Origin of the sequence: Corynebacterium sp. HMSC074C04, from assembly GCF_001838295.1 — a bacterium.
Taxonomy (GTDB): Bacteria; Actinomycetota; Actinomycetes; order Mycobacteriales; family Mycobacteriaceae; genus Corynebacterium; species Corynebacterium amycolatum.
The window spans coordinates 861,240-918,910 of the sequence record NZ_KV836272.1; the positions used below are offsets into that span (position 1 = coordinate 861,240).

At 59.4% G+C, this 57,671-nt stretch carries 48 protein-coding genes and 1 pseudogene (1 of these 49 only partly in view); 18 read left to right on the top strand and 31 right to left on the bottom strand.

The features are described 5' to 3' along the window. The 5 genes and pseudogenes from HMPREF3011_RS08185 to HMPREF3011_RS08205 form a co-directional block, all read right to left on the bottom strand. Positions 1–766, bottom strand: a pseudogene (locus HMPREF3011_RS08185) (Ni/Fe-hydrogenase, b-type cytochrome subunit); the annotation flags it as partial. Next, a complete protein-coding gene (locus tag HMPREF3011_RS08190) occupies positions 763–2,511 on the bottom strand; it encodes a nickel-dependent hydrogenase large subunit (protein ID WP_038627878.1) in 1,749 nt (582 codons plus the stop codon). The pseudogene HMPREF3011_RS08185 and the gene HMPREF3011_RS08190, both read right to left, overlap by 4 nt. A gap of 11 nt (positions 2,512–2,522) precedes the next feature. Then, positions 2,523–3,761, bottom strand: coding sequence for a hydrogenase small subunit (locus HMPREF3011_RS08195; RefSeq protein WP_038627876.1), 1,239 nt, complete (start codon positions 3,759–3,761; stop codon positions 2,523–2,525). A gap of 336 nt (positions 3,762–4,097) precedes the next feature. Next, positions 4,098–4,904 carry a hydrogenase nickel incorporation protein HypB gene (hypB, locus tag HMPREF3011_RS08200; protein WP_038627874.1) on the bottom strand — a complete coding sequence of 269 codons (807 nt, stop codon included), beginning with the start codon at positions 4,902–4,904 and terminating at the stop codon, positions 4,098–4,100. Positions 4,905–4,920: 16 nt separating this feature from the next. Then, a complete protein-coding gene (locus tag HMPREF3011_RS08205; protein WP_038627871.1) occupies positions 4,921–5,238 on the bottom strand; it encodes a hydrogenase maturation nickel metallochaperone HypA in 318 nt (105 codons plus the stop codon). A 76-nt stretch (positions 5,239–5,314) separates the two neighbouring features. On the opposite strand from HMPREF3011_RS08205, the gene hypF reads away from it, so the two are divergent. Continuing rightward, the gene (hypF, locus tag HMPREF3011_RS08210; RefSeq protein WP_083327075.1) at positions 5,315–7,705 is read left to right on the top strand and encodes a carbamoyltransferase HypF; all 2,391 of its coding nucleotides are present in this window, start codon (positions 5,315–5,317) and stop codon (positions 7,703–7,705) included. Here the strand turns inward: hypF and hypE are convergent. Continuing rightward, positions 7,702–8,844 (bottom strand): hydrogenase expression/formation protein HypE, encoded by a 1,143-nt coding sequence (gene hypE / locus HMPREF3011_RS08215; RefSeq protein WP_052155581.1) that lies wholly within the window; start codon positions 8,842–8,844, stop codon positions 7,702–7,704. The two genes, hypF and hypE, sit on opposite strands and share 4 nt — an antisense overlap. 123 nt (positions 8,845–8,967) lie before the next feature. On the opposite strand from hypE, the gene HMPREF3011_RS08220 reads away from it, so the two are divergent. Together HMPREF3011_RS08220 and hypD are read left to right on the top strand one after the other, a co-directional pair. Beyond that, positions 8,968–9,237: a HypC/HybG/HupF family hydrogenase formation chaperone gene (locus HMPREF3011_RS08220; protein WP_038629409.1), complete on the top strand. Its 270-nt coding sequence runs from the start codon at positions 8,968–8,970 to the stop codon at positions 9,235–9,237. Positions 9,238–9,253: 16 nt separating this feature from the next. Then, positions 9,254–10,405 carry a hydrogenase formation protein HypD gene (gene hypD, locus HMPREF3011_RS08225; protein ID WP_070841376.1) on the top strand — a complete coding sequence of 384 codons (1,152 nt, stop codon included), beginning with the start codon at positions 9,254–9,256 and terminating at the stop codon, positions 10,403–10,405. Here hypD and HMPREF3011_RS08230 read toward each other — a convergent pair whose 3' ends face one another. The 14 genes from HMPREF3011_RS08230 to HMPREF3011_RS08295 form a co-directional block, all read right to left on the bottom strand. Continuing rightward, the gene (locus HMPREF3011_RS08230; protein ID WP_038627866.1) at positions 10,406–11,269 is read right to left on the bottom strand and encodes an HpcH/HpaI aldolase/citrate lyase family protein; all 864 of its coding nucleotides are present in this window, start codon (positions 11,267–11,269) and stop codon (positions 10,406–10,408) included. Positions 11,270–11,398: 129 nt separating this feature from the next. After that, the gene (locus tag HMPREF3011_RS08235; protein WP_038627863.1) at positions 11,399–12,607 is read right to left on the bottom strand and encodes an acetyl-CoA C-acetyltransferase; all 1,209 of its coding nucleotides are present in this window, start codon (positions 12,605–12,607) and stop codon (positions 11,399–11,401) included. Positions 12,608–12,665: 58 nt separating this feature from the next. Further along, entirely contained in the window at positions 12,666–13,334 is a 669-nt protein-coding gene (locus tag HMPREF3011_RS11465) for a 3-oxoacid CoA-transferase subunit B (protein WP_038627860.1), read from the bottom strand. Continuing rightward, the gene (locus HMPREF3011_RS11470) at positions 13,335–14,087 is read right to left on the bottom strand and encodes a CoA transferase subunit A (protein ID WP_038627858.1); all 753 of its coding nucleotides are present in this window, start codon (positions 14,085–14,087) and stop codon (positions 13,335–13,337) included. A 4-nt stretch (positions 14,088–14,091) separates the two neighbouring features. Next, on the bottom strand, positions 14,092–15,846 hold the full coding sequence (locus HMPREF3011_RS08250) for an AMP-binding protein (protein ID WP_038627856.1): 1,755 nt from the start codon (positions 15,844–15,846) through the stop codon (positions 14,092–14,094). A 103-nt stretch (positions 15,847–15,949) separates the two neighbouring features. Beyond that, complete coding sequence (locus HMPREF3011_RS08255) at positions 15,950–16,828, bottom strand: HpcH/HpaI aldolase/citrate lyase family protein (protein WP_038627854.1); 879 nt, start codon at positions 16,826–16,828, stop codon at positions 15,950–15,952. Positions 16,829–16,835: 7 nt separating this feature from the next. Continuing rightward, positions 16,836–17,378, bottom strand: coding sequence for a MaoC family dehydratase (locus HMPREF3011_RS08260; protein ID WP_038627852.1), 543 nt, complete (start codon positions 17,376–17,378; stop codon positions 16,836–16,838). Between the two features lies 1 nt (position 17,379). Further along, on the bottom strand, positions 17,380–18,549 hold the full coding sequence (locus HMPREF3011_RS08265) for an acyl-CoA dehydrogenase family protein (protein ID WP_049182292.1): 1,170 nt from the start codon (positions 18,547–18,549) through the stop codon (positions 17,380–17,382). Between the two features lie 62 nt (positions 18,550–18,611). Beyond that, positions 18,612–20,705 carry an acetyl-CoA carboxylase biotin carboxylase subunit gene (locus HMPREF3011_RS08270; protein ID WP_038627850.1) on the bottom strand — a complete coding sequence of 698 codons (2,094 nt, stop codon included), beginning with the start codon at positions 20,703–20,705 and terminating at the stop codon, positions 18,612–18,614. 54 nt (positions 20,706–20,759) lie between these two features. After that, positions 20,760–22,340: a carboxyl transferase domain-containing protein gene (locus tag HMPREF3011_RS08275; RefSeq protein WP_070431953.1), complete on the bottom strand. Its 1,581-nt coding sequence runs from the start codon at positions 22,338–22,340 to the stop codon at positions 20,760–20,762. A 306-nt stretch (positions 22,341–22,646) separates the two neighbouring features. Next, positions 22,647–23,240, bottom strand: a complete 594-nt coding sequence (locus HMPREF3011_RS08280) for a TetR/AcrR family transcriptional regulator (protein WP_038627845.1) — start codon at positions 23,238–23,240, stop codon at positions 22,647–22,649. A gap of 199 nt (positions 23,241–23,439) precedes the next feature. Next, a complete protein-coding gene (gene purH, locus HMPREF3011_RS08285) occupies positions 23,440–24,987 on the bottom strand; it encodes a bifunctional phosphoribosylaminoimidazolecarboxamide formyltransferase/IMP cyclohydrolase (protein WP_038627842.1) in 1,548 nt (515 codons plus the stop codon). Next, entirely contained in the window at positions 24,984–25,637 is a 654-nt protein-coding gene (gene purN / locus HMPREF3011_RS08290) for a phosphoribosylglycinamide formyltransferase (protein WP_016422166.1), read from the bottom strand. The genes purH and purN overlap by 4 nt, the downstream gene beginning before the upstream one ends. A 57-nt stretch (positions 25,638–25,694) precedes the next feature. Beyond that, on the bottom strand, positions 25,695–27,524 hold the full coding sequence (locus tag HMPREF3011_RS08295) for a cell division protein PerM (RefSeq protein WP_070841377.1): 1,830 nt from the start codon (positions 27,522–27,524) through the stop codon (positions 25,695–25,697). Positions 27,525–28,056: 532 nt separating this feature from the next. Between HMPREF3011_RS08295 and HMPREF3011_RS08300 the strand changes: the two genes are divergently transcribed. Together HMPREF3011_RS08300 and HMPREF3011_RS08305 are read left to right on the top strand one after the other, a co-directional pair. Further along, positions 28,057–28,764 (top strand): M23 family metallopeptidase, encoded by a 708-nt coding sequence (locus tag HMPREF3011_RS08300; protein WP_038627829.1) that lies wholly within the window; start codon positions 28,057–28,059, stop codon positions 28,762–28,764. Between the two features lie 152 nt (positions 28,765–28,916). Beyond that, positions 28,917–29,408, top strand: coding sequence for a hotdog fold domain-containing protein (locus tag HMPREF3011_RS08305; RefSeq protein WP_070841378.1), 492 nt, complete (start codon positions 28,917–28,919; stop codon positions 29,406–29,408). 67 nt (positions 29,409–29,475) lie between these two features. Here the strand turns inward: HMPREF3011_RS08305 and HMPREF3011_RS08310 are convergent, their stop codons facing one another. Beyond that, entirely contained in the window at positions 29,476–32,175 is a 2,700-nt protein-coding gene (locus HMPREF3011_RS08310; protein ID WP_038627825.1) for a UvrD-helicase domain-containing protein, read from the bottom strand. Positions 32,176–32,240: 65 nt separating this feature from the next. Here HMPREF3011_RS08310 and HMPREF3011_RS08315 point away from each other — a divergent pair, with 65 nt between their 5' ends. After that, positions 32,241–32,615, top strand: a complete 375-nt coding sequence (locus HMPREF3011_RS08315) for a chorismate mutase (RefSeq protein WP_038627823.1) — start codon at positions 32,241–32,243, stop codon at positions 32,613–32,615. 22 nt (positions 32,616–32,637) lie between these two features. Here the strand turns inward: HMPREF3011_RS08315 and HMPREF3011_RS08320 are convergent, their stop codons facing one another. Beyond that, positions 32,638–34,119, bottom strand: coding sequence for an NAD-dependent succinate-semialdehyde dehydrogenase (locus HMPREF3011_RS08320; RefSeq protein WP_038627820.1), 1,482 nt, complete (start codon positions 34,117–34,119; stop codon positions 32,638–32,640). Positions 34,120–34,343: 224 nt separating this feature from the next. On the opposite strand from HMPREF3011_RS08320, the gene pgi reads away from it, so the two are divergent. The 5 genes from pgi to HMPREF3011_RS08345 all read left to right on the top strand — a co-directional run bounded on the left by pgi (position 34,344) and on the right by HMPREF3011_RS08345 (position 38,956). Next, a complete protein-coding gene (pgi, locus tag HMPREF3011_RS08325) occupies positions 34,344–35,981 on the top strand; it encodes a glucose-6-phosphate isomerase (protein WP_038627818.1) in 1,638 nt (545 codons plus the stop codon). 394 nt (positions 35,982–36,375) lie between these two features. Then, complete coding sequence (locus tag HMPREF3011_RS08330) at positions 36,376–37,131, top strand: 3'(2'),5'-bisphosphate nucleotidase CysQ (protein WP_038627816.1); 756 nt, start codon at positions 36,376–36,378, stop codon at positions 37,129–37,131. A 16-nt stretch (positions 37,132–37,147) separates the two neighbouring features. Further along, the gene (locus tag HMPREF3011_RS08335; protein WP_049182304.1) at positions 37,148–37,984 is read left to right on the top strand and encodes a thymidylate synthase; all 837 of its coding nucleotides are present in this window, start codon (positions 37,148–37,150) and stop codon (positions 37,982–37,984) included. Between the two features lie 23 nt (positions 37,985–38,007). After that, positions 38,008–38,538 (top strand): dihydrofolate reductase, encoded by a 531-nt coding sequence (locus HMPREF3011_RS08340; RefSeq protein ID WP_038627807.1) that lies wholly within the window; start codon positions 38,008–38,010, stop codon positions 38,536–38,538. A gap of 139 nt (positions 38,539–38,677) precedes the next feature. Continuing rightward, positions 38,678–38,956: a mycoredoxin gene (locus HMPREF3011_RS08345; RefSeq protein ID WP_038627805.1), complete on the top strand. Its 279-nt coding sequence runs from the start codon at positions 38,678–38,680 to the stop codon at positions 38,954–38,956. A 122-nt stretch (positions 38,957–39,078) separates the two neighbouring features. Here the strand turns inward: HMPREF3011_RS08345 and HMPREF3011_RS08350 are convergent, their stop codons facing one another. Both HMPREF3011_RS08350 and HMPREF3011_RS08355 read right to left on the bottom strand, forming a co-directional pair. Continuing rightward, entirely contained in the window at positions 39,079–40,488 is a 1,410-nt protein-coding gene (locus HMPREF3011_RS08350; protein WP_038627803.1) for an NAD(P)H-quinone dehydrogenase, read from the bottom strand. A gap of 75 nt (positions 40,489–40,563) precedes the next feature. Beyond that, on the bottom strand, positions 40,564–41,814 hold the full coding sequence (locus HMPREF3011_RS08355; protein WP_187402553.1) for a M20 family metallopeptidase: 1,251 nt from the start codon (positions 41,812–41,814) through the stop codon (positions 40,564–40,566). A gap of 172 nt (positions 41,815–41,986) precedes the next feature. Here HMPREF3011_RS08355 and HMPREF3011_RS11110 point away from each other — a divergent pair, with 172 nt between their 5' ends. Further along, a complete protein-coding gene (locus HMPREF3011_RS11110; protein ID WP_141737476.1) occupies positions 41,987–42,670 on the top strand; it encodes a hypothetical protein in 684 nt (227 codons plus the stop codon). Between the two features lie 9 nt (positions 42,671–42,679). Here the strand turns inward: HMPREF3011_RS11110 and upp are convergent, their stop codons facing one another. Further along, a complete protein-coding gene (upp, locus tag HMPREF3011_RS08370; protein ID WP_049171962.1) occupies positions 42,680–43,315 on the bottom strand; it encodes a uracil phosphoribosyltransferase in 636 nt (211 codons plus the stop codon). A gap of 347 nt (positions 43,316–43,662) precedes the next feature. Between upp and HMPREF3011_RS08375 the strand changes: the two genes are divergently transcribed. From HMPREF3011_RS08375 to HMPREF3011_RS08385, 3 genes are all read left to right on the top strand, one after another. Further along, complete coding sequence (locus HMPREF3011_RS08375) at positions 43,663–43,983, top strand: hypothetical protein (RefSeq protein WP_038627794.1); 321 nt, start codon at positions 43,663–43,665, stop codon at positions 43,981–43,983. 128 nt (positions 43,984–44,111) lie between these two features. After that, positions 44,112–45,014, top strand: coding sequence for a C40 family peptidase (locus HMPREF3011_RS08380; protein WP_246821478.1), 903 nt, complete (start codon positions 44,112–44,114; stop codon positions 45,012–45,014). A gap of 132 nt (positions 45,015–45,146) precedes the next feature. After that, positions 45,147–46,388 carry a hypothetical protein gene (locus tag HMPREF3011_RS08385; protein WP_038627792.1) on the top strand — a complete coding sequence of 414 codons (1,242 nt, stop codon included), beginning with the start codon at positions 45,147–45,149 and terminating at the stop codon, positions 46,386–46,388. Between the two features lie 30 nt (positions 46,389–46,418). On the opposite strand, the gene HMPREF3011_RS08390 is transcribed toward HMPREF3011_RS08385, so the two are convergent. Further along, complete coding sequence (locus HMPREF3011_RS08390; protein ID WP_038627790.1) at positions 46,419–47,648, bottom strand: adenosine deaminase; 1,230 nt, start codon at positions 47,646–47,648, stop codon at positions 46,419–46,421. A 156-nt stretch (positions 47,649–47,804) separates the two neighbouring features. Here HMPREF3011_RS08390 and HMPREF3011_RS08395 point away from each other — a divergent pair, with 156 nt between their 5' ends. Further along, positions 47,805–49,055 carry a D-alanyl-D-alanine carboxypeptidase family protein gene (locus HMPREF3011_RS08395; RefSeq protein WP_038629395.1) on the top strand — a complete coding sequence of 417 codons (1,251 nt, stop codon included), beginning with the start codon at positions 47,805–47,807 and terminating at the stop codon, positions 49,053–49,055. On the opposite strand, the gene HMPREF3011_RS08400 is transcribed toward HMPREF3011_RS08395, so the two are convergent. The 3 genes from HMPREF3011_RS08400 to HMPREF3011_RS08410 form a co-directional block, all read right to left on the bottom strand. Then, complete coding sequence (locus HMPREF3011_RS08400) at positions 49,056–50,081, bottom strand: YhjD/YihY/BrkB family envelope integrity protein (protein WP_038627788.1); 1,026 nt, start codon at positions 50,079–50,081, stop codon at positions 49,056–49,058. It lies immediately after the preceding gene. A gap of 62 nt (positions 50,082–50,143) precedes the next feature. Next, a complete protein-coding gene (trpS, locus tag HMPREF3011_RS08405; protein ID WP_038627786.1) occupies positions 50,144–51,199 on the bottom strand; it encodes a tryptophan--tRNA ligase in 1,056 nt (351 codons plus the stop codon). A gap of 143 nt (positions 51,200–51,342) precedes the next feature. Then, a complete protein-coding gene (locus HMPREF3011_RS08410) occupies positions 51,343–51,774 on the bottom strand; it encodes a hypothetical protein (protein ID WP_070560858.1) in 432 nt (143 codons plus the stop codon). A gap of 190 nt (positions 51,775–51,964) precedes the next feature. On the opposite strand from HMPREF3011_RS08410, the gene HMPREF3011_RS08415 reads away from it, so the two are divergent. Continuing rightward, the gene (locus HMPREF3011_RS08415) at positions 51,965–54,652 is read left to right on the top strand and encodes a DUF6541 family protein (protein WP_038627782.1); all 2,688 of its coding nucleotides are present in this window, start codon (positions 51,965–51,967) and stop codon (positions 54,650–54,652) included. A gap of 25 nt (positions 54,653–54,677) precedes the next feature. Here HMPREF3011_RS08415 and HMPREF3011_RS08420 read toward each other — a convergent pair whose 3' ends face one another. Beyond that, a complete protein-coding gene (locus HMPREF3011_RS08420) occupies positions 54,678–55,634 on the bottom strand; it encodes an exodeoxyribonuclease III (RefSeq protein ID WP_038627780.1) in 957 nt (318 codons plus the stop codon). 43 nt (positions 55,635–55,677) lie between these two features. Beyond that, positions 55,678–56,988 (bottom strand): MFS transporter, encoded by a 1,311-nt coding sequence (locus tag HMPREF3011_RS08425; protein ID WP_038627777.1) that lies wholly within the window; start codon positions 56,986–56,988, stop codon positions 55,678–55,680. A gap of 395 nt (positions 56,989–57,383) precedes the next feature. Between HMPREF3011_RS08425 and HMPREF3011_RS08430 the strand changes: the two genes are divergently transcribed. Continuing rightward, on the top strand, positions 57,384–57,671 hold the start of the coding sequence (locus tag HMPREF3011_RS08430) for a hypothetical protein (protein ID WP_038627775.1). The gene runs 750 nt beyond the window's last position; only the first 288 of its 1,038 coding nucleotides appear in the window; its start codon is at positions 57,384–57,386; the stop codon falls past the right edge of the window.

Here is a 57,671-nt window from a genome sequence, read left to right on the forward strand (position 1 = left end):
ATCCGGCTAAGAAGTGCGCGAAACGCACATACCCCATCGCAAAACCCGCGGCCGTGCCGTCATAGGTGCGCTCGGTCAAATAGGGCTGCATGATGTACCAGCCAGTAAAGGTCATCACCAACATCAGCACCAGGTTCAACCAATGTTGAACGCGCAGCGCCCATCCCCACAGGTGAACCTCGACCCACGAACCGGAACCCTTCTTGTTCTCCGCAATGGCCTCGTCGAGTTTCCGCAGCCCCATTGCCACGAATCCTTCGAAGATGAACTCTCCGATGATATTTCCGTCTTTGTCAATGGGCGCGAGAGCGACCCCCATGCTGCGATGACCGCGGCCATGGTGCATGTTCGCGTTACGACGAAGTAGAACACCTTCCTCGCGGGACATCGTGGATGCCTCTACGACTGAGTCCAGTTCACCACGCATGATTGCCACATCGACCGTTTGATCGGCGATATTGAGACCGTGCACCTTAGCGATGGAGTAACGGCGATCCGGTGTTGCCGGATCGTACGAATCCGGGGTCAATTTCATCAGTGGCGTGCCGTCGAGGTGGAAAAGATCGTCACGACGACGACGCAAGCTGACCTTCAGCGCAAGGTCGACAGGATCGCGGGACTCGTCCGGGACAATTGCTGCGGCCTGAATGACCTCAGATGGCGACAACCAGTGGCTGGTGTGTGCGTCAATAACCGCAATAACCAGGGGGTTGCCCTTGGAATCCTTTAGTCGCAGTTCCGGATTTTCACTCACTGAGGGGGTCATGCCGTCGTCACCTTAAACATCTCCTGACCAGACGGATCCAAAACATGGACTGCGCAGGCCATACATGGGTCGAAGGAATGAATCGTGCGAAGTGGCTCAAGCGGCTGCTCAGGATCGACCAGCGGATGCGTGCCATCGCCAGCCAGCGCGTGCTCGTACGGGCCAAGCTGCCCCTTGGGGTCACGGCCACCGGCCAGCCACGTGGTAGGAACCACGGCTTGGTAGTTGGTCACCTTGCCATTTTCGATTTTGACCCAGTGGCTGAGCATGCCACGAGCGACCTCGAGAAAGCCCACGCCCTGGCACTTTTCCGGCCACGAGGACGGCTCCCAACGGCTGTTGTCGAAGACATCAATATCGCCGTTCTTCAAGGCCTCAACGAACTCTGGGAAAATGTGATCTGCCAAGTAATTGGCGGTAGTCACAGATTCCACGGCACGAGCGTAGGTGCGTCCCGCAGTGGAGTTCATCTGCTCAATGCGTAGGTCGAGCTTGTCCATAACCTCGTCGACCAGGCGCACCGTCTCCGACTCCTTCTGCAGGTACGCCAACAGCACACGTGCAACCGGGCCGACTTGAACAGCGCGCCCGTCGTAACGCGGCGCTTTCGACCAGGTGTACTTTTCATTGTCGGACAGCCACTCGTACGGCGGTTTCGGTCCGGTGTAGTTCACTGTGGTTTCACCGTCGTACGGCTTGAGGCCGACATCGTCGCCTGCTTCCTGCGTGTACCAGGCGGAGTTAATGAATTCCTCGATCTTCTCCGGCTGGAATGGGTGGAGCTTGGTGTAATCACCGTCGAGAATGACACCGGGCTTGATGTTTGGATGCACGGTCTGGACACGGGACTTAGCCGGGTCGCCGGAGTAAGTGGCACCGGCCATGCCGACCGCCAGGAAGCTGTCGGAGGAGCGACCGATGTCGAAGTAATCCTTGTAAACGCTCATAATGGCGACTGCATCTGGGTAGAAGCAGTCATTGACGAACTCCACGATCTCATCGATCCAGGACTTGATCTGGTCAATGCCGACTTGGTTGACCGTCTCCGAGCGTTCCGGGTCTATGGAGCACGCCATACCTCCGACCAGGAAGTTCGGGTGGGGATTCTTACCGCCAAATACGGTGTTAATGCGGATGATAGAGCGCTGGAAAGCCAAGGCGTCGAGGTAGTGCGACACTGCCATCAGGTTGGCCTCGGGCGGCAAGCGGTAGTCCTCATGCCCCCAGTAGCCGCCGGTGAAGATGGACAGCTGGCCGGAGTCCACAATGCCCTGCACGGTGTCCTTGACTCGGGCGAAGGTTTCTTCGTTATTGCCCTTCCACGTCGAGCCGATCGACTGCGCGAACTCAACGGTCTTCTTCGGATCTGCCTCGAGAGCCTTCGTGACATCAATCCAGTCCAACCCGTGAAGATGGTAGAAGTGCACGACGTGGTCGTGAATCTCCTGCGAGCCAATCACCAGGTCGCGAATACGACGTGCCTGCGGGGGCGGTGTCGAGCCAATGGCATCTTCGACCGCAGCAATAGATGCCACCGAGTGAGTACCCGTGCACACACCACAGATACGACCAACGAACGCCCAGACATCGCGAGGATCGCGGTTTTTCACAATGGTTTCGATGCCGCGGAACTGAGTGGTCTCACTCCACGCGGTTTTAATCTGGTCTCCCTCGCGTTCCAGCTCAATGCGAAGGTGTCCCTCGATTCGGGTAATCGGGTCAATTACAACTTTTTCCGTAGCCATGTCCTATGCCCTTAGTTGTCCTTCGAATCGGATGCTGTCTCACTCTGCGTGCCCGGTGAGTTTGAAGGAAGGTCGACCATCGGAGGCTTTCGGCCTTCCACACCACCAAACGCAGCCAACACCTTTTCTTCGCCGTTGGAGCGCCTTATCTTCAGTTCCTTCACCAATGTAAGTCCGCCATGGACTGCGGTACCCGCAGCAGTAGCAGCCAGCAGTCCAACGCCGACCTTGTTCACACTGGACTCCACCCCAATACCCGGGATACCCGGCAGCTTGTCATAGAACGGAGTGAACTGGTCGAAGAAGTCCTTCTCAGTACAGCCAATACATGGGTGACCAGCACCGATTGGCCAGCCAGACTTAAGGTTCCACTGCACGATTGGGCATGGGCTAAACGTGGATGGCCCCTTACAGCCGACCTCGTAAAGGCACCAGCCGTTGCGTGCACCCTCGTCATCGAAGGTTTTCACGAACTGACCGGCATCATAATGTGCGCGGCGCGGACAGGAGTCGTGAATACGCTGGTCGTAGGCAAACTTTGGCCGCCCCTCAGCGTCAACCTCCGGAGTCTTGCCATAAGTGAGCACGTACGTCAGAGTGGCGGTAATAACCTCACCAATCGGCGGACAACCAGAGACATTAATCACCGGCTTGTCCTTGATAATCTCATCGACGCCCTTAGCGCCGGTCGGATTCGGCTTAGCGGCCTGAACAGAACCCCAGACAGCACAGGCACCAACGGCCAGGATTGCCGTGGCCTTCTCAGCAGCCTCGAGCAGCACTTGTTCTGCCGACTTACCGCCGATGGTGCAATACGCACCGTGCTCGCCGGTCGGGATCGAGCCATTGACCACCAGAATGTGGTCCTCGGCATTCATGTCATCCAAAGCCTTTTCGGCCGCGTGCCCGGACGGCGCCATGAGCAGCTCGTTATAGTCCATCGAAACTAAGTTCAGCACCACGTCTTCAGCAGTAGTGCCTCCGGAACGCAATACGGATTCCATACATCCGGTGCACTCCTGCAATTGCAACCAAGCCACCTTCGGCTTCTTTACAGCTGAGAGCTTGTCTGCGATTTCCTCCGCCGAGGGAGTCAGCGACTGCGCCGCGGCCTCACCGACATTCGGAGTTCCCGCGGCAAAAATTGCCGCCATGGTGCCACAAAACTTCATGAAACTGCGCCGTGAGACACCAGCTCTAGCGAGGTTGTCGCCGAGGGTGCCTTCCTGCCAATTCGCGCCACTAATCATTTTTTCGCTGCGCCTTCTGCTTAGTTATTAGGAATATTGGTTTCGAGGTTTTACAACTACCCAGGCCCATTGCCTATACATGGCCAAGTATAGCGACCTAAGAACAACCTGAATAATGGCGCTGCGCTGCGGTTATAACAAAATAATATGCAAGATAACTGTTGCGTAAATATAGCTCCAGGTACAGGGAATGAACGTGAAAAACCGCCGCAGATTACAGCGGGATATCACCTATACCCCACTAAGGTGGAGCGAAACGAGGGGGTGGCGGGACCGTCGTCAAGCATGCCGTAATGCCCCCCCCATTGCTTCACGACGCCCCCCCCCGGCGCGCGCTTAATCAACCAGCGCAGGGTTGACCCAACGGAGCCATTCGTCGATGCCCTCCCCGGTCTTAGCGGAGACCTCAATCACCTTCACCCCTGGATTGACCTTTTCCAGGTTGGCGCGGAAGAGCTCCATGTCGAAGTCAAGGTACGGGGCAAGATCCATCTTGTTGATAACCACTACCTGCACAGAGCGGAACATCACCGGATACTTGACCGGCTTATCCTCACCTTCAGTAATGGAGTAGACCATTGCCTTGCGAGTCTCACCGACCTCAAACTCAGCCGGACAGACGAGGTTTCCCACATTTTCAATCATGACCAGGTCAAGCGTGTCCAGATTCAGCCCCTCGAGCGCGCGGGAGACCATGGGAGCATCCAAGTGGCATTCGCCACCGAATCCGTTGCCCGTGTTCAGCAGCGAAATCTGTGCCCCGTAGCCCTCCAGGCGATCGGCATCGAGGGCCGTCTCAATATCGCCCTCGATAATGCCGACGCGCAGCTTGCCCTGCGCAGCCACCAGTGTCTTCTCCAACAGCGCGGTCTTGCCTGAACCCGGGGAGCTCATCAGGTTGATGGCCTCAACACCATGTTCGGCAAGCAACTCGCGATTATGCTCCGCGCGGTGGTCGTTCTCGCTGAAGATGTCCTCGAGGATGGTCACGCGTTCCACACCAGTTTCATAACCCGAGTGGTCGCCGTGGCTGGTGTCATTGGGGTCGGCGAGATGAACGTGGTCATGGCCGTGGTGGTGGTCATGGTCATGATGATGGTGGTGGTGTGCGTCATCGCCGTCGTGCCGGTGGAAACGTCCCATGATTAAACCGTCTTTCCTACTTGTGCGCGTCGACGTCGATGTCGACGATTGTGAACTCTTCCCCCGAGATTACGCGTCCGGGCTTTCCGCACGTGGGGCACAGCAGACCGTCGAGTGGCCCGACCTGTTCGCGATGGCCGTGCGCGCATTCGACAACGGCAGGTACCCAGTCAATCTCCAATTTCGCGTGCCCCAAACCGGTATCGCGACTGACGAAATCCCACGCGTATGAAAGGGTTTCTGGAACAACCTGACGCAGAGCGCCTATCCGCAGGTGCACAGTGCGTACATTCCGCCCCTCGGCTGCTCTCGTGACAACCTTCGCCAACTGCATGCTCAACGCTACTTCGTGCACAATCTCCAAAGTAGCAGTGCGAACGGACCCGAGTCGCTTACGTAAAGTTGAACGCATGGAAAAGGCAGGCACGACCGGGGCGGGGATGGGCACGGGCATTCAACGCATTCGCTGGCGTATCGAAGGAATCGTCCAGGGGGTCGGATTCCGCCCTTTTGTGGCCACCATCGCCCGGCGCGCGGGTCTCGTCGGCTTCTGCGGCAATGATGAGCAGGGCGTATTCATCGAGGTAGAAGGCACGTCGGACGCCCTCGCGGCCTTCCGCAGCCAGCTTTTCACCGAACTGCCGGCGCTTGCCCGCATCATCAATCACTCCGCCGAGCACATCGCTGCGCTGGGCCATGAGCGCGAGTTCACCATCGTGTCCTCTCGCCACAGCTACCCCGGCCGCGCGCTGCTTCCGCCCGACACCGCACTGTGCCCGGACTGCCGCCGTGAGTTTTTCGACCCTACCAACCCGCGCTACCTCTACCCTTTCATTTCCTGCACCAACTGCGGGCCGCGTCTGTCCATCATCACTGAACTGCCCTACGACCGCCCGCGCACCACTATGGCGGCCTTTCCGATGTGCACCCCGTGTGAGCGCGAATACACCGACCCCACCGACCGCCGCTATCACGCCCAGCCAATCAGCTGTTTCGACTGCGGACCGCATCTGAGCTGGCACGATGCAGGCGGCACCACCACCGCTACCTCCCGCGAGGAGGTTCTCGCACTCTTTCGTCGCGCACACGCGCTGCTTGACGACGGCGCCTTGCTCGCCGTCAAAGGTATTGGTGGTTTTCACCTGGTCTGCGATGCCGCCAATGGCGCTGCCTGCGAGAAACTACGGATGCGCAAGCGTCGACCCGACAAACCGCTGGCGGTAATGGCTCCCACTGTTGACACCGCTGCCCAACTGGTTGAGTTAACTGAGCAGGAGAAGCGTTTCCTCGACTCCCCTGAGGCACCGATTGTGATCGCGCCGAAGCAGCGGTCGGGGCCGCTTTCCGATCTCATCGCCCCTGACCTCGACAGCTTCGGCATTATGCTTCCATACTCAGGCATTCACCTGTTGCTTTGCGATCGCCCGCTCGTGGTCACCAGCGGCAACCTCAGTGGCGAGCCCGTGTGCACCGACAATGCCGACGCGCTGAAGAAGCTCGGTCACATCGCCGACGCTTTCATCCTCCACGACCGCGAAATCCACGTCCCCGTTGAAGATTCGGTTTTCATCGGCACCGCCCCATCGCGCCGGTCCCGTGGCTTCGCTCCCATCCCCGTTTCAATCACGGCCACCGATTCTCGTAGCCACACGGGCACTAGCACCGGCACCAGCGCCCGTAGTACGTCGCAACCCACCATTTTCGCGACTGGCGGGGAGCTGAAGAACACTTTCGCGATCGCGCATGGGGACCTCGTTCACGTCTCCGCACACATTGGTGACATGGGTTCGTGGGCCAGTCAGAAGGCCTACCAGAAAGCAGTTGATCAGCTCCTTTCCATGCGTGACGCGACCCCGGATTTTGTCGTCTGCGACCTTCACCCGGACTACGCCACTACCGCCTTCGCCGAACGCTTCGCTGCCGAGCACGACATCGAACTGCTCTCGGTTCAACACCACTTCGCCCACGCGCTCTCCCTACTCGCCGAACACCGCCTCCTTTCCCCCAGTGCCGGTCGCGCAGTCGTCGCTACCCTCGACGGCACTGGCTATGGCACTGATGGTTCCATCTGGGGCGGCGAGATCCTCACGCTCAGTCGCAGTTCCGCAAACTGGGAACGCACCTGGCACTGCCCCTCTTTCCCATTGGTAGGCGGCGATCGTGCAGTCACGCATCCGTGGCGGCTAGCCCTCGGTCTCGCGCACGAGTGGGAGCTTGACGACGACCGTCTCTTGCGCAACCTCTCCAACGAACACGAAGTAGCGCTGGTTAAAAGCCAGCTGGCGACGGGAATTGGCACCGTGCAAACTTCGTCTCTAGGCCGCATATTCGATGCCGCCGCAGCTCTGCTGCTGCCTCGCTGGCGCGGTGGCGCGGCCATCAGCTACGAGGCGCAAGCGGCCATGGAGTTGGAGGCAGTGGCGACTCGCTACGTGAGGTCACATGCGGAAGCGCTCGGAGCGATCAGTTCAGAGACGAAGCCGGTGCCCCTCCAGGACGTCATCCCGGAGGCGGCAGCATCGCCTGACGCTGAGCAGGCCGCATTCTTGTTTCACAGTGGGGTTGCGGGCGTCGTCGGCAAGCGACTGGTGCAGGCGGCGGAGGAAGCTGGAACCGATGTTGTCGGTGTCAGCGGGGGTTGCGCGAATAATGCGCTGTTAATGGAGTTGCTACGGCGCGAAGTTGCAGCTGAGGGCTTTACTCTGTTGCAGCATCAAATCGTGCCGCCGGGCGATGGCGGCTTGAGTCTTGGCCAGGCGGTGGCCGGTCGCCTGCTGGCGGCAACCGGCATGGATGTCTAGCAGATGCGCGGCAGCGGGTCGCCGACCAACATGTCCACCATGCGGGTGCCACCGAATCCGGTGACCAGCACCACGGAAGCGGCGGGATCGTCCTCGATGGAGCCGATATCACGAGCCTCGGAAGCCCCGGCTGCGTGGAGCGCACTGAGCGCTGCCTCGGATTGCTCAGCCGGGACAACGGCGACGAAGGTGCCTTCATTGGCGACGTAGAGCGGATCGATGCCGAGCATGTCACAGGCGCCACGGGTCATTTCACGGACTGCAATGGATTCGTCGTCAAGCACGACACCAAAACCGGTGCCACGGGCGAGCTCGTTGGCGACCGTGCCGAGGCCGCCGCGGGTGGCATCGCGCATCCAGCGAGTGCCGGGTGCAGCTTCAAGTAGCGCTTCGACCAGACCGTTGACTGCGCGGGTATCGGTCTCGATAGGCGCGGCCAGAGCCAAGTCGCCGCGGGCGAGCATGACGGCCATGCCGTGATCGGCGATTGGACCGGAGACGAGGATGCGGTCTCCGGCCTCGATGTTTGTGTAGACAGATCCTTCCGTAGCGGCACCTGCGTAGTCGCCGCGGACCACGCCCACCCCGGCCGTGGTGATGTAGACCTGGTCACCTGCGCCCTTCGGCACAACCTTGGTGTCGCCGGCGACGATGCTCACCCCTGCGGCATCGGCAGCGGTGCGCATACTCGCCACGATGCGACGGAGAGTCGCGATCTCCAGCCCCTCTTCCAGGATGAACGATGCGGTCAGCGCCAGCGGCCTGGCTCCGGCTACCGCCAGATCGTTGATCGTGCCGTTGACGGCCAAATCGCCGATGTTGCCGCCCGGGAACTCGATGGGATTGACCACGTAGGAGTCAGTGGACATTGCCAAACGCGCCCCGCCATGTGCAGAAGCTGTCGCAGCCTTGACGACGGCATCGGCAGCGAAGAGCCCGGAGTCGCCACCCTGCCCTAAAATTTCATTGCCATAGGCATCGAAAAAGACCTGTTCAACCAGAGCTGCGGATGCCTTTCCGCCGGAGCCGTGTTGCAGGGTGACGTAGTCGTCGAGAAGCCTGAACGGACGTGCCCGAACGCGACCAATATTGGTGTTTACCTTGGCTTCGTTGGTGTTCAGACGATTCTTCGGCTGCATGCTCACTATCCCTAACTTCACAGCTGCTGGCGGACAAAACTGCTTGCGTCACTCGTCCTTCGAAAACGAGGCTCGCTGCTCCTGATGGTAGTCTCGAAAAGTATTGCAAACGAGGAGAAGCGTATGTGTCTTGGTGTCCCCGCCGTCATCACGGAAGTCCACGATGCTGCCCGTGCAACAGTGGAAATTGGTGGCGTCGCACGCATGATTTCCACCGATTTACTTATTGACGAGAACCTCACCGCCGGTGATTGGGTTCTCGTACATGTCGGTTTCGCCATGAGCAAGATCGACGAGGAAGAGGCCAGGCTCTCGCTCCAGCAAATCAAACAGCTAGGTGGCGACGCTTACGAGGATGAGCTGGAATCCTTCTCATCGTCACAGATCAACTAAGGGGCTGGACGGCACCATGAGATACGTTGACGAATTCCGCGATCCCGCCGCTGCGAAGAAGCTGCTCGCACGCATTGAACGCGAGGCCACCAAGCTGGAAAAGCCCATCGCACTGATGGAAGTCTGTGGCGGGCACACGCACACCATTTACCGCTACGGCTTGGAAAACCTCCTGCCGGAGAACATCGAGCTGATTCACGGACCCGGCTGCCCCGTCTGTGTCATCCCCATGGGGCGCGTCGACGATGCCATCTGGCTGGCACAGCAGGAAGACGTCATTTTCACGACCTTCGGCGACATGATGCGCGTGCCGGGGTCCGAAACGTCGCTGATGCAGGCACGTGCGCGCGGCGCCGATGTACGCTTTGTCTACTCGCCTCTCGACGCGCTGAAAATTGCCACCGACAACCCCGATAAGCAGGTCGTTTTCTTCGCCGTCGGGTTCGAGACCACCGCCCCGTCGACTGCCGTGACCGTTGAGGCCGCACGCCGGCAGGGTGTGGAAAACTTCTCCGTGTTTTCCAACCACGTACTTATCGAGCCGCCGCTGCGCGCCATCGTCAACGGCGGCGAAACCAAGGTTGATGGGTTTATCGGCCCAGGCCACGTGGCCACCACCACCGGCACGGACGCTTTCGAGTTCCTGCCGCGCGAGTTCAATCTGCCAGTGGCGGTCACCGGTTTTGAGCCATTGGATGTACTCCAGGCCGTCGTCATGCTGCTAGATCAATTCGTCAGCGGCGACGTTGCTGCCGGTAAGTCGCGGGTGGACAACCAGTACGCGCGCGTTGTGCGCTCCTCCGGCAACACCACCGCGCAGAAACTTATGGACCGCGTCTTTTCCCTCCGCGACATCTTCGAGTGGCGCGGCCTCGGCTGGATTGAAAACTCCGGCCTCGGCATCTCTGAGGAATACGCAGCATTCGATGCCGAGCGCCGTTTCCAGGTGCCGGGGCGCCGGATCCCAGACCCCGTGACCTGCGAATGCGGATCTGTGCTCACCGGCCACATCAAGCCGTGGCAATGCGCGGTCTTCGGCACCGCCTGCACCCCGGCGACCCCCATCGGCACCTGCATGGTCTCCCCCGAAGGCGCTTGTGCGGCGTACTACAACTTCGGCCGCATCGACCGGAAAGTCACCGAGAACCTGGCGAAATCCCGCCGCTAGTTACTCCGTAATTCCCGCACGCGCGAGCGCTGCCACCGCCTGCTTTACGACGGGCGCGTCAATCATCTCGCCATCGAGCTGGAAGGCGCCAGTGTGCGTACCTGCGTGATCGACAATCTTCCGGGCGCGGGCGAGCGTTGCTTCCGACGGCTTATATGCCTTGCGCACCGGCGGCACCATCGCCGGGTGGATGCAGGCCGTAGCCAAGAAACCACAGCCCACGGCATCGAGAGCCTCTAGGTACTGGCCGCGCTCATCGCGAAAGTCAGTATGAACGGCATCAATGGCGGCAATACCCGCTGCAGCTGCATGCACCTGAACGAGTGCACGAGCCAATCGCTGCGGATCGCGGTAGTGGCGACGAGGGTTTTCATCCACACTCTGACGCGAGGACGCCCCACCGAGTTCGGCGGTCAGGTCTTCGGCACCCCAGAACAGCCCCACAACGTCCTGGTGCGTGGCAATCTGCTGGATATTAATCATGGCCTGCGGGGTTTCAATCATCGCGATGATCTTCAACCCTTCGAGCTCTGCGGGAATGGAGTCTCGAATCTTGGGCACCATGACGATGTCGTAGTCACATGTACGGGCAAAGGCGACATCCTCCGCGAAGGTCGGAGTCCCAGGACCGGTAATCCGAAGAATAGTCACCTCCGGGTCGAGCGGATTGTTGATGATGTTCGCACGTGCCTGCTCGTGATTGTCAACGGCAGCGCCGTCCTCCAGGTCAATAATGACCATGTCCGATCGTTCAGCAGCTTTCTGGAAACGTTCCGGACGGTCAGCCGGGGCGAAGAGTAGCGCCGGGCCAGAGGGAAGCCAAGGGAAGGTCTGTTCACCATCGAGGGAGCTAAAGCCTGTCATAGCTCCTAACCTAATTGAAAACTCGAATCACCTTCGCGCAGGCTCTCCCAGGAGACAACAAAACCCGCGTTGTGGGGTCCATAGAGTGGAAACCACAACGCGGGTTTACTGAGTTTTTAACCTATGCGATTAGTCGCGGTACAGCAGCAGCGCGTCGCCCTGGCCGCCGCCACCACACAGGGACACACCAGCGCGACCCGAACCGCGACGGTTCAGCTCCATTGCAGCGGTCAGAGTCAGGCGGGCACCGGAGCAGCCAATCGGGTGGCCGAGGGCAATCGCGCCACCGTGGATGTTGGTCTTTTCCAGCGGGTAGTCCAGCTCACGCAGGGACTTGACGGCCACCGCACCAAATGCCTCGTTGATCTCGATGAAGTCAAGCTCCTGCGCGTCCCACTCAGCGCGACGCAGAGCCTCCTTCAAAGAGTCCGCCGGCTGAGCGTGCAGGGAGTTATCCGGACCTGCGGTCTGGCCGGCCTTGCCCACAACTGCGAGGTAGTCCAGGCCGTGCTTCTCTGCGTAGGCACGCGATGCCAGCACAACTGCTGCGGCACCGTCGGAAATCGGCGAGGAGTTACCGGCAGTGATGGTGCCGTTTTCCTTCAGGAAGACCGGACGCAGCTTAGCCAGGGTCTCCACAGTGGTCTCCGGGCGAATGCCCTGGTCGGTGTCGACAACTACCGGGTCACCCTTGCGCTGCGGAATCTCGATTGGAGCGATTTCCTGCGCGAAAATGCCGTCTTCCTGCGCCTTGGCTGCACGCTGGTGAGAAGCGGCCGCAACTTCGTCCTGCTGCTCGCGGCTAATGCCGAGGTCGCTGTTCGGACCGTCGGTAAGCGTACCCATGGACACACCATCGAAGGAGTCGACCAGACCGTCGCGCTCCAAGGTGTCCTCCAGCTTCAGCGCACCGAAGGACTTGCCCTGACGAACACCGCGTGCAACGTGCGGAGCGTGCGTCATGGACTCCTGACCACCTGCAACAACAACGTCTGCATCACCGAGACGAATCAGGCGAGCAGCGTGAATGACAGCGTTTAGGCCCGAGAGGCAGACTTTGTTAACGATCTCAGCGGTCGTATTCCATGGCAGACCTGCCTTAATGGCGACCTGTCGGGCCGGGTTCTGGCCAGCGCCTGCGAGAATCACCTGGCCCAGAACGACGTGCTGAACCTCTTCCGGGGCAACGCCGGAACGCTGGACAGCGTGCTTGACAGCATGTGCGCCGAGTTCGACGGAAGTAAGCGGTGCCAGCTGGCCGAGCAGCTTGCCCTGCGGGGTGCGGGCACCGGCGAGGATAACGACATCATTCGGGCTGGGAGCTGGAAGGTTACTCATGGATGGATTCTCCTAAGTCAAATCTGATGAGTGTGGACTGACCATGATTGCTGCGTATTTAATTCTCGAGGTCAACCACGTATGCGGCTTCGGTGTTGGCCTCGATATCGGCTAGCGTCACCCCAGGTGCCAGCCTGCGTAACACCAGGTGATCATCAGCGACATCGAAGCTTCCCAGGTTGCTAATAATCCTTTTCACTACTTTTGCACCTGTGAGGGGCAGTTCGCAGGCTTTTACCAATTTTGGTTTGCCATCTTTGGAAACGTGATCGGTCAAAACCACCACTCGAGGGGTACCAGCGACTAAGTCCATCGCGCCGCCCATGCCCTTGACCATCTTTCCTGGAATCATCCAGTTGGCCAGGCCACCGCACTGGCTAACCTCCATTGCACCCAACACGGCCATTTTCACAGCACCGCCGCGAATCATGCCGAAGCTGGTGGCGGAGTCGAAGATTGCCGCGCCCGGCACCAATGTCACGGTCTGCTTGCCCGCATTGATAAGGTCGGCGTCCTCTTCACCTTCATATGGGAAGGCGCCCATTCCCAGAATTCCGTTTTCACTCTGCAGCAGAACACGCACACCTTCGGGAATATGGTTTGCCACCAGTGTCGGAATGCCGATACCCAGATTCACATAGTCGCCATCGCGCAGCTCTTCGGCGGCCTGCTGTGCCATCTCGTCACGGCTCCAGCCCTTGTCCATAATTGTCTTCGCAGGTGCCATTTAAATCTCCTCCCCTGCTGCCGCGTCACCGGCATCGTGGCTGGAATCGGTATTGCGTGGCCGAGTTGTGCGCTTTTCAATGAGCTTCTCACGGCCGTCACCGCGGACGATGTGCTGGATATACACACCCGGAGTCATCACCAGATCCGGGTCGATCTCACCGCGGCCAAGCAAGTGCTCCACCTCCGCAACGGTCACCCTGCCGGATGCTGCGCACAGCGGGTTGAAGTTCTGCGCGGTCCGGCGATAGACAAGGTTGCCCTCGATATCGCCGTGGTAGGCGTGCACCAGGCCAATGTCAGCAACGATGCCACGCTCCTGCACGTAGGTCTGCCCGTCGAAGTCGGCGTGGGGCTTGCCCTCTGCAACGAGCGTGCCGACGCCGGTTGCGGTGTAGAACGCGGGAATACCTGCGCCCCCTGCGCGAAGCCGCTCAGCCAGAGTTCCCTGAGGGGTGAACTCCACCTCGATTTCTCCTTCGAGGTACTGGCGGGCAAACTCCTTGTTCTCGCCGACGTAGGAGGCCACTACCTTTGCCACCTGTTTGTTCTCCAACAGAATGCCGAGTCCAGTACCGTCAATGCCCATGTTGTTGGACACGATGGTGAGGTCTTTTGCCCCGGAGTCGCGCACGCCTTCGATGAGGGTATATGGCACACCACACAGGCCAAAGCCGCCAACTGCCAGGGTCATTCCATCAGTGACAAGGCCTGCGACAAGCTCTCGGCCGGTCTGATCAGTTGTTTTTGACATTGTTCTACACCCAGCCCAGGATTCGCGGAGCCATCTCACGCATCTCGACCTTGCGGACCTTGCCCGACGCGGTCATCGGGAACTCTTCGACGACGTGGACGTAGCGCGGAATCTTGTGACGCGACAGCTTGCCGTGGGCAAAGGCCGCCACATCGTCAGCGGTGAGGTCTTCCACATCGTCGTGCAGAATTACCCATGCCATGATCTCTTCGCCGTACTTGTCATCCGGCACACCGATGACCTGCGCATCGACGACAGCCGGGTGGGTGAACAGGAACTCTTCAATTTCGCGCGGGTAGATGTTCTCACCGCCACGGATGAGCATGTCCTTAATACGTCCGGTGATGGACAGGTAGCCCTCGTCGTCAAGCACACCCAAGTCGCCGGTGTGCATCCAGCCGTCGGCGTCGATGGCCTCGGCGGTTTTTTCCGGGTGTTCCCAGTACTCCTTCATAACGGAGTATCCGCGAACGACAACCTCGCCCTGTTCGCCTCGCGGCAGCGTCTCACCCGTTTCTTCACAAATGATGCGGGCTTCCAAGTGCGGCATGATTTGGCCGACGGTGTTGACGCGCTTTTCCAGCGGAGAATCCGCGCGGGTCTGGAAGGACACCGGCGAGGTCTCCGTCATGCCGTAACAGATGGCAATCTCGTGCATATTGAGTTTGTCCATCACATCACGCATGGTCTTCGACGGGCACGAGGTACCTGCCATCACACCTGTGCGCAGCAGCGACAGGTCGTAAGGGGATCCGTATTCCTCCTGATCATGAGCTTCTTCAAGCTCATTGATGAACATCGTCGGCACGCCGTAGAGGCTGGTGGCCTTGGCCGAGTGCACAGCCTTGAGTGTTTCACGCGCCTTAAACGACGGGGCCGGGATGACAATAGCGGCACCGTGGGTGAAGGCGGCGAAGGTGCCAATCACCATGCCGAAGGTGTGGAAGAACGGCACCGGCACACAGATGCGGTCGGTCTCGGTGTAGCCCAACAGCTCACCGATGAAGTATCCATTGTTCAGCAGGTTGCGGTGCGTTAGCGTAGCGCCCTTGGGAAAGCCTGTCGTGCCCGAGGTGAACTGGATGTTGATTGGATCATCCGGTTTCAGCTGGGAGGTGTACTCGCTCAGGTCGTCGATCTCGCTGTGCATGTGCTCGTACCATTCGGACGAACCGAAGTAGATGACCTTGTCCAGGCGCACACCGCGCTGCTTGGAGGCCTCGATCAGCATGGTTCGGTAATCGGAGTCCTTGTAGCGGCGAGCGGCAAACACCATACGCACACCTGCCTTTTCCAGCACGTAGTTCAGCTCGTGCTGGCGGTAAGCCGGGTTGATGTTGACCAGCACCAAGCCGATGTGGTGGCAGGCGTACTGCACCACGGTCCACTCCCATCGGTTGGTAGACCAAATGCCGATGCGGTCTCCTGGACGGTAGCCCTCCCGGATGAAAGCGCTGGCCAGGCGCAAAACTCGGTTGTAGAAACGCTCAAAGGTAAAGGAGACATCCGCGTAGACGTCAACGACGGCGTCGCGGGAAGGGAATTTCTCCACAATCGCACGCAGGTTCTCACCGAGGGTCTCATCGCGAAGTGGAGCGGCACCTTGCTCGACACCGGCGCCGAACACGTGGCTCATCTTGTTGCCATCGGCATCGACAACATCCTTGCCGTATGGCGCCGGCACAGTGGTGAAGCCCTCCGGCAGCTTCGAAGGATCAGCAGTGCGCTGTTCTGCGTGGTTCTTCAATGTCGCGGTCATGGGGAGTTCTCCTTGGTTTAAGTGACTCCGCAGAGTGCGGAGTGTGTGAGAGGAAAATGTGTTCTTTAGGGGGATAAATCAGTGGTCGTTACCGGCCGTGGGACTAACCGGTTACGGCAGCTCGCCGAGCAATGGCTTCTGCTTGACGGAAGAGCGGCGCATCCACCATCTGGCCGCCAAAGCTGAAGGCGCCGGTGTTCTCTTCCGCTTCCGCCAAGAGCCGACGCGCCCAGTCAATCTCCTCGTCGCTGGGGCGGTAAGCCTGGCGGATTGTCGGGACCTGACCGGGGTGGATACAGACGGTGGCGGCAAATCCCAACGCAGCGGCATCTGCGGCCTCCGCAGCTAGCCCATTCGCGTCGGAGATATTGACGTAGATGGAATCCAGACTGGCCTTACCGTGCGCCGCTGCAGCCAGGTGAACGTGGCTGCGGGTATGTACCGCCACACTGCGGTAGCTACCCGCATGGATACGGCCCGGCACGAGTGCAGCCTCTGCTTCGCTAAAGCGTGATGACGTTCCCGCCAATCCCGCCACCAGGTCCTCTGCGCCCCAGAACAGTGCAACGACACCATCGGCCCGTGCCAGCTCTTCGGCGCGCATGACCCCAAGCGGAGTTTCAATAAGGGCAATGACCTGGGTCTTCTCCCCCAGTGCCGCTACCAACTCATCCACTTGCTGAGCCGATGAAGCCTTGGGCAGCATCACCTGGCGGAAAGCGGTGCCACGCAGCATGTCAATATCCGCTGCGTAGTCCTCAACCTCCGGTGGATTGACACGCACAATCGTGCGGGCCGGGTCGAGGTCACAGGAGGCGATAGCCTCGCGGGCGGCCTCACGGTTTTCTGCGCGACAGCCGTCCTCCAGGTCCAGAATCACCATGTCGGCACGGTCAGCAGCTTTAGCGAATCGTTCCGGCCTGTCTGCCGGCGCAAACAGAATTGCAGGGCCCAGCGGCTGCCAGGAGTTATGCGTAGACATGAGCCACTCACTTCCCCGCTGAAGCCGCGTTCTCGGAGCCGTCGTCAAGCGAAGTCGGTGCGCATTGGACGAGCGTGGACCGGACGGCGCGGCAGACGACGGTGCCGTCCTGATTGCGTCCGATGTGCTCGAGCTCGACAATGCCCTGGTTGGGGCGGGACTTGGACAGACGCTTGTTACGACAGACGGTCTCTGCATACAGGGTGTCGCCGTGGAACATCGGTGCGGGAAACGCCACTTCGGTGAAGCCGAGGTTGGCGACGATGGTGCCGAGCGTCAGCTGCCCGACGGACAGCCCGACAACCGTCGACAGCGTCCACATGGAGTTGACCAGCCGCTCGCCGCCGAATCCCGGCTGCTGGCTCGACCAGTGCGCATCCAGGTGCAGTGGCTGGGTGTTCATGGTCAGCGTCGTGAACAGGACGTCATCGGTTTCAGTGACGGTTCGCCCCGGTCGGTGCAGGTAACGCGCGCCGACCTCGTACTCTTCGAACCACAGTCCGCGCTGGACGACGTCGTGGGTGACTTCGGTTACGTTGTTGTCAGCCATTTTACAGCCCCAATCCGCGTGCGATCAGCATGAGCTGAACTTCGGTGGTGCCCTCGCCAATCTCCAGAATCTTGGAGTCGCGGTAGTGACGTGCCACGCGGTACTCGTTCATGAATCCGTAGCCACCGAAAATCTGTGTCGCGTCGCGCGCGTTGTCCATCGCGGCCTCGGAGGCAATCATCTTGGCGATGTACGCTTCACGACGGAAATCTGCGCCCGCGGCCATCTTTGCGGCTGCGTCGTACCACGCCATACGTGCGGCATGCGCACGCGCTTCCATTCGTGCGATCTTGAAGGAAACAGCCTGGTACTCACCAATCGCTCGGCCCATGGAGTGGCGTTCCTTTGCGTGGCGAACAGACTCGTCGACACAGCCCTGCGCAGCACCAGTGGCAAGAGCTGCAATCGCGACTCGGCCCTCCGCCAAGATGGACAGGAAGTTAGCGAAGCCGCGACCACGGGTGCCCAGCAGGTTCTCCTGGGGGACGCGGACATCGGTAAAGGTCAGTGGGTGGGTGTCGGAGGCATTCCAACCGACCTTGTCGTAAGCCGGTTCCGCGACAAAGCCCTCCGTGCCACTCGGCACGATGATGGTAGAAATCTCCTTCTTTCCATCGTCCTTCTGGCCGGTGACTGCGGTGACAGTAACCAGCGAAGTGATGTCGGTACCGGAGTTGGTGATGAACTGCTTGGCACCGTTGATGACGAAATCATCGCCGTCTTCACGGGCTGTCGTGCGGGTGGCACCGGCGTCGGAACCTGCATCCGGCTCGGTGAGACCAAAACCGGCCAGCTTCTTACCAGCAGTCAGCTCGGGCAGGTAGGTCTCCTTCTGCTTGTCATTGCCGAAGTGGAAGATTGGCATGGCACCTAGGCCAACGCCCGCTTCCAGGGTGATAGCGACCGACTGATCGACTTTAGCTAGCTCCTCCAGAGCAATACCGAAGGACAGGTAGTCACCGCCCATGCCACCGACTTCCTCGGGGAATGGCAGACCGAACAGGCCCATTTCTCCCATCTGCGAGACAATCTCGTACGGGAAGGTGTGGTTGCGGTCATGCTCGGCAGAAACCGGATCGACAACTTCATTGGCAAATTCGCGAACTACTTTCTGCAGTTCGACGTATTCGTCGTCGAGGATGGCGGTTGCAATCTTGGTGCTTTCGGACATGATGAGTGCTCCTTAAAGATTTTGTAGGTGTGGGACCTGATTGGTGCGTTTTGTGTGGGTTTTTATTCCTCGGCTTCGGCTACGGTGATGACGGCCAGCTGCTGGTCACCGGTGACCTGATCGCCCGGCGCGACGGTGAAGCTAACCTCACCTGCAATTTCGGCGGTGAGAGTGTGCTCCATCTTCATGGCCTCCATGACCAACAGAGCGTCACCAACTTCGACGCGGGTTCCCTCCTCCACCGCCAGCGCGATAATCGCGCCGGGCATCGGAGCTTGGATAACTCCTGAGCCACCGGCATCGGCTTCGGCGCCGGTGGTGACTACCTCGGTGCGGGGCAATACCCAGGTGCCGTGGGCACCGGCGACGACGTATTCTTCGTGGTTCGCTGACCCAGCGTTGTCGATGGTTTCGACCAGGAAGTGCTGTGCAACTCCGTCGCGGACGATGCGCAGATGTTCCCCGTCGCGATAGACCGAAACTTTGTAATTTCGCGGTTCTGGAACGTCGATATCTTCGTTCTCCGCTTCGGCCGACAGACCTGCGACTACGTCACCGACAACGACGTCGGTACTCGACGGGGTGCCCACAATCGAGATCAGACGCGAGTTCTCCCCTGCCCCGAAGCGAATGCGCTGCGCGGCAGGCGCACTGGCACGCCAGCCATCCGGGGTGAGCCACGGTGAGTCGGTGGCCTCTTCAAAGCGAGAAGCCAGCCAGTCCATCGCGGCGGCGAGGTACACATCGTCCGGCGTTTCGGTGGTGGCGAAGCCTTCCGCCACGCGGTCGAGCAGTCCGGTGTCAAGATCGCCGGCGCGAACCTCGGGGACGTTCAGCAGATAGCGACAAAAATCGATATTGACTCCGACACCTGCGACAACGGTGTCCCCCAGCGCCTTGTCCAGCCGCTCGAGCGCCTGCTCACGGTTTTCACCGTAGGAGATGATCTTCATCAACATCGGATCATAGAGAGATGAGACCTCGGAACCGTCGACAATGCCGGAATCCACCCGGATTCCCACCCCGCTCGGCTCGACGACACGTGTGACCGTGCCACCGGTGGGCAGGAAACCCGCCGCCGGGTCTTCGGCATACACGCGAGCTTCAATCGAGTGACCGGTAAGAGTTACATCTTCCTGAGCAACCGGCAGTGGGCGTCCCGAGGCAATGTCAACCTGCAGCGCCACCAGATCCAGGCCGGTGACCTGCTCAGTCACGGGGTGCTCAACCTGCAGGCGCGTATTCATCTCCATGAAGAAGAACGACGACGGGTCCTTCGCCGGCACAATGAACTCCACCGTGCCCGCGCCGACGTAGCCAACCGAGCGTGCCGCGTCACAGGCCGCTTCACCAATTGCGCTGCGCGTTTCCTCATCCAGCAGAGGGCTCGGCGCTTCCTCGATGACCTTCTGATGGCGTCGCTGCAGCGAGCACTCACGCTCGCCCAAGTGGATTACATTGCCGTGTTTATCTGCGAGAATCTGCACCTCGATATGCCGCGGGGTGTCGACGAAGTGCTCGATGAACAGGGAGTCATCGCCGAAGGCACCCGCCGCTTCACGACGAGCTGTTGCGAGTGCCGCCGGCAGGTCAGCAGCATTTTCCACGCGGTGCATCCCCTTGCCACCACCGCCTGCCGACGGCTTAATCAGTACAGGAAAGCCAATCGATGGGGCTGCCTCAATGAGGTCCTCGTCGCTAAGCCCGGGGCGAGAAAGACCCGGCACGGTGGGAACATCGCGGGCTTCGACGGCAGCGCGGGCGGAGATTTTGTCACCCATGATGTTGATGGCGCTGGCCGGTGGGCCAATGAATTCAATACCTGCTTCCTCACAGGCGGTCGCGAAGTCTGCGTTTTCAGACAGAAAGCCGTAACCGGGGTGGATTCCGTCTGCGTCGCAGCGGCGAGCGGCATCGATAATCTTGTCGATAACCAGATAGGACTCGCGTGCCGGAGATGGGCCAATGTGGATGGCCATATCCGCCATGCGGACGTGAGGGGCGTCGGCATCGGCATCCGAGTAAACCGCGACGGAGCGAATTCCGTTGTCACGAAGGGTTCGAATAATGCGGCAGGCAATCTCCCCGCGGTTTGCGACCAATACGGTACTCAGGCTGCCGCCAGCTGCGTGGGGCTGCGTGTTGTGCGCTGTCATGTGCCCTGTGTTTCCTTTCCAGAAAATGCGGTGTCGAGAGTTTTTAGCTGGTTACTACATGCGGAAGATGCCGAAGCCCTGTTCATCCAGGGGCGCGCCACTTGCCACATCGAGGGCCATGCCAAGAATTCGGCGGGTATCTGCGGGATCGATGACACCGTCATCCCACAGGCGAGCCGATGAGTAATAGCAGTGCGACTGGCGCTCAAACTGCTCGCGGATCGGAGCTTCAAACTCCTCCTGGTCTTCCTGCGACCAGCTCTCACCTGAGCGTTCAATCTGGTTGCGACGAACCGTCGACAGCGTCATCGCCGCCTGTGGACCGCCCATGACGGAAATGCGAGCATTCGGCCACATCCAGAGGAAGCGCGGCGAATATGCGCGACCGCACATGGAGTAGTTGCCGGCGCCGAAGGCACCGCCGATGACTACGGTGAACTTGGGCACGCGGGTGGTAGCCACGGCGTTGACCATCTTGGCGCCGTGCTTTGCGATACCGCCGGCCTCGTATTCGCGACCAACCATGAAGCCCGTGGTGTTCTGCAGGAATACCAGTGGGATGCCGCGCTGATCACACAGCTCGATGAAGTGCGCGCCCTTCTGTGCAGATTCCGCGAAGAGAATGCCGTTGTTGGCGATAATGCCGACGCGGTGCCCGTGAATGCGGGCAAAAGTAGTGACCAGGGTCGTACCAAATTCGGCCTTGAACTCCTGGTATTGGCCTCCATCCACAATAATTTCAATGACCTCGTGAACGTCGTAAGGCACTTTGGCATCGACGGGGACGACATCGTAAAGATCGGTCTGGTTGCGAGTCGGCGCGACGGTGGGCTCTGTGTCCCACGGAACTTCCGGGTCCTTGGGGAGCGTTGCGACGATATCGCGGACACGACGCAGTGCGTCGGCATCGTTAACTGCGAGATGGTCAGTAACGCCGGAGGTCTTGGAGTGCAGTTCGCCGCCACCGAGTTCCTCTGGTGTGACATCTTCACCAGTTGCAGCCTTAACCAGTGGTGGGCCTGCCAGGAAGATGGTGCCCTGGTTTTTCACAATGACCGCTTCATCGCTCATCGCCGGCACGTATGCGCCCCCGGCGGTACAGGATCCCATCACGGCGGCAATCTGCGGAATCCCGCGAGCGGAGAGGTTGGCCTGGTTGTAGAAAATGCGACCGAAATGATCGCGATCAGGGAAAACTTCATCCTGGTTGAGAAGCATGGCCCCGCCGGAGTCGACCAGGTAAATGCACGGCAAGTGGTTAAGGCTGGCAATCTCCTGTGCGCGCAGGTGCTTCTTGACAGTCAACGGGTAGTACGTTCCGCCGGAAACGGTTGCGTCATTGGCTACAACCAGGCAGCGACGACCTTCGATGATGCCAATGCCGGCGATGACGCCAGCAGCCGGAACCTTGCCGCCATACATTTCGTGGGCCGCTAGAGGTGCGACCTCAAGGAAAGGGCTGCCGGGGTCAAGCAGTTGGTTGATGCGCTGACGTGGCAGCAGCTTACCGCGGGAAATATGGCGAGCACGGGCACGTTCGGAACCACCGCGTGCTGTCGTGCTGAGCAACTCTTTGAGCTCTGCGACGAGCTCTTCGTGGCGCTGTCGGTTGGTCAATGCTGGGGCGTGAGTCATGGGCGAAATACTTTCCGTTAATGACTATTAACTTTCTTGACGGAAAGGTTAATGTGACCACAGTCACTTCACAACAAGTTTTGTTTCCTAGGTCATACTTTTACCCCCGGATGCCTTTCAGACAGCTTGAAGTACACACCCCTCCCTGAGGTCACAACATGTTTCCAATAGAGATTTAAGTTTGTCCTAGAAATCTGTTTCGGGGGTAAATTCACTTGGATAAGACCGACCGCTCCACACAATAAAACCGCCTGACCTCACACTGCTGAGCACAGTGAGGCCAGACGGCACAAGAATAAATACGGATTATTGGTTGTTAATGCCCAGCGCAGCAAGGGCCATCTCAAAGGCATTATCCCTTGTCGCCTCGGGACCCGCCCATTTGAGCACATGTCTGGAAGAGTTAATCAACCCAGCGGTGAGCTGGACTTTAAGCTGCGCCTCGTCGGAGGTGAGTTCGGGCTGTAGTTCACGCAGAGCGTCCACCCATAAGACCATGTAAAGACGCTGCAAGGAACGCACTTTTGCGCTCTGCTCTGGCGCTAGATTTCCGCCTTCGCGTTCTTGGACACGAATGCGATCGGGCTCCGTGACTGCAAAATGCACGTGATGCGCAAGGAGGCCCCGAAGAGTCTCCTCTGGACCCCAATCATTGCTCTTTGCTCGATCGAGAACTGCTCGCGCACCATCGACAAGTCGGATAGAAATATCGATGAGGATCTGCGCCAACAGCTCTTCCTTGCCGCTGAAGTAGCGGTAAAGAGCTGGGCCAGAAATGCCAACAGCGGAGCCAACATCCTCCAACCGAGTCTGATGAAACCCTCGGTCGGCCAGGATCGCAGCAGCAGCGGAGAGAATCTCTGCTTCTCGACGCCGTCGCGCTTCGGTTCTACGTGACATAAGCCCTTATGTTAAACGCATTGGAGCCATTTCGTCTGCATAATTACCACCAGCGCCCGCCCTCAGCGTGTGTTCACATAGACCACGGCTCGACAACAGACACACATCCTCGCCCACAGGTCCCCACACGTCCGGGTAGAGAAAAACCGCCGAGGTGATAGTTAGCACCGCGGCGGTTAGCCCCTAATCCAGCAAGGAATTAGTGGAAGAAGTGGCGAGTACCTGTCATGTACATAGTGATGCCAGCTTCCTTGGCAGCAGCGATGACCTCTTCGTCACGGATGGAGCCACCTGGCTGGACAACTGCCTTCACACCGGCATCAATCAGGACCTGCAGACCGTCAGCGAACGGGAAGAAGGCATCGGACGCAGCGTAGGCCCCCTGGGTACGGTTTTCTCCGTCGGCAAGCGTATTTGCGCGCTCAACGGCGAGCTTTGCGGAGTCCACGCGGTTGACCTGGCCCATGCCGACGCCGACGGTGGCGTTGTTCTTGGACAGCAGGATGGCGTTGGACTTCACAGCGCGGACGGAGCGCCATGCAAACTCGAGCTCAGCCAGCTCTTCAGCATTCAATGCCTCGCCGGTGGCCAGCTCCCAGTTCTCCGGCTTATCTCCCTCTGCCTGGTAAGTATCCGGATCCTGGGTAAGCAGACCACCCGAGATGAACTTGTTCTCGGTGGTCGGTGCTTCGTACTCGGCGACGAGAATACGCAGATTCTTCTTGGCCTTCAGTACCTCAACGGCACCGTCTTCGTAGGACGGAGCGACGATGACCTCGGTGAAGATGTCCTTGACCTGTTCGGCCATCTCAACGGAGACCTCGCGGTTGACGGCGATGACACCGCCGAATGCGGACATCGAGTCACATGCGTGAGCTGCGCGGTGAGCTGCGGCGATGGACTCATCCGAGACTGCGATGCCGCACGGGTTAGCGTGCTTGATGATTGCCACACACGGACGCTCGTGATCCCAGGCGGCACGCCATGCGGCGTCGGCATCCTGGTAGTTGTTGTACGACATCTCCTTGCCGTTCAGCTGCTTGGCGTTTGCCAGCCCCTTGGTACCAATGCGGGTCAGAGTTGCCGACTGGTGAGAGTTCTCGCCGTAGCGCAGCGGGGTCGGCGTGGATCCCTCAGCGCTACCGAGCTGCTCAACAAACCAGTTGGACACAGCTGCGTCGTAATCAGCGGTGTGCAGGAAAGCGTCGCGAGCGAACTCACGGCGCTGCTCGAGGGTGAAGCCGCCTTCCTTCACGGCGGTAGCGACATCGCCGTAACGAGCCGGGTCGACGACGATGGCGACCGACGGATGGTTCTTCGCCGCAGCGCGAACCATCGACGGGCCTCCAATGTCGATCTGCTCCACGCACTCGTCGTAGGAAGCGCCCGAGGCAACGGTCTCCCGGAACGGGTACAGATTAACGACAACGAGCTGGAAAGCCTCCACACCGAGCTCCTTCAGCTGAGCCAGGTGGTCTTCCTTGCGAGTATCAGCCAGAATACCGGCGTGAACACGCGGGTGCAGCGTCTTCACACGGCCCTCGAGACACTCCGGGAAACCAGTGAGATCCTCAACCGGGGTCACAGGCACGCCAGCTGCAGCAATCTTGCCAGCCGTGGAACCGGTGGAAACGATTTCCACGCCAGCCTCGTGCAGGTCGCGAGCCAGCTCCTCGAGCCCAGTCTTGTCGTAGACGCTAATCAGAGCGCGCTTGATCGGTTTACGCTGCGTGTTGTCGTTGGTCATTTCAGATAAGCCTTTCGTCCGTCACGCTCAATTCCGTGATCGGCAATCGAGTGCAATACATCAACCAGGAGTCGGCGTTCGACAACCTTGATTCGTTCGTGCAGGGTCTCCACCGTGTCGTCGTCCTCGACGGCCACTGGCTGCTGCGCCAGAATCGGCCCGGTGTCCACTCCATTATCAACAATATGCACGGTCGTGCCGGTGACCTTCACCCCGTAGTCAAGTGCATCCGGTACCGCACGCGCCCCTGGGAAGGACGGCAGCAGCGCAGGGTGCGTATTAATGATGCGATTGCTGTAGGCCTCCACAAATGATGGCCCCAGAATGCGCATGAAACCCGCCGAGACAACGATATCCGGCGAAAAACTGTTCACGGCCTCTAAAACACGAATATCCCAACCTTCTCGGTCCTTCTTTGCCTCAGCATCGAAAGGCACCCGAAAAGTTGGGATATTGAGGTTTTGAGCCCTCTCCAGCGCCGGACAATCCTTGTCCGAACCAACCGCGACAATCTGAACTTTTTCAGCGTCCAGCAGTTCCAGCATCGACTGCAAAAGGGAGCCCAGGCCAGAGGCCAGGACTACGATGCGGAGCTGCTTGCTGGAGGAATTATTGTGCGAAATTTCTGCGACGGGCTGTGCTTCAGTCACGGCGTTTAGCTTACCCAGCCCGACAGAGACCCCAAATTCCGCTCCCCCTAAGTTGGCTTAGCTCTTTTGGCTTGACGACGGTTCCCCGTCGCCGCCCTCCTCCGAGTCTTCGGTGTCCTCATCGGATTCACCCTCATCGGTCGCATCTACTTCGCTCGACTCTCCTCCGCCTGCGGCGCTTTCCGAATCCTCTTCAGAGTCGTCCGATTCCTCAGCGTCTTCTGAAGCATCTTCAGACTCAGCACCGGACTCTGATTCCTCCTCTGTGTCGGACTCGACTTCATCTTCGGAGGTCGCTACGACTTCCCCGTCGACAATCTCCTCCGACTCCTCTGACTCCTCCGAGCTGTCCCCGTCATTGTCGGACTTATCGGCGTCGCCGGCATCCTCAGCCTCAGCATGACCGTTTCCATCTCCCGCAGGCTTCGGCGGGAACTTTTCTGCGGCCACTTCCGAGACTCCCTTGTCCCTACCAAGTGACGGCACACCGGTCATCGCAACAACCACGATGGCCCCCGGAACAACCAGCCACATCGAGCCGAGCAGTCCAGTCAGCCACCAGGAGGCACCGGCCCACCCAAAGATGCCAACCTCACCGCCGAGCAGCCAAGCCAGCCCCATGAGGAACATGATTGACCACACGGCAGCGAGAACGACGACCAGGTAGGGCTGCTTCGGTGCAGATTTCTTCAGGAATGCCACGACGCGCCAAGCTGCGACGGCTGGCGGTAGCACAATCAGCACTCCGAAAGCCCAGTGCGCCAGCGACTGAGGCATGGCAGCCAAAATCGGCAGGGGTGGCAGCTGAGCCGGGTGCACTGCGAATAGTCCAGCCTCCGCAGGCCCGAAGGTCGATTTTCCACCTACCAGCACACCGACAGCACCGAAGGCTACATTCGGCAGGTAAAGCAGCGAGAGACCGCTGACCGCAACACTTTCACCGGCGGTATCCGTGATTGCAAATGTCTCTGCCAGCAACTCTCGATGCCAAATCAGCGAAACGAGTGTCACCGCAACACCGCCCAGCCACAGCCATGCCACGTAGCTGACCGCCAGTCGCGCAGACCCGAGCAACCATTCCGGCAACTTCCGGCGCAGCAGTAGTGCACGCAGCAACCGCTGCCCCATTCCCAGCACCAAGGCCACGAGATTTACGAGCAGCGCAGCCGCAATCGCCAGACCGAAACTGGGGGTCTGAACGCGGGGAAACACCTTCGACGCGTCGTAAAGCATGAGCCACGCGATGATGGTGAGAACAATGGGCGTGCCCAGATACGCGCCGACCAACGCGCGCACGTCCTTGATGCTGATGCGGTCAGCGACCTCGCGGCGCACCCGCCAAGCGATGAATGCCACCGTCAGCACTGCGGGTAGCGCCGGCGTGAGCCCCAGCGTCGTGCCGTTAAAGCGGAACGGGGCAAGGTTAAACATCATCCACAGCGACGCGATACTCGCTGGAAGCGGAGACATTCCAGCGCCGCTGACGATGACGCCAATCAGAGCTACCGAGATGATGAACAGCAATACGACGCCGTAAGAACCGGCAACAGACAGCCCAAACCGGCGCACACGGGGAGAGTTAATGAAACGACGGACCCCCGAGGGACGCCCCTTGCGTGACGACGTTCCGGAGCCCCCCGCTTTCATCTTCGTCGTGGCGCCTCGATTGCTGTCGGCACCGACGCTGCGCGCACCGCCAGTCCGGCCGGCCTGCGTGTTCTGCCATGCGCGGGCAGTGCGCTCACTGTGCTCACTGCGGACGCTACGGGAACCACCGCCGCTGCCACCGGCACCGGTGCGGCTTCGCCGATTTCGATCGCTACCGGAGGAACCTCTCCGCGAATCCGCGCCTTTCACAGTGACATCGTCCTTCCCGCGTCTAATCATTGACAGCTGATTGCCCACCTATATAGATAGGGTGCCACGCAAGGGTGCGTCACAGCCATGGCCATATAGTGCCATACATACAACGCCTCTTTGTTTAGGCATTGCAGAGTCTAATTTGAAGGTACGGATCCCAGGACGGACGGTATCCGTTGAGTCCGACCTCCTCCGCTGTCCCCCCCCCAAAGTGGCTTCGCCGTTGGTTTCCATTTGTCAACGTCGATGGGTTACCTTTTGTCACCCCCGCTACCACACCCTTAGTTCACCCGGAAACTACTTGCCGACCTCCCTACCCACCCCCTCGATTAAGGGGCATCCGCCATAAATCCCCTGGCAACACACCGGTTGCGCTTCACCGGATCCGTGATACAAGACAACAGCCCCACGGTCGCAGCACGGCTCTATTGAACTGAAACTGACAAATTAGTGAACAAGTTCTCTAAATATGAGTTGCTTGCCCTATATCGAACCGTTATTATCGCAGAAGTTAGATAACAGTTGGGTTACAAAGAGTTTCGTTGGCAGGGAGATTGAAGTGACGTTTTTCAATGCTCGTCGCGGAGGCGGAAAGCACCGCAAGGTAGAGGTTTCCGCAACTTCTCGCGCAGCACTGGTCGCACTGTCCGCATCGACGATTGCTTCTTCCAACGCGGTCGCCCACGCAGCTGAGACCGAGAATAAGGCTCCGGAGAACTCAGCTTCGACTCAGACCCGCGCTGCTCAGCCGAAGAACAATGCTCCGATGGTGCTGGCCTCCAGCTCCTTCAATCCGAGCACTAACCTCAGCGACCACCTCGCTACGGCGTTGCAGTACAACCAGGAGCGCGTTGCTCGCGACCAGGCTGCCCGCGCTCCGAAGCTCTCCATCCCGACTGTGGGACTGCTGACCTCACCGTTCGGTCCACGCTGGGGAACCTTCCACTACGGCGTCGACCTGGCTAACGTCACCAACACCCCAATCATGTCCGTCATGGACGGCACTGTTATCGATGCAGGCCCGGCTCAGGGCTACGGTCAGTGGATCCGCGTTCGCCATGACGACGGCTCTGTTTCCGTCTACGGCCATATTGAGTCCATCTACGTCGCTGTCGGCGAAGCTGTCCGAGCTGGCCAGGTCATCGCCGGTATGGGTAACCGCGGCTTCTCCACCGGTACGCACCTCCACTTCGAGATTCACCCGGATGGCACCACCCCGGTCGACCCGGTGACCTGGTTCATCCAGCGTGGTCTGAGCCTGAACTAATCAGGTATCGGCACAGGCACGAGCAGGCCTGGCCGCTCTACGAAGGCCCTACTTGTGCACCGGCCCCCTGTTTGACCGTGGCTGAAAGCCTCGTCTAATCAATTTTTCAGAAACCGGCATCGCCGCCGGCACTGGGGCTTTACCCTTGACACATGGCAGAGACTCAAACATTCCGCATGTGGAAGAAGTTGGCTGCGACTCCGGTCGTCGGCAAGCGTCTATTTTCCTTAACCGCCGCATTGACGGCGCCATATTTCCGCACAATCTGCCCCAAGCTAGAGACGATGCAGCCTGGACTGGCGGTAGCGCGCATGCCCGCTTGGTGGGGCGTGCGTAATCACATTAAGTCCGTGCATGCGATTGCTGCGTGTAACCTCGCTGAATTCGCGATGGGCATGCTCTGTGAGGCCAGCGTACCGACAACGCATCGCTGGGTTCCAAAGGGCATGACGACGAACTACAAGCGCATCTCCGTTGGTGGCCTGACGGCTGTGGCCAAGGCTGAGTTGCCGGACTTCTCCACCATCACACCGGAGACTGGCGGGGTAGATTTTTCCGTCCCCATCGTGCTGACCGATGCCAACGGCACCGAAGTGCAAGATGCCACCATCAACTGCTGGGTGACGGCGAAGAAGCCTAAGTAGCCTCCACGCGATAGTGGCACGTGCACGGCCGCAGGTAGGGACGGCCAATCGGGCGGTGGTTGTTCTTTTACAACTTCTCCATGGGCACGCCGCCGATAAGCATCATGCGGACCTTACCTGCGGATCCAAAGTCAATCATCGCAGTTGCCCGGGGCGCGGCCCCTTGGACCTCAAGCACAGTGCCTAAGCCGTACTTGTCGTGAACAACCTTGTCACCGGGCTCTAGGTGCAAGACCTGATTCTTCTTTCGGGATGACGCACCAGAGTTAGAGGATCCACCAGAGCCGAAGCCCGAGCTGGAACCGAAGCCCGACGAGGCACCATGGCCACGACCAAACGCGCTGCCTGCGCCGTAGCCTCCAGAGCCGAAACCACCAGAACCGGAGCCCCAGCTTCGAGCCGGAGCCTCGCGCAGCCAATCAATCAGGTCGCTTGGGACTTCCCCCAGAAAACGTGAGGGCGGATTATTCTGCGGCGAACCCCACGAGGACCGAGTCACAGCGCGCGTGAGATACAGCTGCTTGCGAGCTCGGGTAATACCCACATAGGCCAGACGTCGCTCTTCGGCCAGCTCCTTCGGATCGCCTAGGGCGCGCAGGTGCGGGAACAGTCCGTCTTCCCAACCAATGAGAAATACCACCGGAAACTCCAGGCCCTTGGCCGTATGTAGCGTCATCAACGTCACTACACCGGTGTCATCATCCGGAATCTGGTCCGCATCCGCGACCAGAGAAACTCGCTCGAGGAATGCCTGCAGACTTCCCGGCTCCGCTTCCCCATCGTTGTCGAAGTCGGCCGTGAAATCACGCGCGAGGTCATTCGCGATTCCAGATTCCACCTCGGACTCGCCACTAGTATCAGCACCGCTTTCAGCATCAGTTGCAGCGCCAGAGCCTTCATTTACATCAGCGCTAATATCCACCGACGCCATCATCCGCGCCTCTGCAGAGAACTCCCGCGCAACGCTGACGAGCTCATTGAGGTTGTCCAGTCGCGTGGCATCTTGCGGATCATTGGAGCGCTCGAGCTCCGACTTGTACCCACTGCGATCAATAATCGCGTTGACCAGATCACCGATATCGGCCAGCTCACCGGATGCCATATCCGCCGCCAAGCCATCAATCATCTCGACGAACGCCGCCATCGCGTTTCGACTCCGCGCCGCCACCGCCGGAACCTTGCCCTCCGCTACGGCACGTAGCGCCGTGCCGAACGAGCATCTCTCGTCCTCGGCATAGAGAGACACATGCGCCACCGCACGGTCACCGATTCCGCGGCGCGGCGTATTGATAATGCGACGCAGCGAAACATCATCGTCGAAGTTCTCGATAACGCGCAGGTAGGCGACAATATCGCGTACTTCCTTACGCTCATAAAACCTGGTGCCACCAACCACCGTGTACGGCACGCCCATACGAATGAAGACATCCTCTAGCGCACGGGAGGAATTATTGGTGCGGTAGAAAATCGCCACATCCGAATACGAGTACGGCCCGTAGTCGACCAATTGCTCAATCTCGTTAGCGATAAACCGAGCTTCATCGTGCTCATTGTCCGCCACGTAGCCCTTGATCTTGCCGCCCTCACCGAGATCGGTCCACAGCTTCTTCTCCCGGCGATTCTCATTCCGCGCAATCAACGCATTGGCCGCCGACAGAATCGTCTGCGTCGAGCGATAGTTTTGCTCCAGCAGAATCGACGTGGCCTCGGGATAGTCCTTTTCAAACTCTTCAATATTTCGAATAGTCGCACCACGGAAGGCATAAATGGACTGGTCCGAATCGCCCACCACACACAGCTCACTCGGAGGCACATCTCCACCGGGTTTGCCGACGAGCGTCGAGACCAAAACATACTGCGCATGGTTGGTGTCCTGGTACTCATCCACCAACACATGCCGGAAGCGGCGACGGTAATACTCTGCAACCTGCGGGTGATTGGTGAAGATCCGAACGACCTCACCGATTAGATCGTCAAAGTCCACGGCATTAGCCGCCCGCAGCCTGGTCTGGTACTCCAGGTAAACTCGTGCAACGACGTCATCAAAAGGATTGCGCGTCGTCGAGGCATCCGCGATGGCCTTCTCCGGGTCAATCAATTCATTCTTGAGATTGGAGATACGCGACGAGAGCACGCGGCCGGTGAACTTCTTGGCATCCAGGTCCATGTCCTTAGCAATCATGGACAGCAAACGCCGGGAGTCGTCCGAATCATAAATAGAGAAATTGGAATTAAGCCCCGGTACTAGCGCATGCTGCATGCGCAGGATGCGCACACACATGGAGTGGAACGTGGACACCCACATACGCTGCGCCTGGTCACCAACCAGACCAGCCACACGCTCGCGCATCTCGGCTGCGGCCTTATTGGTAAAAGTAATAGCCAAAATTTGACTTGGCAGGACCCCACGCGCGCCAATCAGGTATGCAATCCGGCGCGTCAGCACAGACGTCTTTCCCGAACCCGCTCCAGCCACAATCAACAGTGGTGAGCCAATGTGCTCCACTGCTTGGCGCTGCTGCGGATTAAGCCCCTCTAACAGCGACTCTGAATCAAAACTGGGCTCGAAGCCACCGCCAAAACCGCCGCCAAAGCTGGCAGCGCCACTCGGCGCGCTATTGCTACCAGCGCCGGCGAAGTGGCCGAACCCACCACGGCCAGGCGTAGCACCGCCCGACTCACCGTGGTTCGAACCACCATGGCTATCACCACGACGGCCATCGTCAGCATTGAAGGACCCGAACAACATTCCAGTTTCATTTCCCATGATGGCTACTACAGTAGCCGAGCCCCCGGATTGGACTGTTCGAATCCTTTGGCACAATAAGAACTATGAGCGAAAACCCTGCGGACACTCCCGCCGCACACACCGACAACACCAACGGCGCTGAGCACAGCCAACAGGCTGCGGCAGTATCCCCTTTTGAAGTCCGCACCCCCACCGGCACCGATGACCCGTTGAGCTCCGCGGAGATCGAACAGTACCGCAAGGAAATCAACCGCCTTGACGGGCTGATTATCGATGCCATTCAACGCCGCACCGCAATCAGTAAGGCCGTCGGCAAAACCCGCCTGGGATCTGGCGGCACGCGTCTCGTGCACGGCCGAGAGGTGCAGATCATCAACGAGTTCCGTGACGCCCTTGGCCCAGAGGGCCCAGCGATCGCATCGGCTCTGCTGCGCATGGGACGCGGTCGCCTGGGCTAACCCTCGCCAACTACCTGTCCGGCTAGCCTTCCAGGGAAATCAGCTTTTCCTCTAGGAACTCATCGATACCGGTGAAGCCGCCCTCACGTCCAAGGCCGGACTGCTTGACACCACCGAACGGCGCCGACGGGTCCGACAGCGAGCCCTTATTGACCGCAACCATGCCGGACTCCACTGCCTCTGCCGCACCGAGCGCCTTGGTCAGATTCTCACTGAACACATATGCAGCCAAACCAAAGATGGTGTCATTTGCCTGCTCAATCGCCCGGTCATCGTCCGTGAAGGTCGTCACCGCAACCACCGGACCGAAAATCTCTTCGCGGACAATATCCGCATCCTCGGGCACATCGGTCAGAACTGTGGGCTCGAAAAAGTAGCCGTCGGAAAGCGCGCCGCCGAGATCTGGAATCTTGCCGCCGCACTCGACCTTCGCACCGCGCTTGACCGCATCGTCAACCAGATCACGAACCTTTTCCTGTTGATCGCGCAGCGCGAGTGGCCCAAGGTCCGTCGCAGGGTCGGTGCCCTCGCCCAACTTCAGCTCCGCAAAACGCTTGACGACGCCCTCGACGAACGCATCCTTCTTGGATTCATGAACAATAAAGCGATTCGGGGCGATACACACCTGGCCGCCATTGCGGAGCTTGGCGTCACTGACTGCCTGCACAGCCTTATCGACATCGCCATCAGAGAGAATGACAAACGGTGCATTTCCGCCGAGTTCAAGGGAGACCTTCATCGAGGTTTCCGCGGCCTTCGCGGCGAGCATCTGGCCAACTTCGGTGGAACCGGTGAAAGTGAACTTGCGCAGGCGGTCATCGGAAAGGAGGGCCGAAACGTTGGCTGAGTGTCCTGTTGGCAGCACGGAGATCACGCCTGCGGGGACGCCGGCCTCGGTAAGCAGTTTGCCCAGGTAGAGCATGGTCAGAGGAGTTTTGGACGCGGGCTTAATAATGACCGGGCAGCCGGCGGCGAGTGCCGGGGCGATCTTGCGAGTACCCATAGCCAGTGGGAAATTCCACGGCGTAATAGCCAAAACCGGGCCGACCGGCTGCTTAATCACCGCGACGCGCGAGGTCCCGCTCGGAGAAATTCGGTAATCGCCGGAGATACGCACGGCCTCCTCAGCGAACCAACGAAAAAACTCGCCACCGTAGCCGACCTCAGCCTTGGAATCCGGCAACGCACGGCCCATCTCCAGGGACTGCAGCTGGGCCAACTTGTCTGCATCCCGACGGATGAGTTCAAAAGCGCGGTACAGAATCTCGCTGCGCTTGCGGGGCGAGGTTACCTTCCACTCCTTCTGGGCTGCGACGGCGTTGTCAAGCGCCCGCTGAGCGTCCTCTTCGGTGGCAGATGCGACCTTGACCAGCGGTTTATCGGTGGCGGGATTAATGACATCGAAGGTCTCGCCATTCGACGCGGGACGGAACTCGCCGCCGAGGAGAAGGCCTGTGGGGACGTCTTTGAGGATGTTGTCGTAATCAGGGGTGAAATCAGTCATATTTTCCAGGGTAGGTGCCTTTGCTGAAGCGGGCTAGGGGCTCGTAGATGGCGGATAGTCGACGGATGGTCGGTGCATAGGCGAAGCATAGGCACCGCGGAATCGAGTTGCTGGCAGATTGCGGTCACGCCTGGTCGAATCCTGCCGCCCGGCGAGAGCGCCAAAACGTAACTAGTCTGGGGAGGTATAAAGTGCATTTCGTCAAAAATTACCTGGGAGCAGGAATGACTGTAGATATCACCGCAACCGAACAGTGGGCTCAGCTAGCTAAGCGCGTGGACAATGTTCGCGCCACCTCGCTGCGTGAGCTTTTCGCCAATGAAGATGGCCGCACTGAGAAGCTGACTTTCGATGCGGGCACTCTCCACGTTGACCTTTCCAAGAACTTGATGTGCCTCGACGGTTTTGCCGAGCTGGTTGAGCTCGCTCGTGCAGCTGGCATCGAAGAAGCACGCGAGAAGATGTTCCGCGGTGACAAGATCAACACCACTGAAAACCGCTCCGTGCTGCACACCGCGCTGCGCCTGCCAGCAGAGGAAAATCTGACCGTCGGTGACCAGGATGTCGCTGCCGACGTGCATGAGGTGCTCGGCCGCATGCGCGATTTCGCTCGCAGCCTCCGCAGTGGAGACTGGCTGGGATACACGGGTCACACTATTAAGACTGTGGTCAACATCGGCATCGGTGGCTCCGACTTGGGCCCGGCAATGGTGACCAAGGCGCTGCGCACCTACGCCACTGCCGGCATTGATGCCCGCTTTGTCTCTAACGTTGACCCGTCTGATCTGCAGGCAGTTCTGGATGAGGTCGATCCGGAGTCCACGCTGTTTATCGTCGCTTCCAAGACCTTCACCACGCAGGAGACGCTCTCCAACGCTCACGCAGCTCGCCGCTGGCTTATCCAGCAGCTGGGTAGCGAAGAAGCCGTCGCCAAGCACTTCGTTGCCGTTTCCACGAATGCCGAAAAGGTCGCCGAATTCGGCATCGACACTGAGAACATGTTTGGCTTCTGGGACTGGGTCGGCGGCCGCTACTCCGTCGACTCCGCCATCGGCCTGTCCATCATGGCCGTCGTTGGTCCGATGGACTTCATGCGCTTCCTGCAGGGCTTCCGCGCAATGGATGAGCACTTCCTCAACGCTCCGCTGGAGCAGAACGTGCCGGTGCTGATGGGCATGCTGAATGTTTGGTACTCGAACTTCCTCGACGCTCAGTCGCATGCCGTGCTGCCCTACTCCGAGGATCTCTCTCGCTTCCCGGCGTACCTTCAGCAGCTCACCATGGAATCGAACGGTAAGTCCGTGCGTACCGACGGCAAGAGGGTGGACTACAACACCGGAGAAATCTTCTGGGGTGAGCCGGGAACGAACGGCCAGCACGCTTTCTTCCAGCTCCTTCACCAGGGAACTCGCCTGGTTCCGGCTGACTTCATCGGCTTTGCCCGCCCACGCCAGGATCTGCCGACGGCATCTGGCGAAGGTTCCATGCACGACCTACTGATGAGTAACTTCTTCGCACAGACCAAGGTGCTGGCCTTCGGTAAGACCGCAGAAGAAATTCGCGCAGAGGGCGTTGCCGAGGAACTCGTAGAGCACAAGGTCATGCCGGGTAACCGTCCGACCACGACCATCATGGCCGAGGAACTGACCCCGGACGCTGTCGGTGCGCTGATTGCACTCTACGAGCACATCACTTTCGTCGAGGGCATTGTCTGGGGCCTGAACTCCTTCGACCAGTGGGGCGTGGAGCTGGGCAAGCAGCAGGCCGGTGACCTGCTGCCTGCGGTCACTGGTGAAGTAGCACCGGATTCTGGCGATACTTCCACCGATGCGCTGCTGACGTGGTACCGAGATAAGCGCTAGCGGCTCTTAGACAGCTGGCCTAAATAGCTAACAGCCCGCCCTCGGCTTCTCGCTGCGGGCGGACTTTTGTTATTTGTATCCCCCTAAATCTTCACCGCGTAACCGTCAGCGCGATAGCCCTTAACAATCTCCTTGCCAAATGGGAAGCAGGTCACCGGGATCATCTTGACATTGGCCACAGGCCACCGAACAAAAGCCAAATGATATTCAGCAAGGTCTTCATGCCACTTAAGTCTAGTCAGGATGCGTAGTCGGCAACTGGAGCTAGCAAGGCTCAACTAACACCTGCGCAAGGTCTGGAGCTAAGCCAATGAGGCCACCTGGCTGCGGTGAGAATAAGTCGCGGCATCTCGTCGTAAAGCGGGGTTGGGAAAAAGTGAATAGTATCTAAGTCATGTCTGCCTACATTGAAGATGATGTTCTTGCCTATCGACTTGCCGTGGGCGCCAGTGAAATTCTCAAGGGTGTCCGCAACGTAGGCCTGCTGCGTGGCCGCATTCTGGGAGATGCCGGCGACGCACTGGCACAGGAGTGGATTGCCCGCGTACTGGAGCAGCACCGTCCGGACGACGGACTGCTGTCGGAGGAAGCCGCGGATAACCGTGAGCGCCTGGACTCAAAGCGTGTGTGGATCATTGACCCACTCGATGGCACTCGAGAGTTTGCTTCGGGCCGTCAGGACTGGGCAGTTCATGTCGCTCTGGTAGAGGACGGTCAGCCGACCCACGCTGCTGTTGGTCTGCCGGATCACGGCCAGGTTTTCCACACGGGTGAGGCCAAGGCTGTGCAGGGGCCGCGTGCGGGCAAGATTGTCGTATCGCGTACTCGCCCACCGGCTGTGGCGAAGTACGTCGCTGACAAGCTGGGCATGGAGCTGGTGGAGATGGGCTCCGCTGGCGCGAAGGCAATGCACGTGCTGCTCGGTGACTACGACGCCTACATCCACGACGGTGGTCAGTACGAGTGGGACTCGGCAGCGCCGGTTGGTGTCGCTAAGTCCGCCGGTTTGCATGTCAGCCGCCTAGACGGCTCCGCGCCGACCTACAATAATGTCGATACTTTCCTGCCGGATATGCTGTTCTGCCGACCGGACCTGTCGGAGGAGATTCTGGCAGCGGTGAAGGAATTCAAGAATCAAGAGCAGAAGTAGGTAAGTTAGGGCGGCTATGACCGACTCCACTGACATCACGACACAGCCTCATCAGGGCATTAAGACTCCGTACGAGGATTTGCTGCGCGAAATTCTCGCTGACGGAGCAGCGAAATCAGACCGCACTGGCACGGGCACTCGCTCAGTGTTCGGCCGCCAACTGCGCTTTGATCTGAGCGAGGGCTTCCCGCTGATCACCACTAAAAAGGTGCACCTGAAGTCCATCGTGTACGAGCTGCTGTGGTTCCTCCGCGGCGATTCAAACGTCCGGTGGCTCCAGGACCGCGGAGTGACTATTTGGGATGAGTGGGCAGACGACAACGGCGACCTCGGCCCGGTCTATGGCGTGCAGTGGCGCTCCTGGCCCACTCCGGATGGGCACCACATCGACCAGATTGCACAGGCGCTGGAGACTTTGAAGTCCAACCCGGATAGCCGCCGTAACATCGTCAGCGCCTGGAATGTCTCCGAGATTTCCAATATGGCGCTGCCGCCATGCCATCTGCTGTTCCAGTTCTACGTCGCAGATGGCAAGCTCAGCTGCCAGCTCTACCAGCGCAGCGCGGACATGTTCCTGGGCGTGCCATTTAACATCGCTTCCTATGCACTGTTGACGCACATGATGGCGCAGCAGGCGGGCTTGGATGTTGGTGAGTTCATCTGGACCGGTGGTGATTGCCACATCTATGACAACCACATTGAACAGTGCGAACTGCAGGTCTCCCGTGAGCCACGCCCCTATCCCACGCTGAAGCTTCGGAAGGCCGACAGCATTTTCGACTACGCTTACGAGGACATCGAGGTCATCGGCTACGACCCGCATCCTCTGATTCGCGGTCAGGTGGCTGTCTAAGTCAGCGAAAGGTGAGTGTCGACATGAACGAGTCCACCGCTTCCACCAGTGCAAGGCCCCCGTTTGTAGGGATGATTTGGGCGCAGTCTCGGGCCGGCATTATCGGCGACGGCGCGACTATGCCCTGGCATCTGCCTGAAGATCTCCAGCATTTCAAAACAACGACGATGGGCGCACCAGTCATCATGGGGCGCCGCACGTGGGACTCGCTGAATCCCAAGTTCCGTCCACTCCCGGGTCGTCGAAACATCGTCCTTTCACGCTCCGTGTCCGATTTCCCCGGCGGTGAATCCGCAGCCAGTCTCGAAGCGGCACTCGCAGCCGTCGCCGACGAGCCCGCAGCATGGATTATCGGGGGCGGACGTGTCTATCGCGATGCACTTTCGCTTGCCGACGAATGCGTGGTCACCGACATTGATACTGATGTCAATGTCCCGGTACCGGTCATGGCTCCCGACCTCTACGACTGGGTCCGCATTGAGGATGGCCCGTGGCAGACGTCAACGACCGGCCTACGCTACCGCTTCTGCACATGGCGGCGCATAGAGGATTAGCTTCCTTTAAAAGCCTCGGAAGGAAAGCCTCCGAAGAGCATCTGGGAAGGCTGCCTAGCAAGGCTCTGAGGTGGGGCTACTGCCCGGCGGACGTATTGCGCAATGGAATATCGGCCTTGGTCCGCGCGTTGGACTAAGTATGACTGATGTGAAGACTCCACAGACCACCGAACACGTGACCATTTACGCTGCGGCCTGGTGCCCTTTCTGCCAGAACCTCATTGCTGGCCTGAAGGAAAACGGCACTCCGTTTGAGGCTTGGGACGTCGAAAAGCACGACGACCTTTCGAAGTGGGTTGAGTCCGTCAATGACGGCAACCGCGTTGTGCCGACTGTGCTGTACTCCGATGGCGAGCACGCCACGAATCCGTCTGTGGAGGAAGTCACCGCTAAGTACGCTGAGCTCTCCAGCAAGTAAGCACAGCATAAGCGCATCGGTACGTTCTTATTGCACAACCAAAAAGCCGAGCCCCACTTTCGGGGCTCGGCTTGTTTTAATTACGAGTGCGGCCGGTCATGCTGCCAGTCGCGATACCAGCATTAATCCAAATCGTCGTGTGCCATCAGCTGACGAGCAGCCTCAGTAATCGAGCCAGACAGCGACGGGTAGACAGAGAAGGAGCTTGCCAGGTCATCGACGGTGAGCTGGTTGGAAACACACACAGCAATTGGCAGAATCAGCTCCGAGGCGGTCGGAGCGACCACCACACCACCGATAATCATGCCGGAATTCTTACGGCAGAACAGCTTGACGAAGCCGTGGCGCAGCGAGCGCATCTTCGCACGCGGGTTACCTGCCAGCGGGAAAACCTCAACACGAGCGGAGACCTCACCGGACTCAATCTGAGCCTGGGAGACACCAACAGTCGCAATCTCCGGGCGGGTGAACACTGCCGAGGAAACGGTGCGCAGGCGAATTGGCGAAACACCTTCACCGAGGGCGTGGTACATCGCAATACGACCCTGCATAGCTGCAACGGAAGCCAGCGGGAACAAGTCGGTGCAGTCACCGGCAGCGTAGATGCCCGGCACGTTGGTGCGGGAAACACGGTCAACGTGAATGTGGCCAGACGGGGTCATTTTCACACCACTTGCGTCCAGCCCCATATCCGCAGTGTTCGGAATCGATCCAACGGTCATCAACGCGTGGGAGCCGAAGACCTCACGGCCGTCGGAAGTGACGACGCGAACGCCGCCGTCCTCAGTGCGTTCGACAAGATCACAGCGGGCGTTCTTCACAACGTCCACACCGCGCTCCAGCAGGACCTCCTCCAGGGCATCTGCAGCGTCAGCATCCTCGTGCGGCAGGATACGGTCACGCGAAGCGACCATGGTGACCTTCACACCCAACTCGGTGAAAGAGGATACGAACTCAGCGCCGGTAACACCAGAACCGACCACAATGAGGTGCTCCGGCAGCTCCTCCAGTTCGTAAACCTGACGCCAGGTCAAAATACGGTCACCATCAGGAATCGCACCCGGCAGAATACGTGGGGACGCACCGGTGCAGACCAGCACCAGGTCGGCTTCAAGAGTGACCTCGCCGCCCTCGAGCAAGTCGACGGTGACGTAGTGAGTTACACGGCCCGGGTCGTGGTCATCGAGACGACCGCGGCCCTGCAGCATCTTGATGCCCTCGCGCTCCATCTGTGCGCGAACATCGTCAGACTGCTGCTGCGCCAGGCGCTTAACGCGCTCGTTGACCGCAGTGAAGTCGATTTTACGCTGGGAGAAGTCCGGGCGAAGACCCATCTCGTCCGCACGGCGCATATCGGTACGAACGCCCGTCGCCGCGATGAAGGCCTTAGAGGGAACGCAATCCCACAGGACGGAAGAACCGCCCATACCGGCATCCTCAACCACAGTGACTTCAGCACCGTACTTGGCGCCAACCAGCGCTGCTTCGTAGCCGGCTGGGCCGCCGCCAATGATTACGATCCTCTGTGCCACAAATCCTCCAAAGTTGCCGTGGATATCACAATGTAACTACCGCGGGAGGCATTTTCCCCGCTTTGCCCCAATATTCTAACGGACAGTCATGGTTGGCTGCGCGCCATCCTCATAGCGTGCGACGATGCCAGCGAAGAGTTTCACACCAACGCCCAGGCAACGCTCGTCCACGATTAGATCATCTCGGTGCAAATCGTGCTTGTCTCCACGACCGGACCAGCAGCCCAGACGAGCCATCGCACCCGGGACGTGCTCGAGATACCAACCGAAGTCCTCGCCGCCGGACGACTGTGGGGCCTGAATGACAGCATTCTCGTCCACTCGTCGCACCGCTTCCGCAATCAGGGCGGTGCAGTATTCGTCGTTAAGCACAGGCGGCACGCCACGCTCGTAGTTGATGGTGCAATCGGCGCCGGTCGGAGCGAGGACCTGTTCAATCAGTTCGCGCACAAGTGGATCGATGTCGCGCCAGGTCTTGATGTCCGCGGTGCGCAGGGTGCCACTGACGCTGCCTTCCGACGGAATCGCGTTGTGCGCGTACCCGGAGTGAACGGAGCCGAACGTCAGCACGGTGCCCGTACGAGGATCGACGCGTCGCGACAGCAAGCCCGGCAAATCTACAATCAATTTACCCAGCGCATAGACAACATCGGCCGTCATCTGCGGACGAGAGGTATGCCCGCCCGGACCATGCACCTGAATCTCCAGGGTGTCGGCTGCAGAGGTGATGGCACCTGTTCGAACGCCAACGTGACCGACACGTAACTTCGGCTCACAGTGGACAGCAAAAATACGTTCAACACCATTGAGCGCACCGGCAGCGATAACTTCGGGCGCACCGCCAACCATGACTTCCTCTGCCGGTTGGAAAATGAAACGCAGCGGAGTAGGCAACGTGTGCTTCTCGTGGTACTCAGCCATGGCCAATGCCGTCGCGAGCGTAATCGCGGTGTGAAAATCATGCCCGCAGGCATGCATGACGCCATCGTTGGTGCTGGCAAACTCCAGCCCCGTGGTCTCAGTAATTGGAAGCGCGTCTATGTCACCACGGAAAGCGAGACGCCCTGGGAGTTCACCTCCGGCGTCACTACCGGCGAGTTCGGCTTCACCAATGTCAACCATCAAGCCGGTGTTGGGAAACAGCACTGGTTTCAGCCCTGCAGCACGCAGCTTCTCCTCCACAAAAGCCGTGGTGGCGTGCTCCATGTGAGATAGCTCTGGGTGCGCATGAAGATGCCGCCGCCACTCGAGAACCTCGTTCGCATGCTCGGCCCACCAGTGCTTAATAAACTCCTCAATCACAACTCTCCAGTGTAAGCGCTCCATCGACAGGCCGTAACAAGAGGCCTACCGACGACTGGGCCAGCGATAGCAGTGGCCGGCAAGCGCTTGAATGTCAGCGCCAGACGTACACATGACCAGGAGTCACTTCTTTAACTTTGACCTCTTCAATTATCAGATGTTTCACATTTTGAGGAAGTCTGCGATGATAATAGGCATGTCCGGCAATGGCACACCTAAGTCTCTCAGCATCCCCATCATCATCGTGGCCACAGCACTCGTGGTCGTCATCGGCATCGCCATCGGCCTGTCGCTGAACAATAGTGATGAGCCCCAGCGTCCGGAGGTCCCCTCCTCCTCGCAGCCGACGTCGCCCAGTTCGACACCGCCGTCCTCGACGAGTTCGACTTCTACGAGCAAGACGACCACCACGACGACAACTACGTCGAAGACCTCCGAGACGTCGTCAAGCACGCCGAGCACTTCGACATCTTCCTCGTCGTCGACGCCGAGCACCACGTCTTCGTCATCCACGACGACGAGCTCCGAGCCGACATCAGCTCCGGAGGGACAGGACTTCGGCACTGGGCGCTCCGACCTGGACGGCCTGGGCTTCGTGGGCAGCTCCGCACGCTGCGACAGCGGCGACCGAGCTTTTGCTGTTGTCGCCGCTGAACAGGGAATTAAGGCTGCTGCTTGTGAGACACGCTCCGGCGAGAAGTACTACCGCTCCGATACACCACAGGGTTCCGGATCGATGGACATCATCGTCGATGAGGGCGACCGCGTTGTTGCACAAAACGGCTCGTACAAGTACCAGATGTCCCCCGACGGAGTTCTTGTGACCAAGGACAACGAGGTCGTCAAAAAGTACGCTGCAGAAGCCTGGGGCACTGCCTAAGAAATCAACTTAAAGATCAATGTTGCGGGGACCGTAGAGGCGGTCGCCCGCATCTCCCAGCCCCGGCACGATGTAGGCATCCTCGTTAAGATCCGGGTCCACCACAGTGGTGACAAGACGCACCGGGAAACCGGATTCCTTCAAGGCGTCGACACCCTGCTGTGCGGAAATGATGCACACGGCCGTGATGTTGTCCGCTCCGCGATCTGCCAACAGCTTCAGGGCATGCAGCAGTGAACCACCGGTTGCCAGCATTGGGTCGACCAGGAAGACAGTGCGCCCGGACAAATCCTCCGGCAGCGCCTCGAGGTACGGCACCGGCTCATGGGTTTCCTCATTACGAGCCAAGCCAATAAATCCCACCTGCGCATCCGGAATCATCGACAGCGACGGATCAATCATGCCAAGCCCCGCACGAATGACGGGAACAATAATCGGCGGATCCTGCAGACGGTAACCCGGCGCGGTGGTGATTGGGGTCTGAACATCGAAGTTATCGACGGGCAGCTCCCGGCTTGCCTCGTAAATCAGCATTGCGCCCAGATCGGCGAGTGCCGCACGGAAGCCCGCGTTATCAGTGCGCGCGTCGCGCAGAATGGTCAAACGTGACTGTGCCAAGGGATGGTTGACAACGGTAATCTCCATGCCTTCCAAAATACATTGCTTTGCTTTTGCCGCTCTGGTGCCGGCATCGCAAGTTTCTGAAAACGCGTTCCGCAAAAAAGATGGAACCGAATCGGCCTTTTTCGCGCCTAACAATACGAGGGCTTTTTACTGCGCCCCATTTGTGTAAGCCCGCTTACTACCAAATCCACTTGCCACTCAGTCGCCGTCCGAACCTCGCTAGCCGTTCTGCCACAGCACTGAGTGTTTAACCACACGCGAATTTCCTAGAGAGGCCGTAAATCTTGTCCCGTCCATCACCGCACAGTCCCCACAGCCAATCATTTCTCTCTCCGGCCACTAGCGGGAATGACTCAGTCTTTACGCTGGTGCCAGAGCTTATTTCTGCCAATGCCGCGCGCCTTGACGCATTGTCGCAGCAGGACAGCGGCACTGCCTTGGACATCAGCGCACTGCACTCGCTTGGCGACGTCCCGTTTGCCGGCCCCTTCTGTCACGCTGCAGCCACTGCTCTACAGCGCCAACATGAGCATGTGGCTGAGCTGAATGAGTACGGCACCAGCGCTGCTCGTGCACTGAACGCTCTTGTCTCTGCGGTGTCCACTGCTGAAGATGCAGGCGCACATGCGTTGCAGTCCATTTCACCGAAAATGGGAGCCGTTGCAGCTCGCGGGATTGGCGGTGCGTGATGCTTCCCACCAATCTACTTACGGAAGTCCCCAGCGCGATTGCACAACAGCTAAGTCCTGCCATCGCGCCCGCACTGGCAGGACTTGCTGGGGCCGCAATCCCCGCCGCGAGTACTGCCTGGCGCTCTGTGGCAGATTCCGTTGACCGCAACTGGGGCGATGGTGCTCGTTCCGGGGCAGGAGCCGCGGGAACAAGCCTCAAACAGGCTGCAAATGCGGCAGCCGACTTGGAAGCTCGCGCCGGAACCATTGACAGTGACATTGCCAAGGGCCTAGCCGCAGTAATGTCAGCGGCCACTGATTTGGCCCGGATTGCCATGGATTTTGTTACTTCCGCCATGGGCTCGCTGACTGCGACGGCTGCGGGGCCCGCAGGTCTCGCCGCAACCGGTGCCAGCCTAGTCTCAGCGGCCAGTTCCTCGATCTCACAGGCCATTGCGCGGCTCATGAAACTAGAACAAGAACTGCGGCCTCTGGTGCAGTCGCTGATACAGCAGGCAAGCACCGCGGTGGACACCCCTGCCCCACCCCGTCCGACGCAGTTGGAGGCCCCAAGCCGCCTTCGCTTCTACGTCTACGAACACCCCAGGATTGGCCAGCGCTACCGACGCTGCAGATGGTTCGTGGGCGTCGTCCGATTCGGGCGGCGCGCCGGTGCCTGCGGATGCGGGGCTGGCGCGCCGACACCAGAAGCCCAAGCTGCGGTGAAAGCTGCACTCAGTGCCGTGGGAACGCCCTATGGTTGGGGCGGAAATACTCCGGGGCAGGCGCTCGATTGTTCAGGCTTGACGCACTGGGCCTACGGGCAAGCTGGTGTTGATATTCCCCGCACGGCAGAAGCACAGGCCGTCGGCCGACAGGTGAGCCAGGATGAACTGCTGCCTGGCGATCTTGCAGTGTGGGACGGCCATGTCGCCATGGTTATCGGCGACGGAAAGATGGTCGAAGCGGGCGATCCGGTACAGGTAAACCCCGTGCGTACAACCAACATCGGCATGCCGTTTAAGGGGTTCTACCGCCCGACCGGATAGTGCGGTGGGTATCTGCGTCGTAAAACTTCTAAGATAGGACTACGCAAACTTGCCACCCGTGGGGGCGCTGCAGGTATGACAATTTTTGAGTTTTAACAATCACCGACAAGCAGAAGGGCTGCGACGAAAACTATGGCCAGGAAAGGCATCGTTCCTATCGAACTCGAGCTGACCTCGGGCACCTTTTACACGTTGTGGGCTCCAAGCTGGCGTGAAGGTGGCTCCGAGTGGCAGGCTCTGCTCGGCCGCGGCGATGACATCTATTTGTTCTCATCAGCGGCAAAGCTCCTGGCTTTCCTTCAGTCGGATGCTCCTCACGACTTCACGCAGCACCCCAGCTGGCGCAACTTCAACCAGCAGCTACCGGGAGCGGCCATCGCGGCGCCACGCCACCGCTATGACCTGATTGGGCTGCCAGAAATTTTGGCTGGCCGGGCCGACTACGACCATGTTTCGCGCGCAGACCGCATTCTTGCCATCACTCGCTCGATTGGTGCGATCGCGGATCTCAATCCGATCAACCAGATGTTCGCCTCTCACTCTGTCCTGGCTGCCACACAAAATGGTGCTGATCACTTCCAGGGCGGTGGCGCCGCTCAGTGGTCAGCTATCGGCAGTGTCATCTTGACCAACTGGGACAATTGCATTGACGCTATCGACGCCATCGGCGCAAATACTCCGAACATCGATGAAGAGTCTGAAACCACTGCTGCAGTCGCACTAAAGGAAGCAGAGGCCGCGGAGCGTGAGCGTCGTGAAGCAGCGGAGAAGAAGCGCGAAGAGGAAAAGAAGGCCGCAGAGGAGACCGCCGGCGATCCGTACGATCAGACGGTGTGGGCCAACGCTGGCATCGACCCGATCAAGATCTCCATCGCTGGCCGCACGCTCTACACCTTGCGTTGTTACATGGGGCGTCGCCCGCTATTCCTGGGCAGCGCCGGTGAGATTCACACGTTCTCGCAGCCACGCACGATGGTACGTTGGCTGCTGGAGAACAAGCATCACGACATGTCGGCGCTGACGACGTGGGATGAAATCATCACTGCAGCCAACGCAGGTGAGCTAGAGGCCGTGGTGCACGAGGACAATGAGTACTCGTTTACCGGTCTGGCCGAGGATATTGAAAAGGGCCCGAACGCCGTGGACACCGCCCAGCTCGCCCGCGCGTACGAGCTACTCGCAGATGCCGCTGACTGGGCTGGTGATGATGCCGTGAACGAGGTACTGGCGGGCAATCAGCAGCTGCAGTGGCTGCTGAACTTCCTGCTGGACACCGGAGAGCTGTCCGAGCCAGTTCCGCCTTACGACGATGAGGCCAAGGGCTGGAGGCAGCTGGAGAAGGACTTGGCCGCTCGGTTTACGACCAAGATCTAGCTCCCACCCAGCAAAGCTGGCCGGCGCTGGCTAGTCCAGCGTCAGGTTCAGCTCGTCTTCGGCACCGAAACCCGCACCGTTGACATCAGTTTCGATGTCCTCGTCGCTGTTGTCGATAAGCTGCAGGTAAGCGGGGTAAATAATGGTGTCCATGATGTGTTCGCGGGTCGGCAGATCCACGAATGCATTGTTTAGCGCATTCGAGGTCAGTTCGAACAGCTCGCTGTAGCCGTAGCCGAAGTTCTCCACCAGCTCCATGCACTCCCTGGTCATGGAAGTCGCACCAATCAGACGGTTATCCGTGTTGACGGTGCAGGCGAAACTCATATCGTCGAGAAGCGAGAACGGGTGATCCGCAACGCTGTCACAGACACCCGTCTGAACGTTGGAGGTCGGGCAGATTTCCAGCGGAATCTGGCGGTCACGAATAGCGGAGGCAACCTCCTGACATTCGATGCCCTCGAGGGAAGCACCGAAGTCCTCGTAGATGCGCACACCGTGCCCCAGGCGGCGAGCACCTTGCACGACAGCGTCCTGCAACGAATCCACACCGGCGTCTTCACCTGCGTGAATGGTGACCGGAATGAGGTTCTCCCGCAGCATAGTGAATGCTTCGGCGTGGTTAGCCGGCGGGAAGCCGTTTTCCGGTCCAGCGATGTCAAAACCGACAACGTACCCGTCGGAGTTCTTCCCGTAGTTGTCGATGACCAGCTGTGCGACTTCCTTGGAATTGTTATTCTGGCGCATCGCACAGACCAACAGACGTGCGGTGATGTGCTTTCCCTCAGCGGCGGCATGGGCTTCACCCTGCGCCAGGCCTTCGACCAGAGCGTCGATAACAGCCTGCATATCCAGGCCCTTTTCCAGATGGTTTTCCGGAGCGAGGCGCAGCTCAGCGTAGACAACGTTGTCGGCAGCCAAATCCTCGACGGCCTCACGCGCCACGCGCGTCAGCGACTCAGCGGTCTGCATGACGGCGCAGGTGTGCGCGAAGGCAGTCAGGTAGCTCGGCAACGAGCCAGAGTTGCCGGTGTCAATGAACCACTTCTCCAGTTCATCCACGTCGGTGGTGGGCAGCTGATCGGTGTAACCGCAGTCCGCGGCCAGGTCGATAACGGTCTGCGGGCGCAGGCCGCCATCAAGGTGATCGTGAAGCAGTACCTTGGGCAGGCTGGCGACAACCTTGCGCATCTCATCGAGATTCGATGCCGAAGACTGTGTGTCCAGAGACTGAGCATCACTGTGCAAAGAATTAGTCATAATGGCCAGACTATCGGTACTGCGCCCTCCGCTTCTACTTCACTGCCGCGGAATCGTATTTCTGCTTTGCACAAAGGCTTTCCCTCCCCCGTTTTCCCCCATCCACACACGAGAAATACGTCATTCCGAGTGACGTTTTACTACCCTTATTTCATCATGTTTCCCTCTCGCCGCTACTCGTCTGCCGTTACGCTGCTAGCCACCAGCGCTTTGCTTCTGCCGAGCACTGCCCCCGCAGCCATGGCGCAGAGCACCTCGCTTACCGACGACACTCCGATTGTCGGCCCCGCACCTGACATCCGTGACACGGAGGGCTGCCCCTACAAGACCCTCCCACCAGCACCAGTGGACTCCTCGGAGGTTCCGGCTCCCGGCGAAACATCTCCCCCTCCACTTCCGGTTCCCCAAAAACCGACTGGAGGTAGCAAAATGTCCGCCTGCGGCATTGTCAGCGGTGAGGGGTTTGACGTCCCGAAAGACCTCTCCGCCTCTGCATGGACGGTGTTCGATTTGAAATCCGGCGATGTCCTTGCGGCGAAGGACCCGCACGGCCGCTACCGTCCGGCATCGATTATTAAGGTGTTGCTGGCGATGGAGGCGCTCGAGGATTTGAAACTCGACACCTCGGTTAAAGCGACATTCGAGGACGCGAACATGGAGGGCTCTCGTGTCGGCATCGTCGAGGACGTGAACTACTCGGTAGAAACGCTCCTGACTGGCCTGTTGCTCAACTCCGGCAACGACACCGGCCACGCGTTGGCCCGCGAACTTGGTGGCATGGATAAGACCACCGAAAAGGTCAACGCCCTGGCAAAGAAATTGGGGGCGACGGATACGCGAGTGGTCAACCCGACTGGTCTCGATGCCCCGGGCCAGATGACGTCGGCATACGACATGTCACTGTTCTTCCAGCACGCATTCAACAATGAGACCTATCGCAAACTCTCGGCCACCCGCCTGGCCACCATCCCCGGAGACAAAGCTCTCGAGGTCGATGACTTCGAAATCGCCAACGACAATCAGCTGATTGCCCAGGACTATCCCGGCGCGCTTGGAGGCAAAACCGGTTTTACCGACGATGCCCGTCACACCTTCGCTGGGGTGGCTGAGCGCGACGGCCGTCGTCTCGGCGTCATCATCCTCGACGCCACTGTGGAGGATTCACCGCGCCCCTGGGAGCAGGCAGCATCGCTTCTCGACGCCGGCTTCGCGGCCCCGCAGGACAGCTCTGTCGGTGTCCTCGAAGCGGAAGCGACTGAGAATACGTTGGTAGAAAAATTGCCCGATATCCTGGACGACGAGTCAACAGGAACCGGGCTGAAAATTACTGTCAGCGCTGCCATCGTAGGTGTCATCGCATTGATTGCGATGGTCACCTACCGCTTCGGCAGACGCGATCGCGGCTAATTATTTCGAACCGAGCAGGCGGTTCAATCCGGACGGGTTGGCCGCTTCCGCACGGACGTTAATGACAGCAGGAGCAGGCGCATCCAGCTCCTCGTCGGCAAGCGCTTCTTCGGTCGTCGCGGTCCAGGCAGTGGCGTACATAGTGATGCGCCAGATGAGGTAGAAGACGACCATCAAACCGATGACCGGACCGAAAACTGCACCGGCCGGGTTCGACAGGGCGTTGGAGAAGAAAACGCTACCGAGCTGCTTGACAACCTCAAGGCCAATCGCACCGATAATCGCGCCCTTTGCCGCAGAGCGGAACGGGGCACCCCCGCGTGGCAGGAAAGCGAGCATCCAGAAGAACAGCAGCCAGTTGGCGACGAGACCAATGGCGATGGCAATCAATCCTGCGATTATTGTGATTCCCGGGACATGGGCCAGACCAATCTTGTCCAGCAGGGACTGTGTCAGTCCGGAAGAGCCGGCCGCGGTGACAGCGAAGGTCAGCAGGATCATAACCAGCATGCCCAGCAGACGCAGCAGGTCGCGAACCTTTCCCATCACGAAGTTGCTAGCGCCTAGCGGGCGCTTCCACAGCTGTGTCACTGCGTTGGAGAGGTTGCTCATCCAACTAAGACCCGACCACAGGGTGGCGATGAAACCGACGGTGAAAACGCCACCGGCCTGATCGATCGCACCTTCAATAATTGCGTTGATGGTGTCGCCCATCGACCCATCGATGGAGTCTGTGATAGCGGACTGAATTTGCTCGAGCAGTTGCTCACTACCACGCAACACAAGCGCGAGGATGGCAAATGCCGTCATGATAAGGGGGAAAATCGACAGCACGGAGAAGTACGTGACAGCGGCGGCAAAAAAGTTGCCACCCTGCTCAGAGTAGCGCTCCTGCATCCGCATAATGTGATCGAACCACGTCCACTTTTCGCGGAGGCGGTCGATTGCGCTCGGTTCATCGGCGTGTACACGCTCGATGCCATAGCGGTCCGTTCTCTTCGGATCTTTTTGAGTAGAGGTTGCCATGTCCTCTACCTTAACGTGCCAGCTTTCGGTACGGAGACTGAAGCGCAGAGTCTACAGCTGGATTAACGGTTGGCAGCCTTCAGGAACCCGACGCGCTCGTACACATCTGCAAGTGTCTTGGCGGCAACTTCACGGGCACGGTCAGCGCCTTCGGCCAGGATTCGTTCCAACTCACCGCGATCAGCCATGAGCTCCTCATAGCGAGCACGCAGTGGCGTGGTGAATGCTTCCAGCGCATCTGCGGTATCAGCCTTCAGCTGGCCGTAGCCTGCGCCTTCGTAGCCGGCAACGAGCTCGTCGACAGGCTTGTCGGTCAACGCCGACTGAATGACCAGCAGGTTGGATACGCCCGGCTTGTTCTCACGGTCGAAACGAATTTCGCCATCGTTGTCGGTAACGGCCGAGCGAATGCGCTTGGCAGAGACCTTTGGGTCGTCCAACAGATTAATAATGCCCTTCGGGTTTGCACCCGACTTGCTCATCTTCGAGGTCGGACCCTGCAAGTCATAAATCTTGGCGGAGCCTTCCATGATGTGCGGATCCGGCACAACGAACGTTTTCTTGTAGCGGGAGTTGAAGCGCTGCGCCAGGTTACGCGTCAGCTCGAGGTGCTGGCGTTGGTCCTCGCCCACCGGCACCAGCTGTGGGCGGTAGAGCAGAATGTCGGCGGCCATCAGCATCGGGTACGCAAACAAACCAGCGGAGGTGTGTTCCGCGCCCTGACGAGAGGACTTGTCCTTAAACTGCGTCATACGGCTGGCTTCACCAAAGCCAGTCAAGCAGGTCAGCACCCATCCGAGCTCCGCGTGCTCGGGCACATGCGACTGCACGAACAGCACCGACTTCTCCGGATCAATACCAAGTGCAATCAGCTGTGCGGCACCTGCGATAGTGCGCTGACGCAGCTCCTTCGGATTCTGCTCGACAGTGATGGCGTGCAGGTCTGGAATGAAGTAGTAAGCGTCGAAGTCATCCTGCAGATTAATCCAGTTCTTCAATGCTCCCAGGTAGTTGCCCAGGTGGTAGGAATCTGCGGTCGGCTGAATGCCGGACAGAACGCGCTGCTTACGAGCACTCGGTGCAGGATTAGTTGCTTCAGGACCCTTGCTTTCACTCATAGCCAATAAGTTTAGCGCGAGCTTCATAGTGGAGAGTCGGCGACGTACCCATTTCGACGACATCGCAGGCTTTACAGGAACGCCAATCCTTAATATCCGGTCTTTAAATCGACGTCGACTACCGGGAAAGCGACCACCAAAAACTAGTCCTGACGGCCCTTGTACCCTTGCTCCACAAGCATTCGATCGGATAGCAATTTGACGGTTCGCGCTGCAGCGGCTGGCGATTCCTCGGGGTACAGTGCGCGCACCAGCGTGACAGCCGGGCGGATGCCGTGTTCAGAGAGAACACGTCGAACACGCTCGCGCTCCCCCTGGGTCAACTCCAGTGGAGCTACGGGAGGCCTGCGGGTGTAGGACACGACCATGACGACTCCCAGCAGAACAATGAGTCCGAGGGAAATCCACAGTGGCCACGCGTAGGCAAAAGACAGCACGATAAACGCAACGATGACACCGGAAGTCACGACCACCGGGACATTGACAGCAGTACCAGGATCGTTCTGCAGGCTCCGTGCGATGGCTTCCAAATCGGCCATCTGGTGCCGCTTGTTATCTCTCTCGCCGTTTTTCACTGTGAATGTCCTCTCCTTTCCGGGTCCGCACCGAGCTCGCTTCAAGTCTCGCGCAAATTCGCGCTTGGGCTTTACAGCAGCTGAAGTCTCATCAGCCCTTCTTCAAATCTTAGGCGCTCGCGTCCCAAGTGCCGAACTAACCCACAGGTATTATTGGACTAATTCAATTCTCTTATCCGTCAGGAGTCCCATGCTCGCTGCCATTGCGGTTGCCGTCTTCATCCTGCTGATCCCAGGCACAGTTCTCGGTTGGGTCAGTGGGCTACGTCCCACGCTCGCGTTGGCATCTGCCGGCCCATTAACGATGGGTGTGATCGGTTTTTCCGCATGGTCGTCTCACGCGCTTGGGCTGGATTACACCTGGCTCTTCGTGGCCGGCATGTGGGCATGGTTCTGTGCCATTGGCTATCTGGTGCGCAGATTCATCCCCCGGGCAACGCCCGAAGACGGCTTCGATTCCGGCGTTGTCACCGCGATGATTGTCGCCGGGGTCACGGTAGTCGGCTCGATGCGCGCCATGCTCGTGCTTAACGACGTCCCCGGTGGCCCCGGCGCTATCCGCGAGGCCTGGGATATGCTCTGGCATACCAACTTTCTCCGGTTCATTGACGAGCATGCAATAGCCTCGCCCACCGCGGCCGGTGACCTGATGAATCAGGAGACCGGAGCCGAAATGTTCTACCCCACCGGCTGGCATGCCGTGGCGGGGCTGCTGCCCGGCTCGGTTTTCCTCGATTCCAACGTGTTTGCGTTCTTGGCCCCGGCGCTGCTTCTGCCCGCAGCAACTGCGGTGCTAGCCCGCACCGCAGTTGGCCCTAAGTGGGCGGCCTATGCCGGTCCCGCAGCTGCCGTCGCGACGCTGATGCTTCCGGAGATTTGGGTGGCTCTTTGGCGCACATCCTCCATGCCGTATCTGCTCGCGGTGGCCACTTTGCCGATCGCTGCGGCTTTGACCATGCGGGGCTATATTGTCCCCGCTACGCTTGCCCTGGTCGGCACGTTTATCACCCACCCGGCCGGCGCAATTGCTGCTGTGCTCTTTGTTGGCTTGTGGTTGATCACCCAACCGAGTGTCAGTGGCCTCGCTCGCACACTAATTATCGGAGCGCTCTCACTGGTGATGACTCTCCCGGCAGCATTGTCCGCTAGCGGGCAAGGTGAATCCGTTGCGGGCTTTACCGGCCAAATTGAGATTTCCCGCTCCGAATCACTGTGGCGGACTCTTATCGGGTTTTCCCGCTATGCTGACGAGCCCATCTTTTCCCAGACTGTTCTGGTTCTTGTGCTCATCGGCCTGGTGGTGGCGCTGGTCTCTCGCCTACCAGACAGCCCGTGGGCGCCGTGGCCGGCACTGGCTTTCGGGCTGCTCTTTGTGGTGTCCGATAGTGCGCAGTCCCGTTGGGATGAGCCGTTCGGCACCTATCTGAAGTTTATTGGCACTTTCTTCTACGACATGCCGTACCGTATGCAGGCGGTTATGGGAATTCTGCGCGCAGTGCTGGTCGGCTACGCAGTCGCGGCTGCCGTTGTCGCGATTGTGGCTGCGGCGCAGTGGATCGTCGCAAAGCGAAATCAGCCGGTCAAGTCGTGGAATCCTGCGCTGGCGATGGGGCTCGTAGCGGCACTGGCGATTGTGCCTGCGACCTGGGTGAGTGGGCCTGCTCAGCGCGAGGCAATTCGTGGAAGTTTCGGAAGCACGTTTGTGACCGCTGCGGACATGGAAGCTATTGATTGGCTGTCCGAGCAGCCGCATGCGTTTGAGGGGCATATCCTCAATGACCGTCGTGACGGTTCTGCGTGGATGTACGCCATCGCTGGGCTGCCGACGCTGTTCCGCCATTTCTCCTTCTCCGACAAAACTGCCGAGGCAAGCAAGAAGCTGCCGACAAACGTTGACTTGCTGGGCTCACATCCGGAATTCGATGCCATGGCGAAAAAACTGGGCGTGCATTACATCATTAGTTCTCCGCCAGGTGTGAACACGGATGGCACGGAGGCGCTGTCGATGCGTTCCTGGGCATGGCACGCGCCGGGGCTCACGCCCGTGTATCACGACGGTTCTGTGATGATTTTCGCGGTCAACAAGATGTTTTCACCTGAAGAGTTGCACGCTGTTGTCAACAGTTCCCCACACCGCCCGGCGCGCCCCAATCCGCTGTGGATGCCTCCGCGCCAGCCGATCATCCCCTCCCCCGACGAGGCTGCCGATCCGCTCGCCGGCGCGCATATCACCGTCGACTCTCGCCGCGGGGCCATCGAGACTATCAACGCTGACCTGCCTCGCGCACTGCGTTTGAGTGGGGATACTTCCGCTCACATCGACAGCATCGTGCAACGTGCCAACGAGAAGCTCCGTCAGCGCGGCGCAATCGTTGGCGCGCATTCGCTTGCCGACGGCACGGAGAGCGCAGCCACCGTAATTGTCGGTCGCTCATCAGAGGACCAGACCCTTTCTGGGGATAACATCGGCGATCGTGGTTTTTCGGTATCCGCTGTGGTGGAGTCCCTCGAGCCAAAGGACGATGACCCTGCTGACTGGCAGCTGGCGGCAGGTGTGCGTGACGGAATGGTGTTCCGAGGTTTCAATCCGCACAGCAGTTACAGCACAAACGGGGTGCCAACAGAGTTTCGTACCGGTCTGGCGCCGGCAGTGGCGGTGAACCAGAGTTCGCGGTCGCATGCGCCGACGGTTGCGCTATCGCTGGGAGCGGTGGGCGCTGAAAAACTCACCCGCGATTTGGCCGACCCGGCTATGCAGGACAAATGGGCCGACGCCATCGTTGACGGCATTGCCTCCATGTTGCGGCAGAACCGACATCTCGTAACCGCTCCCGAGCCGGAGTTGATCCCAGAATTCGCTGGAGTCGGAGCATACTAGTCCGCGGCCTAGGCGCGTGCCGAGTCTAGGCGTACTCCACGATCACCGGCGCGTGGTCCGTCCAGCGAAGATCGTAGGCGGCAGGCTTGTCCACCACCGAGCTGACGGCACGCTTGAGCATTGGTTCGGTTGCCGCCTGGTAGTCGATGCGCCAGCCGGCATCTGTATCGAACGCCTTACCGCGGTAGGTCCACCAGGACCAAGGGCCGTCGGCCTCTGGGTGAAGACGGCGGGTGACATCAAACCACACCGGATCTGCATTGGGCGCCGGGGCCTCCCACACGGAACCATCGGAGAAGGCACCGGATTCCAGCTCCTTGTCGCTGGCCTGAACCTGCGAATCCTGGGGAACCTCATCGGGCCAGCAGCCGAAGACCGAGTCCATCCAGGCGCGCTCCTGTGGCAGGAAGCCGCTCTTGCGGCGGTTGGTCTTCCAGTTCTTCAAATCCTGTTCGCGGTGACAGATGTTCCAGTCGCCGCCGATAACTGCGTGGTGACCGTCGCGCCCCTTGGCACCCAGTTCCGCCAGGTAATCAGAGAAGGCATCGAGGAAGCGGTACTTCTCATCCTGCTTCTCACTAAGCGCGGCACCGGACGGCAGGTAGAGGCTGGCAATCTGGACATCCGCATCCAGGCCGGTATCCGCTGCCGGGGCAACCCCACTGATAAACCGACCGGATTCTTCGAACTCCTCCGAGCCGATGCCCACCTGGACGTCGTTAAGCGGAAAGCGCGAGAGAATGCCCACCCCGGCGCGCCCCTTGGCACCCAGGTTTTCAGCGCCGACCCAATGCCATCCGGCATCGAAAGCGGGCGCGAGGGCCTTGCGTGCCTGGTCGTCGGTGGCGCGGACTTCCTGCAGCAAAACGACATCGGAACTGGTGTGCTTCAGCCACTCCAACAGTCCGAGGTTGGTTTCGCTGCGCTCTTTGACGGCGGCGCGGATGCCGTTGACATTGATTGTCGCGATTGTAAGGCTCATGCCCTCATACGTTACCTATGCGTACGCTACGCCTTGTAGACCTCTAGCGCAGTTCGATGCGCTCGGACTTCTTCGCCTGTGAGCGGCGGTACAGAACAATGGTCGGCAGAGCGATGAAGATAGCCAGCATCGCCAACGTTGCGCCGCCCAAAGCCGGTGCGCGGTAGCCATAACCGGAAGCGATGACCCAACCACCGAGCGCGGCTCCGAATGCGTTGGCCATGTTCAATGCGGCCTGGTTGAGAGCTGCCGCCAGCGTCTGTGCGCGACCTGCGACATCCATCAGACGGGTCTGCAGATTCGGTACCAATACCGATCCCAGCAGACCGATAAGGAGGAAGTTGATCGTGCCCAGCACAGCATTCTGCGAGGTGAAGTAGAAAGCACTGAGCATGATTACCATCAGCACCAGCGCAACCATGATGCCCCACTCCCCGATGCGGTCGGAGAGCCATCCGCCAATGTAGGTACCGACTACCATGCCGATGCCGTAGGCCATCAGCACAATCCAGATGTGGTTTTCGCTCATGCCCGCTTCGCGAGTCATGGTCCAAGTGATATAGGTGTAGACCGCGAACATTCCGCCGAAACCAACGGTGCCGATTGCGACGGTCAGCAGCACCTGCGGTGTCACCAGGGCGGAGAGCTCATCCATCGGACGCGTCTTCGGCATACGGTTCATATGCGGCACAGCGAACCACAGCGAAACAAGTGCAATCAGGCCGATGACCGCTACAAACGCGAAGGCACTGCGCCAACCGTACATCTGCCCCAGCACCTGCGCGGCCGGCACACCTATCACAGTCGCCACCGACAGCCCCACGCCCGACAGGGCCACCATCTTTCCACGCTGCCCTGGCTTAGCCAGGGAGGCCGCCACCAGAGCAGCCACCGAGAAATACGCACCGTGCGGCAAACCGGCAATGAAGCGGGAGACCATGACAGCTTCGAAAGACCCCAGTGTGCCTGCCCATACCGTGGCACCATTGCCGATGGTAAATGCCGCCATCAGCAGCAGTAGCATGCGCCTGCGCGGAATCGAACCGGTCAGCACGGTAATCAGCGGTGCGCCCACGACAACACCGAGGGCGTACATCGAAATCATGCGCCCCGCGGCATCCTCATCGCGTCCGAAGGCGTCAGCGATGTAAGGCAGCAGGCCCATGGCCACAAACTCAGTAACGCCGATGCCGAATGCACCGACCGACAGAGCCACAATCACCAAGATTCGGCGTAGATCAGAGATGTCGTCCTGCACCGGAACAGGACGGCGATGCGAGCTAAACGCTCCCACACGACGTGCACGCGGTTTGTGGTCGTCGTTGTGGGTTGTTACTTCGCTTGACGACGTCATTGCGACCGTCTCCTTTTCTCTTCTTACGCCAGTTGGTGGGCTCTCAGTTCCCCTCGATTTTCGACCCAAGACGGGCTCGCAAAACCGCGAGGGGAGTCGAAAGGGAAAAATGAGACTCTACTCCGCAACACAAAAATTTCGCTATTCAATCCGTCTGTTCCCCGGGTATTTGTGCGCGGAATAACATCTACAGCCATTGGCGGTAGTCACTCACTCACGTTCTTCTAATACATTGTGCAATCGGCATTGTTTGCCGAGGGCTACCAATGCCCTCCGAGCGCCACGGACTTCCTACCATCGAGCGCTCCGGGTCTTCGATGCTGCCGTACTAGCTACCGGGTAAATTGTTTGAAAAGATATTTCGAACTGCAATACCGATAGGATCTTGAGCCGCTATGGGCGACCGCTATAACCTCTACGAGTCTCTGAAGCTGGATAGCGCAGCCAGCACCGAAGAGCTCCATGCAAACCTTTCTAGTCAGCTCTCTGAACTGCGGGATGCTGGTGTCTCGGAGTACTCCGGCGAGTTCCAGGAGAAGCTCACTGCGCTGCAAGTGCTAGGCGATGAGGGACGTCGTCGCGAATACGACGCTTTGCTGGCCGATGAGAACGCCACCATCACCATCGCGACGCTGCGCGGGCTGGCAAATCGCCCGGTACCCACTGCGCAGGAATCCTCGTTC

Coding starts and splice junctions, on each gene's coding strand:
- HMPREF3011_RS11470 (WP_038627858.1), bottom strand. CDS start 14,087: ATGTCAAAAACAACTGATCAGACCGGCCGAGAGCTTGTCGCAGGCCTT.
- HMPREF3011_RS08270 (WP_038627850.1), bottom strand. CDS start 20,705: ATGACAGCGCACAACACGCAGCCCCACGCAGCTGGCGGCAGCCTGAGT.
- HMPREF3011_RS08235 (WP_038627863.1), bottom strand. CDS start 12,607: ATGAGTAACCTTCCAGCTCCCAGCCCGAATGATGTCGTTATCCTCGCC.
- purH (WP_038627842.1), bottom strand. CDS start 24,987: ATGACCAACGACAACACGCAGCGTAAACCGATCAAGCGCGCTCTGATT.
- HMPREF3011_RS08205 (WP_038627871.1), bottom strand. CDS start 5,238: ATGCAGTTGGCGAAGGTTGTCACGAGAGCAGCCGAGGGGCGGAATGTA.
- hypF (WP_083327075.1), top strand. CDS start 5,315: ATGGAAAAGGCAGGCACGACCGGGGCGGGGATGGGCACGGGCATTCAA.
- HMPREF3011_RS08330 (WP_038627816.1), top strand. CDS start 36,376: ATGTCTGCCTACATTGAAGATGATGTTCTTGCCTATCGACTTGCCGTG.
- HMPREF3011_RS08230 (WP_038627866.1), bottom strand. CDS start 11,269: ATGACAGGCTTTAGCTCCCTCGATGGTGAACAGACCTTCCCTTGGCTT.
- HMPREF3011_RS08385 (WP_038627792.1), top strand. CDS start 45,147: ATGGCCAGGAAAGGCATCGTTCCTATCGAACTCGAGCTGACCTCGGGC.
- hypB (WP_038627874.1), bottom strand. CDS start 4,904: ATGGGACGTTTCCACCGGCACGACGGCGATGACGCACACCACCACCAT.
- hypD (WP_070841376.1), top strand. CDS start 9,254: ATGAGATACGTTGACGAATTCCGCGATCCCGCCGCTGCGAAGAAGCTG.
- pgi (WP_038627818.1), top strand. CDS start 34,344: ATGACTGTAGATATCACCGCAACCGAACAGTGGGCTCAGCTAGCTAAG.
- HMPREF3011_RS08420 (WP_038627780.1), bottom strand. CDS start 55,634: ATGAGCCTTACAATCGCGACAATCAATGTCAACGGCATCCGCGCCGCC.
- HMPREF3011_RS08295 (WP_070841377.1), bottom strand. CDS start 27,524: ATGATTAGACGCGGGAAGGACGATGTCACTGTGAAAGGCGCGGATTCG.
- HMPREF3011_RS08415 (WP_038627782.1), top strand. CDS start 51,965: ATGCTCGCTGCCATTGCGGTTGCCGTCTTCATCCTGCTGATCCCAGGC.
- HMPREF3011_RS08280 (WP_038627845.1), bottom strand. CDS start 23,240: ATGTCACGTAGAACCGAAGCGCGACGGCGTCGAGAAGCAGAGATTCTC.
- trpS (WP_038627786.1), bottom strand. CDS start 51,199: ATGAGTGAAAGCAAGGGTCCTGAAGCAACTAATCCTGCACCGAGTGCT.
- HMPREF3011_RS08195 (WP_038627876.1), bottom strand. CDS start 3,761: ATGATTAGTGGCGCGAATTGGCAGGAAGGCACCCTCGGCGACAACCTC.
- HMPREF3011_RS08320 (WP_038627820.1), bottom strand. CDS start 34,119: ATGACTGATTTCACCCCTGATTACGACAACATCCTCAAAGACGTCCCC.
- HMPREF3011_RS08260 (WP_038627852.1), bottom strand. CDS start 17,378: ATGGCTGACAACAACGTAACCGAAGTCACCCACGACGTCGTCCAGCGC.
- HMPREF3011_RS08275 (WP_070431953.1), bottom strand. CDS start 22,340: ATGACTCACGCCCCAGCATTGACCAACCGACAGCGCCACGAAGAGCTC.
- HMPREF3011_RS11110 (WP_141737476.1), top strand. CDS start 41,987: ATGTCCGGCAATGGCACACCTAAGTCTCTCAGCATCCCCATCATCATC.
- HMPREF3011_RS08310 (WP_038627825.1), bottom strand. CDS start 32,175: ATGGGAAATGAAACTGGAATGTTGTTCGGGTCCTTCAATGCTGACGAT.
- HMPREF3011_RS08220 (WP_038629409.1), top strand. CDS start 8,968: ATGTGTCTTGGTGTCCCCGCCGTCATCACGGAAGTCCACGATGCTGCC.
- HMPREF3011_RS08355 (WP_187402553.1), bottom strand. CDS start 41,814: ATGGAGCGCTTACACTGGAGAGTTGTGATTGAGGAGTTTATTAAGCAC.
- HMPREF3011_RS08190 (WP_038627878.1), bottom strand. CDS start 2,511: ATGGCTACGGAAAAAGTTGTAATTGACCCGATTACCCGAATCGAGGGA.
- HMPREF3011_RS08390 (WP_038627790.1), bottom strand. CDS start 47,648: ATGACTAATTCTTTGCACAGTGATGCTCAGTCTCTGGACACACAGTCT.
- HMPREF3011_RS08265 (WP_049182292.1), bottom strand. CDS start 18,549: ATGTCCGAAAGCACCAAGATTGCAACCGCCATCCTCGACGACGAATAC.
- HMPREF3011_RS11465 (WP_038627860.1), bottom strand. CDS start 13,334: ATGGCACCTGCGAAGACAATTATGGACAAGGGCTGGAGCCGTGACGAG.
- HMPREF3011_RS08250 (WP_038627856.1), bottom strand. CDS start 15,846: ATGACCGCGACATTGAAGAACCACGCAGAACAGCGCACTGCTGATCCT.
- HMPREF3011_RS08340 (WP_038627807.1), top strand. CDS start 38,008: ATGAACGAGTCCACCGCTTCCACCAGTGCAAGGCCCCCGTTTGTAGGG.
- HMPREF3011_RS08400 (WP_038627788.1), bottom strand. CDS start 50,081: ATGGCAACCTCTACTCAAAAAGATCCGAAGAGAACGGACCGCTATGGC.
- HMPREF3011_RS08345 (WP_038627805.1), top strand. CDS start 38,678: ATGACTGATGTGAAGACTCCACAGACCACCGAACACGTGACCATTTAC.
- HMPREF3011_RS08255 (WP_038627854.1), bottom strand. CDS start 16,828: ATGTCTACGCATAACTCCTGGCAGCCGCTGGGCCCTGCAATTCTGTTT.
- HMPREF3011_RS08395 (WP_038629395.1), top strand. CDS start 47,805: ATGTTTCCCTCTCGCCGCTACTCGTCTGCCGTTACGCTGCTAGCCACC.
- HMPREF3011_RS08305 (WP_070841378.1), top strand. CDS start 28,917: ATGGCAGAGACTCAAACATTCCGCATGTGGAAGAAGTTGGCTGCGACT.
- HMPREF3011_RS08335 (WP_049182304.1), top strand. CDS start 37,148: ATGACCGACTCCACTGACATCACGACACAGCCTCATCAGGGCATTAAG.
- hypE (WP_052155581.1), bottom strand. CDS start 8,844: ATGCAGCCGAAGAATCGTCTGAACACCAACGAAGCCAAGGTAAACACC.
- upp (WP_049171962.1), bottom strand. CDS start 43,315: ATGGAGATTACCGTTGTCAACCATCCCTTGGCACAGTCACGTTTGACC.
- HMPREF3011_RS08315 (WP_038627823.1), top strand. CDS start 32,241: ATGAGCGAAAACCCTGCGGACACTCCCGCCGCACACACCGACAACACC.
- HMPREF3011_RS08425 (WP_038627777.1), bottom strand. CDS start 56,988: ATGACGTCGTCAAGCGAAGTAACAACCCACAACGACGACCACAAACCG.